Here is a 56,506-nt window from a genome sequence, read left to right as displayed (position 1 = left end):
CAAGATCGAGCTTGCGGATGGGGAGGCCCCCTCTATTTCCATTTCACATGGCGGAAGCGTGGCCGTCCTCGCTGTTTCCGATGTTGCTCGGTCGGTCGGAGGACCTATTGGCGTGGATATCGAGGCGGTCGATGAGATTGTACCTATTGCGGTTGAGCGTATGGCGAGCTCAAGGGAACGGGCGTGGATTGACGCTGCGGCAGATTCGCAGGAACGCGCCTTTCGGCTGTGTCGGGTTTGGACGCGTATCGAAGCCGTCCTGAAGGCGGAGGGGTCCGGCTTTTCAATCGATCCCCGCAAAGACGGGTTGCCGAGCGGATGGTTTACTTCCTCGGTGGTGTTTGGCCAGTGTGTCATCTCTTGTGCAGCGCGTTCTATGCCCCATATCGCCATTGAGGAGCATGCCTTTCGGGTAGCATAGTAGCCAATCGCCAACAGGGGAGGCCTTCTATGTCACTGAACGCTAAAAACGATATTGCTTCGCGGATCGAAGGCGCCGTCTTTGAACTTATGGCGACAACGCCTGTGCAATCGATTAAGGTCACCGACGTACTCCGTCTTGCCCATACATCAAAATCAACCTTCTATCGTTGTTACCGCTCTGTCGATGATGTGGTCAAGCGCTTTGAAGATGAGCTGCTCCAGAACATGCAAGACATTAACGACGTTGCCCTTGAGGCTCGTTTTGGTGATGCGCAGCTTGATCCCACGCCCACGATGATCAAGCGCATGGAAATCCTCAAGGCCAATCGCTCGAAAGTCCTGGCGCTTAACAGCGATAACGGTGATCCCGTGTTTGCACACAAGGCAACGATCTTCATGCATGACTATTTTCGCGATCGTTTGCGGTCGACGTTTTCAGATGAGACGGACCTCGATCTGTATCTTGCTTTTGCGCTTGCGGGCCACCATAACCTCATCCAGTATTGGCTCGAAGTCCGGCCTGACCTTGAGGCACGAACCGTTGCCGCCGCGCTCAATCGCATGTTCTACGCACCGCTCTTTGTCGACGATGCATCGCGCCATTGGCATCCGCGGATCCCTGATTTTGAAAAGCCGCTCGGGTGAGCGGCTGTTTTTTAGGGATGAACGGTTGCGCATGCAGTGAACTCAAAGCGTTCCAGCCCTATGAATCGGCTTTAAGCATAGTCATTTATCTGCTATTTGGAACGAAATTTAGCTATGCGTACCAAATGATGGGACACATAGCGGCATTTTGTCCCACGGCACCAAATAAACCACTCTTACACTAAAGCTACGTTCAAAAGAACCACTGCAGTAGTTCAACGTGTGACGGCACAGAAAAGCCGCGAGCGCTCTCTCACCTTCGCTCGCGGCCGGACTGCGCCATCATTTCGTACACCTTCACATGATTAGGATGTGATATTCAGTGGTTACGCTCGGAAAGAACATGCGCAGCGTCTCGATTGTAGGCGTAGGCTGCACCCCGTTCAAGGATTTTGAGGAACATCCCGAGACCCAGGGTATTGGCGAGGGCGAGGCGTTTGGCTATGCGGCCCTCGAGGCAATTGCCGATGCCGGTCTTGAGCCCCGCGATATCGACTTTTTCTATCACGGCAGCGCCAATCCCTATCTCGTTGGTGATTGCATTACCCCCAACATGCAGGTTGCCGATTGGTTTGGCGTTCGTGCCAAGGGTTCCGTCCATCATTCCGAGGCTTGCTGCACGGGCTACGTCGCCCTTGAGCAGGCCGTGATGGCAGTCGCCTCCGGTGCCTACGATGTTGTCCTTACGGGTGCCTGCGATTTGGCTTCGACCCTTCCCGTTGAGCACATGCCCTCCCATATTCGCCAGGACTTTACGCTCGATGTCATGATTCCCTCGCTCGATAAGATCTATGACCGCGCGTATGGTCGCCCGCTCGATGGCGCCTTTGGCGTGTCGTTCGACAACTGGATCAACGAGTATTCGATGCAGTACGACCTTACCGCCGATCAGATCGATGACGCCCTGAACGGCCTTACCAAGAGCCTTCGCCGCGGTGCCGTCCTGAATCCCCTTGCGTGGTATGAGACCACGGTCGAGGAGGATGCGAAGGCAGCTGGGTTCGATACCGCCGACGAGTATCTCAAGAGCATGTACAACCCGCGCGTTACGCAGTACCTGCGCGTTACCGGCTTTGAGAAGAAGTGCGACGGTGCCGCCGCTGTTGTCGTGATGCCCACGGAGAAGGCCAAAGCCATGGGCATGCCGTATGCGCCTATTGAGGTGCTGGGTACGGGCGCCTCTGCCGTCGAAGCCGGCCTGCTTCACAACGAGCACTGGGCTACCGAGCTTGCCGCCAGGCAGGTCTACGACCTTACCGGCGTGAGCCCCGACGAGATCGACCTGTTCATGTGCAATGACTTCTTCCTGGCTTCCGAGATCGTCTCGGCTGAGGAGTGCGGCTATATTCCGCGCGGCGAGGCTTGGAAGTATGCGATCGATGGCCGCACCGCTTTTGACGGCGATAAGCCCATCAACCCGCACGGTGGCCGTTGCAACTTCGGCCACGCTCATGGCGCATCCGGCATCGCCGATATCGTCGAGGCCGTCAAGCAGATGCGCGGCGTCGCCGGTGCAACCCAGATGAAGAAGATTCCTGAGACGGCCTTCCTGCGCGGTTTTGGCGGTTCTCAGAATGTGCGCTGCCAGATTCTTCGTACCGTCGCCTAAGCGACCGCGGTTTTCGATTTCCCATAAGGAGTATTCTCATGCAACTCAAAGATATGGAGCCCGTGGTCAAGAAGTTCTACACGGGTCTTGAAGAGGGTATCTATTGGGCACGTCAGTGCCCCGAGTGCGGAGCCGTCGAGTTTCCGCCTCACCTTGCCTGCAATGCCTGCGGCTACCACAAGACCGATTGGGTCCAGGTTTCCGGTCACGGCCATCTGATTGATTTTACCCTGCCTGGTCCGCAGAACGACAAGCCCTACCTCAAGGAGTATGGCAAGTACGCCTACGGCGCCGTCGATATTGACGAGGGTTCTCAGTACACCTACGTCATCTATGGCATTACCAAGAAGAAGGCCCCCGAGATCCGCGCCAAGCTCATGGCGGGCGAGACCGTGGGCGTCCATGCCAAGGTCATCGACCGGCCGGGCTACAAAGAGCTCACGTTCGAGCTTGACGACTAGGCTTTCACACTAGGCTTTCACCCCTATAACAATTCGCTTCCTCTCTTAGGCCACGGCGGGACCCATGTCTCCAGCCCGCCGTGGCTACCCCTCTTTTTATCTTAGAAAGGCACCATCATGAACGAAGAACTCACTCAGCAGATCTGCGATTTTGCCAAGTCCGCTTACAACTACGATGGCGATGTGACCCCCGAGACGACGTTTGAGACCCTGGGCAAGGGCTCGATGAAGATGATCGCCCTGACCTCCATGATCGAGAACGAGCTCGATGCCGAGGTCCCCGTTCGCGAGGTCATGGTCATGAAGACCATCCGCGAGCTTATCGAGCGCACTGCCGAAGAGATGGAGTAGCTGCCATGGACCTGATGCAGACCCTGCGCGAGCAGGCTGCCGCCAAGCCTATGCGCGTTGCTTTTCCCGAGGGCGAAAACGAGACCATGATGCAGGCGGTCGCAAAGATCGCCGCCGAGCATCTTGCCGAATGTGTGCTGGTCGGCGACGGCGGTAAGCTCAAGGAGCTTGCCGATGAGCGCGACATCTCCCTTGACGGCATCGAGATTGTCGATGTGACCGACGAGGAGGCGAACGCCGCTTGCTGCGAGCGCTATCTTTCGCATCCGGATTGCAAGTTTAAGCCCAAGGGCGCCGCGCGCCGTATGACGCGTCCGCTTGAGCGCGCCCTGATTTTGCAGGTGCTCGGCGATGTCGACGTAATGTTCGCCGGCATTGATAACGCCACGGGCGATATTATCCTGGCGGGTCAGACCATCGTCGGCCTTGCCGACGGGGTGGACACCGTGAGCTCGTGCGGTATCGCCGACATTCCCAACTGGAACGGCGGCGAAGGTGGCCTTTTGGCTTTTGGCGATTCCGCCGTTTGCGTCGACCCTACGAGCGAGGAACTTGCCTCGATCGCGATTTCGTCGAGCGAAACGGTGCGCTCGCTGACCGGATGGGATATCCGTTGCGCGCTGCTTTCGCATTCGACTGACGGCTCGATGGATAACGAGCTCGTCGACAAAGTACGCCGCGCTCGCGAGATTGCCAACGATCGCCGTCCCGACCTTGCCATCGACGGCGAGTTCCAGTTTGATTCGGCGATTAACCCCAAGGTTGCGGCCAAGAAGGTACGTCGTGAGTCCGCTGTTGCGGGACAGGCCAACGTGGTCATCTGGCCCGATATCAACGTGGGCAATATCGGCGTCAAGATCATCCAGAACCTGACCGGCGCCAATGCTTACGGCCCCATGCTTCAGGGCTTCAAGAAGATCGTGTGCGATTGCTCGCGCTCTGCGCCCGTCGACGAGATCGTCGGCAACGTGGTGATGAGCTGCGTGCGCGCCCAGGCGCTTAAGGAGGCTTAAGATATGTCCGATAAAAAGACTCCCTGGCGCATCCTGGTAATCAACCCGGGTTCCACTTCCACGAAAGTGGGCGTTTTTGAGGGTGATGAGTGCAAGCTCAGCAAGAACGTTGCGCACGATGCGAAGGACCTCGCCCAGTTCGATGGGGTTTCGGCTCAGATGCCGTATCGCTGCGATCTGATTCTTGGAGCACTGGGGGAGGCGGGCCTGAAGCTCGAGGACTTTGATGCATTTGTCGGTCGCGGCGGCGGCTTGCTTTCGTTGCCCGGCGGCACGTATGCCATCAACGAGGTCATGCTCGAGCATGCCCGCATCGGTGCGAACGGCATTCAGCACCCGGCGCAGCTTGGCCCCCAGATTGCCCATGAGTTCGCCTCAAAGACGGGAAAGCCCTCTTTTGTGGTGAATCCTCCCGATACCGACGAGCTGTGCGACCTCGCACGTATGACGGGCATTAAGGGCGTGTATCGAAACGTGCACCTGCACGCCCTTAATCTCAAAGAGACTGCCATTCGCCACGCGGCAAAGCTCGGTCGTGCATATGACGAGTGCAACTTTATTGTCTGTCATATCGGCGGTGGCATTTCGATTTCTGCTCACCTTAAGGGCAAGATGGTCGACGGCAACGACATCGTCGGCGGCGAGGGCCCCATGGCGCCGACGCGCTGTGGCTCGGTCCCCGCAATCGAGGTCGCGAAGTATACGGCGGAGCATGGTCTCGACGTTGCCCGCGCCCATTGCATGAAGACCGGTGGCTTCGTTGACCTTTTGGGTACGTCCGATGCCATCGAGGTGTGCGAGCGCGCCGCCGCGGGCGATGAGGCCGCGGCTCGCGCCTGGGATGCGATGGTTTACCAAATCTGCAAGTGGATTGGCGAGATGGCCTGTGTGCTGAAGGGCGACGTCGACGGCATCTTGCTCGGAGGCGGCATGGTCCACAGCAAGGAGCTCGTTGCCTCGATTGAGGAATGCTGCTCTTGGATCGCCCCCGTGTCGGCTTATCCCGGCGAGTTTGAGCTCGAGGCGATGGCGTCTGGCGCCTGCCGCGTGCTCGATGGTGTCGAGGAAGCGCTCGTGTACAGCGGAGAGCCCGTGTTCACCGGATTCAACGACTGATAGTGCTGTGTTTGGGGCGGCCGCTGGTGATGCCTGGCCGCTCCGACCCTTTTCTTTAAGTGTAAGGATGGATCATGGATAAAACCAAGATCAAGTACCTGGTGGGCATTTACGCAGCCGCCATGTGCATCATGGGCATGCTCGTGCCCGTTCCCATCGTGGCCTCTGTTGCGGCCGCGTTTCCCAACGAGAACATCGCTGCCGTTCAGATGATTATCGGCATCATCCCGTTGATGATGGCGTTGTCCGCCATGCTCGTCTCTTCACAGCTTGCCTCTCGCGTGTCCAAGAAGAAGACGACGCTCGTCGGTCACATTATCGTGATGCTGGCAGGCGCCTCGGTGCTGGTGTTCCACGACTCGCTCGGCCAAGTCTTAGCGGCTTCTGCTGTCATGGGCCTTGGTCTCGGCGCCGTGCAGAATTCAACGGACGCTCTTATCGCGGATTACTTTGGCGGAAAGCAGCGCTCGTTTGTCATGGGCATCTACTCCACTTTTGTTGCACTGGGCGGCATTATCTGGACGATGGTTTCCGGCATCTTGGGTTCTGCCGAGTGGTTCCACAGCTATGCGGCGTACTTCATCATGATCATTTTCATCGTAATCGAGGCTGTTTGCCTTCCTGAGGGTCATCTTGAGCCCAAGCGCAAGGTCAACGTGTTTGCCAATATGCCTAAAGAGGTCGCGATTATCACGCTCATGAGCTTTGTGTTCGTACTTACGTTCCAGCTCTTCAGCTCCAACGTTTCGCTGCTTGTTGTAGGTCGCGGCTTTGGCGGTACCGTGGAGGCCGGTCTTGCCTCTACCGTTATGACCGTTGCCGGTATTGCGGCTGGTCTTTTGGTCGGTCCGCTGTTTGCCAAGTTCAAGAACCTGGCTATGCCGATCGCGTGGGGCGTGACGCTCGTTGGCCTGGGCCTGACGCTGGTTGCGCCCGCCTTTATGGTGCTGTGCGTTGCGGGCTTTGTCGTTGCGCTGGGCAAGGAGACCTACGTGCCGCTGGAGGGCAATTTTGCTGCCGGCAACTCTGCCCCCGAGGGACGTGCGTTTAACCTCGCCATTGGCATGGCAGGTATCAACTTTGGCATGGCATTGTCTCCCATTGTGTTTGAGGCCGTGACGTCGCCGTTTGGTGCAACGATTGACCAGAAGTTCATCGCCGGCATGATCATCTGTGCGGCTTGTGTCGTCTTTGGCGCCATTAAGTATCGCAAGCTCACCCCGGCCCAGCTTGCCGAGGCCGAGAAGATGGCAGCCGGCGGCGAGGCGGAGTAGCCGCTCGAGTAGTTGCTTTGCCGTACATCATGTTTTATCGGGGCCGCCGACATATGCCGGCGGCCCTCTTTCTATCAATGACTTTGAAAGGCTTACGGCTATGAAGTTACCTGTCAGGCGCGTTATCGGTATTCTCAACGGCTTCTTTAACCCGCTATTGCTCTGCGCGTTTCTCCCCATCATTGAAGGGGCGCCTGGCTTGGATCTGACGGGCCCCACGGGCTTTTGGGGACAACTCATCGTGGCCACGGTGATCGCCGAGGTTCTGAGCGCACTCCCGCTGTTTGGCAAAACGGTTGGTATGTGCCTGGACTTTTTTGGTTTTGAGCAGGGGAGTGCATCACACAAGATCGCCGGTACGGTCATCGGTGCCACGCTCCTTTTTATGGTGATCGGTTTTGGCGAGATTGCCTTCCAAGGAGGATTCGGAACGATTGAAGGCCGTACATTCTTCGCGCGTTGGGCCGGCCTCGTCACAAAGGGATGGGCCTTTGTGGTTATCGCCGGCGTGCTGCTCGATCCCTTTACAGCGGCTCTCGGCCGCACGATAGTTCGCGAAGAGAAGTAATAGATCCTCGCCTATCGAATGCCGGCGGACGGGGCGCCGGGGCTGTAGTCTTCCGAGCGTTTACAGTCCTGTCGCTCCGTCCGCCGGCATTCGACCGCAACATGTTGGTCAAGCATAATCTTTTGGATTCTTTTGGCGTGAGCGGCTTGGTTTTGGTAGGATTTGTCAGCGGCTTGACTAAGGGGGTTTTATAACTGCCATGCAGGTAGCCGTGTTGGTAACGTTTTACCGACTTGCCAAGAACCCCTCATAATTAATGCGTCTGCAAAATGACCAATTGCTTTGACCTGCTGAAACACTATATGTTGTGTTTGACCTAAAAAAAGAATACAGGATATAGATGCGTCTTTGTCGTATGATAGATGGCGGACAGAGAACGAAGACCTTAACTGCCTCTTTTGAACGTGTCCTTGAGCCGCTTGATCGGCTCCAGGGAATGTCCGCATGGAGGCTTATGGTTTATCGAGAACACAGATTGCGCGACGGCGCCGCAAGACAGGGACAGGCCCTGCCGGGCATCGTTTGGCTCTGAAGCGCAATGAGGCTACGACGCGAAAGAGGCAAGAGGATGAAGATCATCAAGCGCAGCGGCACCGAGGTTGTCTTTGACATCGATAAGATCGTCAATGCCATCCGCGCCGCCAACTTGGAGGTCGAGGAGAGCTCTCGTCTAACTGACCGCCAGGTGGTTTACGCGGCACAAAACGTCGCCGAGGCATGCGAGAACGCGGGCCACACCGTTTCGGTCGAGGAGATCCAGGATTTGGTCGAGGACGAGATTATGCGTCTCGACTGCTACGAGGTTGCCCGCCATTACATCATCTATCGCTATGTTCAGAGCCTGAAGCGCCAGAAGAACACGACCGACGACAAGATTCTGTCGCTGATCGAGTGCAATAACGAAGAGGTCAAGCAGGAGAACTCCAACAAGAACCCGACCGTCAACTCCGTTCAGCGCGACTATATGGCCGGCGAGATTTCCAAGGACCTGACCCAGCGCGTGCTGCTGCCCCAGGAGATCGTGGATGCCCATAATGAGGGCTTGATCCATTTCCACGATTCGGATTACTTTGCCCAGCACATGCACAACTGCGATCTGGTGAACCTGGAGGACATGCTCCAGAACGGCACCGTTATCTCGGGCACGCTGATCGAGAAGCCGCACAGCTTCTCGACCGCCTGCAACATCGCGACGCAGATCATCGCCCAGGTTGCTTCCTCCCAGTACGGCGGCCAGTCTATTTCGCTGACCCATCTCGCCCCGTTCGTTGAGGTGAGCCGTCAAAAGATTCGCGGCGAGGTCGCTCGCGAGCTCGAGGAGCTTGGTGTCTCGGCATCTGCCGAGAAGGTGCGCGAGGTCGTTGAGGATCGCCTGCGCGATGAGATCCGTCGCGGCGTCCAGACGATCCAGTATCAGGTCGTGACCCTTATGACCACCAACGGCCAGGCGCCGTTCGTGACGGTCTTCATGTATCTCAACGAGGCTCGCTCAGCGCAGGAGAAGCACGACCTTGCCATGATCGTGGAGGAGACGCTTCGTCAGCGCTATGAGGGCGTTAAGAACGAGGCCGGCGTGTGGATCACTCCGGCGTTCCCCAAGCTTATTTATGTGCTCGAGGACGATAACGTTTACGAGGATTCCCCGTACTTCTACCTGACTCAGCTGGCTGCGAAGTGCACCGCCAAGCGCATGGTGCCCGACTACATCTCCGAGAAGAAGATGCGCGAGCTCAAGCTGTCTAAGGGCGAGACCGCCGGCAACGGCGATTGCTACACCTGCATGGGTTGCCGCAGCTTCTTGACGCCCGACCGCTCCGGTAACGGATTTAACAACGTAGCCAACGCGCTGAACTATGACCCGACCAAACCTAAGTACTATGGCCGCTTTAACCAGGGTGTTGTGACCATCAACCTGCCCGATGTCGCGCTGAGCTCGCATCAGGACATGGACAAGTTCTGGAAGATCTTCGACGAGCGCCTTGAGCTGTGCCACCGTGCCCTGCTGTGCCGTCATGAGCGCCTGATGGGCACGCTTTCGGATGCCGCGCCGATTCTTTGGCAGTACGGTGCCCTCGCCCGCCTGAAGAAGGGCGAGACGATCGACAAGCTGCTCGTGGGCGGCTATTCCACCATCAGTCTGGGGTATGCCGGCCTGTATGAGTGCGTCAAGTACATGACGGGCCACAGCCACACCGAGAAGGAGGGCACGCCCTTTGCCATGGCCGTCATGCAGCGCATGAACGACAAGTGCGCCGAGTGGAAGGCCGAAAGCGATATCGATTTCTCGCTGTACGGTACCCCGCTTGAGTCGACGACCTACAAGTTCGCCAAGTGCCTGCAGCGTCGTTTTGGCATCATCCCGGGCGTGACGGACAAGGGCTACATCACCAACAGCTACCACGTCCACGTGTCCGAGGAGATCGACGCATTCGACAAGCTCAAGTTCGAGGGCATGTTCCAGCAGCTTTCGCCGGGCGGTGCCATCTCCTACGTCGAGGTTCCCAACATGCAGGACAACCTCAAGGCTGTCATCCGCGTGATGCAGTACATCTACGACAACATCATGTACGCCGAGCTCAACACCAAGAGCGACTACTGCCAGGTGTGCGGCTACGATGGCGAGATCAAGATTGTCGAGGATGACGGCAAGCTGGTGTGGGAGTGCCCCAGCTGCGGTAACCGCGACCAGGAGAAGATGAATGTCGCCCGTCGCACGTGCGGCTACATCGGTACCCAGTTCTGGAACCAGGGTCGAACCGAGGAGATCCGCGACCGCGTGCTGCATCTCTAATACCGCTCCGGGGCTGAGCCGAGAGGGCCGCTTGGGCTTTTGCTCGCTATTTCGGACAGTCCTGCGCAAGACGAAGGCCACATTAAGTGGCCTTCTTTGCGTGCGGAACTCATATCGAGCAAAAGCCCAAGCGGCCCTCTCGGCTCAGCCAAGTTGACGTAGCTGAGATGCAGCGCGCAGTCTGCTCACTCCTCGAAGTTCTTAGCGGAAATGAGTCGACTTGCAATAACGGTTTGCTTGCAGCAACGGTTGAGCTGCAACAAATTTTTTATTGGACCTCGAACCCTATACTCGATGTTCGCTTTGTTCATTGAGTGTTGCTCGCGAGGGGTCTGGAGTATATCGTTCCGCCCGCAGTTTCGCAGGCCAAAGGCCGAGAATGTTTGAGGACGGAATGATATACTCCAGACCCCCCAGGAAGGTTACTTATGAACTACGCGAACATTAAGTATTTCGACATTGCTGATGGGGAAGGCGTCCGCACTTCTCTGTTTGTGAGCGGGTGCCGTCGTGGGTGCAAGAATTGCTTTAACTCTGTTGCGTGGGACTTTGCTGCGGGCGAGCCCTTTGATCGCACCGTCGAGGACAAGATCATCGAGAGCCTCGATCATCCCTTTATCGATGGTCTGACGATTTTGGGCGGCGAGCCTATGGAACCTGAGAATCAGGCGGGACTCGTTGAGTTTGTCGAGCGTGTTCGTGAGGCTTATCCCGTGGAGTCGGGGAAGACTATTTGGTGCTTTACCGGTGACGTGCTCGAGGAGCTTATGCCGGGCGGTCGTCATCATACCGAGGTGACGGATCGCATTCTTGCCTGCCTTGACATGCTGGTGGACGGCCCGTTTGTTCAAGATCTGTACGATATCTCGTTGCGCTTTAGGGGCTCGAGCAACCAGCGCGTGATCGATATGAACGCTACGCGCGCCCGTGCTGAGCGCGAGGGCGTTGCGCTTTGTGATGCGGTTGAACTATGGCGTGATGATCCGGTCTATTCGACCCATACTATGTAGCTTGTGGTCGATGCCGGAGGGCGTGGTACCATAGAGCGAACGTGAAATCGGAAAAGTGAGGCCCAGATGGTCGATCAGGAAAAAGTCGAGGCCGCCATTAAGCTGTTGCTTGAGGGCATAGGCGAGGACCCAACTCGTGAGGGCCTGTTGGAGACCCCGGCGCGCGTTGCCCGTATGTATGGTGAGATCGCCGGCGGCATGGACCAGAGTGCCGAGGAGCACCTGTCCAAAACCTTTGCCGTCGCTTCGAACGATTTGGTTATCGAGCGCGACATCACGTTCTATTCGCTGTGCGAACATCATCTGCTGCCGTTTTATGGCAAGGCCGCCATTGGTTATATCCCTAACGGTCGGGTGGCTGGGCTTTCCAAGCTCGCCCGCACGGTTGAGGTTTATGCCCGTCGTCTTCAGCTGCAGGAGCAACTGTGTGCACAGGTTGCCGATGCCCTCATGGACTATCTCGCTCCCCAGGGAGCGATTGTGTTGATGGAGGCCGAGCATATGTGCATGACGATGCGTGGCGTGCAAAAGCCCGGCACCAAGACCGTGACGCTCGCTCGCCGCGGCGTCTTTGAGACCGATCCCGCGCTCGAGGAGCGTTTCTTTAGGATGCTGGGCCGCTAACCATGAGAGTCGTCAACGACTTTGCATCGAAGACCGATGAGGGGACGTCGCGTCGCGGCTTTATGGCTTCGGGCCTGGCCCCCTTTGGTGCCATGCCTCGCATTGATTACATTTGTGCCAACGGGCTGTTCCGGCGGCACCTGGGCAACATTGCACAGTTGGAATCGGGACGCATCTTCTGCCGCCACGGTATTGACCATCTGCTCGATGTCGCTCGCATTATGTGGATCAAGAATCTCGAGGAACAGCTCGAATTTGACCGCGAGGTCATCTACGCCACGGCACTTCTTCACGATATCGGCAAAGATGAACAGTATGAATCGGGTATATCCCATGATGTTGCAAGCGAACGCGTCGCTGATGCGATTCTCGGCGGCATGCCCGATGACGTGGCGTTTGAGCCGGCCGATGCCGCAGCCATTAAGACGGCCATTCTGGGCCATCGAAAGCTGCGCGTGAACAGCCAACCGCTTGAGCGTCTGCTCTATGCAGCCGACAAAGCGTCGCGCGCCTGCTTTGCATGCCCTGCGCGCAATGCTTGCAACTGGAGCGATGATAAAAAGAACCTGTCGATTCGCGTGTAGTTAGTTTGCGCGGTCGGGGTTCTAAACGAAGGAGACGATCGCGTTGAGTAACAAGAAACTGCCCGAGAATGCAACCAAGACTGAAGGTGCTGAGCTCGCCCGCCGTGGAAGGGGCGAAATATCCACCGCAACGGCGGTGCCTCACGTGAGCTATGCCGATCTGCGCCATGCCGATCGTATTGTCATTGACGGCCTTGAGGTTTTTGCCAACCATGGCGTGTATCCCGAGGAGAACGCGCTGGGTCAGAAGTTCATCGTTTCTCTGGTGCTCTATGCCGATCTGCGCACGGCGGGGGAGCACGATAACCTGGACGCTTCGATTGACTACGGCTCGGTGTGCCACGATGTCGATGGCTATCTGCGCGAGCATACGTTTAAGCTCATCGAGGCGGCAGCCGAGGGGACAGCCCAGATGCTGCTGCGCCGTTATCCCTCGCTGCTTGGTGTGCGCATAAAGTTCGATAAGCCGTGGGCTCCTGTTGGCCTGCCCCTGGCAAGCTGCGGTGTCGAGATCGAGCGCGTGCGCTAACCGGCCCTACAGCTCGTTGGCAGGCGGTTTTTTGAGCCGCTGCGACAGAGCCCTATTGTTGGGGCAGTACGTGTCGAGCAGGGCGTGAAACCGCTGATTGTGGCTTGGCTCGAGCAAGTGGACGAGCTCGTGGGCGACAACCATGTCGAGGCATTCGACAGGGTAGGCGGCGAGCTCGCGCGCGATGCGAATGCCACCGGATTTGGGCGTGCATGAGCCCCAACGCGTTTTCATGCTGCGTACGGAAATGCGGGAAACGGCGACACCCATTGCGATTTCGTACGCGTGCACCATATCGCGCAGCGCCGATGTGACCTCGGACGTATAGAGCTGGTCGATGTGGGCTTGGAGCTCGTCGGACGTTAGGCCGTCGAGGATTGCGCGCCGCTTGGCCTGTGGGCCTTCGTCCGATTCGTCGGTACCCATAAAACTTGCGAAGGTGGCCTGCTTGGGCCGCGGTGTGGGCGATGCAAAGTTGTGATCGAGTGCATCCTGTACCGTGATGGGCTTGCCCCAAAGCGCAATGATGGACGAGGGGCTGAGCGGCTCTCGCGCCGTCGCCTGACGTTGCTCGCGCTGGGCAAGTCGGCTGATAATCCAGGCACTGTTGCGCTTCACAAACGCTTCGATACGTTCGCGGCTGGCGCCGAGCGGTGCGCTAGCGTGGACCTCACCGCTCGATGTGATGCGTAGGTTGAAGTTCTTGACGCGCTTTTTGGTAACGACGATGGAGATAGGCGTCCCATCCGGTCGAGATACGGAAATCGTAAACTGCTGCGTCAAAAGCGGTCCTTTGGATTGGGGACGGGCCGGCATGTCGACCGTTCGGCATGCCGGCCCGCTCAAGGGATGTGAAATTAATAACGCTCAAAGAAGGCAAGCGCGTTGTCGCTGCAGAGCTTTTGCATCACGGTCTTGCCAAAGTGCTTGGAGAGCATGTTCTGGAACTCGGGCATCTTGCTGGCATCAGAGAGGAAAGCGGGCACCGCGGCGCCGTCCCAGTCGCCACCGAGTGCGATGACGTCCTCGCCGCCCAGGTCGAGCCAGTGCTCGATATGTGCCGCCAGCTGGTCGAAGGTGACGTCTGCGGCGGTCTTGTCGGTTGCGTTGCTGGAAAGGAACTCGCTGCAGTAGTTAAGGCCGACGATACCGCCCATGTCGCGAATGGTGCGGAACTGGTCGTCGGTGAGGTTGCGCTTGACGCCGCAAACCGCACGGGAGTTGGAGTGGCTGGCGACGAAGGGACGCGTGGCGTGGGCGACAACCTCGTCAAAGCACTCATCGTTGAGGTGGGAGACGTCGAGTACCATGCCGGCGTGCTCCATCTGCGTAAGTGCCTCGATGCCGGCGGCGGTGAGACCGGCGTGGGTATCGTGTCCACTCGCGAGCGGTCCCTGCGCGTTCCAGCTGAGTGATGACATAAGTACGCCCAGGCTCTTGAGCACCTCGATCAGCGCGGGGTCCTCGGCAAAGAACGTGGCGTTTTCGATGGTGTGGATGCAAGCGACCTTGCCGTCCTTGAGTGCGGGGCGAATGTCGGCGGCGCTGCGCACGTTGACCATGCGGTCGTGGTTGAGCATGGCCTGGCCGCTCGTATGCGCCATGATTTGCGCCTGGAAGCGCGCGGCGTGGGCGGTGGGAATCTCGTCGGGGACAAACGTGGCGAAGCACTGTGCCCACGGCGTGTTGCCGATCTTTGCGAGCGAGATGGCGCAGGCGTTGCCCTCGATGAGGTCGAAATCTTGCGGATGCGTTTCGTCGCCGGGGAAATAACCGTCGGTGCCGGCGGTAAAGCGCAGGTCGAGATCGAGCGTGGCCCAGCCGATGCGGTCGGCGGTGTCGCAGTGTAGGTCAAATACGGGATATGCCATGGTTCCTCCGGTTGCAGCGTTTCTTTGCAAACTGTCTTTGAATTGTATGACTAGGGTATAGTTAGCGCCATATGTTCATGGCGGCCCGCGTTGTGCGCCGCCCTTATCACGGAGGTTTCCATGTCCAACCAGGGCAAGAAGGTCAAGACCCATTATCGCGGCACGCTCGATGACGGCACGCAGTTCGATAGCTCCTACGATCGCGGCGAGCCGCTGGAGTTCACCTGCGGCGCCGGCCAGATGATCAAGGGCTTCGACGCCGCTGTTGTCGACATGCAGGTGGGCGAGAAGAAGACTGTGCACATCCCGGCTGCCGATGCCTACGGCGAGCACAACCCCGAGATGGTCCTGACCTTCCCGGCCGAGCAGGTTCCCAATATCGAGCAAATCGAGAAGGGCATGAAGCTCTTCCTGTCCACGCCGAGCGGCATGCCCGTCCCCGCCGTGGTCATCGACGTGACGCCCGAGGCAGTGACGCTCGACGCCAATCACGAGCTCGCCGGTAAGGATCTCAACTTTGATATCGAGCTCGTCGAGGTCGAGGACTAGTTGATGTCCGTGGACCTGGTATCTACGGAGCGCTTGGGAAATCTCAACGACCCGTCCTATGAGCTCCTGCTTCGTCGGAAGTTGGGCGGCGTCTTTGAAGTTGACGAGCTGCTACTCGATTGGGACCAGGCTGATGTACGCACGTTTGTGGGCGTGACGGAGCTGGGGCGCACGATCGATGCTCGGCTGGATGCTGCCGACGGCGGTCGTCTTGCCGATGGCGACGTGCTCGCCATCGACCGCTCGGGCATGGTGCCCGTGGCGGTTGTCGTGCGCCTGCGCAGCGCCGAGGTTTATCTGGTCGAAGTCGACCGCATGGACCCGATTGCGCTTGCGCATGCGTGCTGGGAGATCGGCAACATGCATGCACCGCTCTTCCGGGGCGACTCGGACGAGCATGCCGTGCGCATGTATACGCCGGTGCAGCCTGTTTTGGGCCGCATGCTGCGGGGTATCGAGGGCGTTCGGCTCTCGGTAGTCACGCGCGAGCTCGATGCCAGTCGACGCTTTGCATCGAGCGCGGCAGATGTCGTTGTGAGTATGGCTCCAGACTTTACGATCGTAAAGAAGGCGCGCGGTTAGCGTGCGTATGCGCAAGACGGACTTTGAGAGGCAACTATTCAAAGTCCGTCTTGCTGTTGATGAGATGCTTTGGGGGAAGCATATGGGTCTTGAGGGGATCAAGCTGATTGCATGCGATTTGGATGGCACGTTGCTGCATCCGGGGGAGCGCGAGCCGCGTTCCGAGGCCTTTGAGCTTATCGATGAGCTGCATCGTCGCGGTATCGTGTTTATGCCGGCGAGCGGCCGTCAATATGCGAGCCTGCGCTACCTGTTCGCCCCGGTGGCCGATGAACTCGCCTATGTATGCGAAAACGGAGCCCTGGTCATGAGCGAGGGGCGTGCCGTGGTCAAGCGTTCTATGGAGCGTGGCCTGGCCATGGATATCGCGAATGCCGTGGTTGCGTACCCCCATGCCGACGTGACCCTTTCGTGCGAGGATCACCTTTATACCGTAAGCGGCAACGATGCGTTCGTCGACCATTTGCGCTACGAGGTCCATTGCGATGTGGCTGTGGTTGATTGCCCCGAGGACATTGACGAGGACGTCATTAAGATCGCGTTCCAAACACCCGAGGCAGTGCAGCCGGCGGCGCTGGAATATTTTGTGGGTCGCTTTAGCGACCGAGTCGATGTGATGACGTCGGGAACCGAATGGACTGACTTTATCGGCTTTGACTCGGGCAAGGGGTCCGCGCTTGCCGATTATGGTCGTGCGCTGGGAATCTCCCCTGACGAGATGATGGCGTTTGGCGATAACGAAAACGACCGCGACATGCTCAACGTCGTGGGCCATCCCTATCTGATGGAGAGCTGCAACCCTACCATGCGCGGTGTCAATGACCGTGTCCGCTACGTGCGCACGGTCGAAGAAGAGCTGCGTCGTCTACTTGCTGAGTAGGCATGCCCCAAACATCTACCGGCAGTCGGGGCAGAGACCCTCGAAGATGGTGTAGTGCGACGTGACGTGCCAGCCGATTTGCTCGGACGCCTTGGCGTCGAGCTGGGCATCGAAGGGGAGCGGTACGTCGATGACGCGGCTGCACGAGGTGCAGATGATATGCGCATGCGGCTCGATGGTGCGATCGAAGCGGCTGCCGCCCGGTGTCTTGATGGAGAGGATCTCCCCGGCGTCGGCCAAGAGATTGAGATTGCGGTAGACCGTACCGCGGCTGATTTTGTCATCCTGCGCGCGCACGGCGTTGTAGATCTCATCGGCGGTGGGGTGGTTATAGCTTTGGCGCACGGCGTCAAGAACCAGCTTCCGCTGCTTGGTGTTTCTTCTTTGCACCGCCATGCGCCTCGCCTCTTTTCTGTCAACGGTCGTAGGTAAATGATACCGTATTTAGCACACAATACTAATAACGAGGACTGAAACCGTCTTCATTGGTAAGTGGGGCTCGGGCCTGGGCGTCTGCGAGGCGAAAACGCGTTCCCATGCGCTCGTAGGAGGCATGAAGCGCCTCGAGATGAGATAGGATGTTTGCCGGAGCCCCCTGTATCTCCATCTCGACGGAGCCGTCTTCCATGTTACGCACCCAGCCGGTGAGTGCGCGTGCCTGCGCGAGGTTGGTGTTGGTAAAGCGAAAACCAACGCCCTGGACTTGGCCCTCCCACCGCAGAAAATAGCGCTGCGGAGTGTCTTGAGTGGCCTCGTCGCTTGCGAGCACAGTAAGCCTGCGGCGCAGCTCGAGCTCGATGTTTGATGGTTTTTGAGGCTCTCGACTGCTGCCGGTGACGCTGGAGAAGAACGTATCGAAGAGGCCCATCGCTAGGCCTGCTTGACTGAATCGGCGGGGAAGGTAATGCCGGCCTGCTGACGCACGGCATCCATGATGCGGAGCGAGACGAGCGTGACATCGCGGTAGTGGCCGAGCTCGTGGCGTCCCGCTGGGGTCTCCCAGATCTCTTCCTTAACGTTATCGATGTTACCGATGGCGGTGACAAAGTCTATGAGTTCGTATTCCATAGTGTTGCTCGATTTGGGCAGATCGAGCGCACGGCCGTTGTCGTCCTGTTCGCGCGGTGCCTCGGTCGCCGAGCCGCGTACGACGTCGCCGCGATAGTCGATGCGGACGTTGCGGGGCGTGGACAGATGGTCGATCTGGATAGTGCCACGCTCGCCTTCGATCTGCGAGGGCAGCAGGTCATTCGTAATTTTGGAGTGCGCGAGCTCGACGGAGATACGGCCACCGCCATAGCTGGCGAGAATGGAACCGCAACCGTCGATGGGGCCATGGGTGAGCTCTTGCGTTGAGGGGTCGAGCAGCGTGGTCATGCTGGTGAGACCAGAGGGCATGCCGAAAATCTCGACCATGGGCTCGACGGCGTAGACGCCAATGTCCATGAGGGAACCCGATGCCATATTGCAGTCGAAGATATTGGTGGCGCGTCCAGCGAGGATTTCGTTGTAGCGTGAGGAATACTTGCCAAAGCGCAGTGAGGCGCGGCGAATGGGCGCAATCTCGCCCAGAGCGTCCTCAATGGCGTGGAAGGCGGGGTCGTGAAGCGGGCGCATGGCCTCGAGGGCCACGACGCCTGCTGCCTCGGCAGCGCGGAAGACTTCCAGTGCCTGCGCTTCGGTGGCGCAGAAGGGCTTCTCGACGATGACGTGCTTGCCACCGGCGATGCAGGCGAGCGCCTGCTCGTGATGGAGCGCGTTGGGGCTGCCGATGTAGACGGCGTCGACGTCGTCGGCGGACGCAAGCTCGTCAAGTGCGGTGAAGTTGCGTTCGCCGCCGTGTTCGGCGGTAAAGGCGGCGCCACGATCTGCGTCGCGCGAGAGCGTGCCTACGAATGTAGCCTGGTCGTTGGCATTGACGACTTGGATAAAGTCGTCGGTGATCATGGATGTGCCGATGGTTGCGATGCGCAGCATGTGTCCCCCTTGCGTTGTTTGGCCTACAGGACGAGTGTAGCGCGGGAGGACATAAAAGCGTGCGAAAACGCCGTTACAGGTCGCTCTCGCTAAAGCCGGTGTCGATATCGAGGTTGGCTCCGTCGGCCGCGGTGGTGGCGAGCTCGTCGCAGCGCTCATTGAGCTCGTGGCCGGCATGCCCCTTAACCCAGATGAACTCCACCTTATGCTTGCTCTTTGCGGCAAGCAGGCGCTCCCACAGGTCGCGGTTCTTGACGGGCTGCTTGTTGGCAGTTTTCCACCCGCGCTTTTTCCAGCCGTCGATCCAGTGTTTGTTGAAGGCGTTGACGACGTATTGCGAATCGGAATGGACCTCGACCTCGCAGGGGCGGTTAAGTGCCTCGAGCGCCACGATGACCGCCATGAGCTCCATGCGGTTGTTAGTGGTCTTGGCGTAGCCACGCGAAAGCTCGGAGGTGAAGGTCTTGCCGGCGGGGTTGGTGTACTTGAGCACGGCGCCGTAGCCGCCGCGTCCCGGATTTGATCGGGCCGAGCCGTCGGTATAGATGATGACCTTCACGGGCTTCCTTTCGTTGGGTACGTTTCGTGTGAGTGACCATTGTAGCGCCATGACCGCCGGGGGCTAGCAATCTACGATTTCTACCCCGTCTTCCGACAGTTAGTTGGCACGGATGATGCGGTTGAGCTCGTCGAGGTATTGCTGCAAGAGGGGAGAGGGCTTGCGCTCGTCGTGCATGATGTAGCCCACGTGCATCGTTGGGGCGTCTGCTAACGGGATCGATGCCATACCCCATTGCATTTCATTGGAGAGGACACCGGTCGACAGGGTGTAACCGTTCGACGTGATAAGTAAGTTAGTAAGTGTTCCGCGGTCCGAGATTCGTATGTTGCGGTCGCAAGGGATATAGCTAAAAGGTTCCTCGGCGTAATAGAAGGAGCTCGAGGTGCCTTGCTCAAAGCTGTAGCGCGTATAGGGTGTAAGGTCGGCAAGGGACAGCTGCGGGCGGCGTGCGAGCGGGTGGCGCTCGCTAACGAAGACGTGGACCGTCGCGTCGAAGAGGGGATGGAAGCTTGCGCGGGCATCGGCGAAGGCCTTCTGCAGAACGCGGGCGTTAAAGTCGTCCAGATAGAGGATGCCGATGTCGCTGCGAAACGCGCGGACGTCATCGATGATCTGCGACGTGGTGGTCTCGCGCATGATGAATTCGAACTTGCTGTCCCGGCAGCGCTCGACGACGTTGACGAAGGCCTCGACCGAAAAAGCGTAATGCTGGGCCGAGATGGCAAGGCGCGCCTGGGGCGTGCCGCCGTCCTCGTAGCGGGCCTCGAGCATATCGGCCTGCTCTACGACTTGACGCGCATAGCCCAAAAGCTCGGTGCCGTCGTTGGTGAGCGTGACGCCGCGGCTGGAGCGCGTAAAGATCTCCAGATGGAGCTCCTGTTCCAGGCTTTTGACGGCGTTTGAGATGTTGGACTGAGCGGTATAGAGGCGCTGAGCTGCGGCGTTGATTGAGCCGGACTCTGCCACGGCGATCAGAAAACGAAGCTGCTGGAGGGTCATCGACGCAATCCTTCCGATTGTTATCTATAAAAACGATAACAGGTTAGCGCTTTTAAGTGATTGACCGAGGGAAACAATGCTCGTACTATTCAAAACACACAAAGACGGTAGGTAATTAAGCCAACCACGGAACCGGGATGCGAAAGGAGGCCCGCATATGAATTGCTTACCAAGACGAATGCCGGGCTCCTGTTTGCGCCCGTCGGCGTGATCAGGAGACAGCGACTTACTTCTCTTACTTCTTAGTTACTTTTATTCGATCAAGGAGATCATCATGAGCCAGTTCATCAACAACCCCGAGCACACCTTTGGTTTCGACACCCTGCAGCTTCACGTTGGCCAGGAGAGCGCCGATCCCGCATCCGACGCCCGCGCCGTGCCTATCTACCAGACCACGAGCTACGTGTTCCGTAACTCCCAGCACGCTGCCGACCGCTTTGGCCTGGCCGATGCCGGTAACATCTACGGCCGTCTGACCAACTCCACCCAGGGCGTCTTCGAGGACCGTATCGCTGCGCTCGAGGGCGGCGTTGCTGGCCTCGCCGTCGCCTCTGGCGCCGCCGCCATCACCTATACCCTGCAGGCCCTCGCCCAGGCCGGTGACCACGTGGTCGCCCAGAAGACCATCTACGGCGGTTCCTACAACCTGCTGGAGCACACGCTCTCCCAGTTTGGTGTCGAGACCACCTTCGTCGATGCCCATAACCTGGACGAGGTCGAGGGCGCCATCAAGGACAACACCACGGTCATCTATCTCGAGACGCTCGGTAACCCCAACTCCGACATCCCCAACATCGACGCCATCTCCGAGATCGCCAAGAAGCATGGCCTGCCGGTTGTCGTCGACAACACCTTCGGCACCCCGTATCTGTTCCGTCCGCTGGAGCATGGTGCCAACATCGTCGTCCACTCCGCAACCAAGTTTATCGGCGGCCACGGCACCTCGCTGGGCGGTGTGATCGTCGACGGCGGTAACTTCGATTGGAAGGCGAGTGGCAAGTACGCCCAGATCGCTGAGCCCAACCCCTCCTACCACGGTGTTTCGTTTGCCGAGGCTGCCGGTCCCGCCGCCTTTGCAACCTATGTCCGCGCTATCCTGCTGCGTGACGAGGGTGCCTGCATCAGCCCGTTCAACGCCTGGGTCCTGCTCCAGGGCACCGAGACTCTGTCGCTGCGCGTTGACCGTCATGTCGAGAACACCAAGAAGGTCGTTGAGTTCCTGACCGGTGACAGCCACGTCGCCAAGGTGAACCACCCGAGCCTGCCCGAGCATCCCGACCATGAGCTGTACCAGAAGTACTTCCCCAACGGCGGTGCCTCGATCTTTACCTTTGAGATTAAGGGTGGCCAGGAGGCAGCTTGGAAGTTCATCGATCATCTGCAGGTGTTCTCGCTGCTCGCCAACGTGGCCGACGTCAAGTCGCTCGTCGTGCACCCGGCTACCACCACGCACTCCCAGCTCTCTGCCGAGGAGCTCGCCGAGCAGGACATCACGCCCTCCACGATCCGTCTTTCCATCGGTACCGAGAACGCCGAGGACATCATTTGGGATCTGAAGCAGGCCTTTGCCGCACTGGACGAGTAAGGCGACTTGTGCAAGGACCCCTTGCGACTCGATAGGTATAACTGCATAAAATGCCTGCTCAAGGCGCCTGTGCGAACAATGGTCGCACAGGCGCCTTTTTTGCATAGAGAGGGTGCAAAAACAGGGTTTTTGGCACGCTTTATGCAATCGAGATGTGGAAAACTCCTGTTGAGAGGATGTGAGTTTTACGCAAATGACGTGCGCCTTTTGAGAAAAACCGCAGGTCGCGATTTGCTCGGGGTACTATGCAGCGCGATCGAATCACACGCAGCTCAAACGCAGCAAAAACGCACTACGGAGGTTTCCAGCTACATGAGGATTGATTCACGAAAACCGAAAGCCGCCGCCCTTTCCGCCGCTCTGACCGTGGCACTTTTGACGGGCGCCGGCGCAACTGATGCCCACGCGGCAACACTATCCGATACGGTCGGATCCACGCCGTCCGAGGCGACGCTGATGCAGCCCGTCGACTATCGCGGCGACGGCTTTGGCTCCATGCAGGAGTGGAACGCCTCTATGGGGGCCAAGCGCGATTCCCTGGAGGTCCGCGCCCAGATCATCATGAACATGTACGGCGACTATGCCACCGATGACGAGCGCGCTGTACTGCAAGGTTGTATCGATGGTGCGGGCAGTCTTTTGACGATGGAGGAGGTCGACGCGAAGTCGGCCGAGCTCGACGAGCTTCGCTCCGCGCTCGAGGATGCTAAGCGCGAGGCGCTCGAGGCTGCGGCTGCCGAAGCCGAGGCCGCTGAGGCCGTTCAGGCTTCGTATTACAACGCCGGCTCCGGCTCGTCTTACGCGTCTGCTGCGTATTACGCGAACGGCTCGGGCCTGACGCGCTCGAGCGGCGTCAATAACTATAACGGTCGTCGTGAGACCTATTACAGCAGCAACGTGTTGTATCACCACCGCACGGGCGAGTGGACCCAGGATTCCGAGGGCTTTTGGCGCGATTCCGATGGTTACTACGTCGTGGCCGCGGGCGATAAGGCTCAGGGCTCCACGTTTACCGGATCCAAGGGCGAGTGCAAGGTCTATGACTCCGGCTGCGCTGCCGGAACCACCGACTACTACACTGGCTGGTAATTTTTCTGCATCACGGATATTTGGCGGACGGGCGTCTTTACCGAGCTTTAGGGCAACGTAAGGGCGCCCGTTCTATGTATGCATTTGAGTTAACAGAGCGCTTACCGTGGCAGTACGCCGCGCATATGGGCGCGGGGCACACTAAGTCACGAGAAACAAAGTCTTTCTCGTGGAGGAAGTGGTTCCATGAACGCTCGAGATGTCGCTATTGCCGTCGTTGCCCTTTTGATCGGATGCCTTGGTCCGACGGCGGCGTTAACTGCCGGCTTGCAGTCCGCTACGGGCGCCGCTCCTGTGATTGTGGGCGCCTTGATTGCAGCGGCGTTGCTGGGAAGCGCCGGCGTGCTACTTTGCCGCGATGACGAGGACGAGGTTCCGGAATCGCAAAATAAGCCTCAGTTTTAGCCTCGAGCTAAATGCAACAGGCCTTCGCGAATGACGGAATCCTCGCGAAGGCCTGTCTGCTTGTATTGCGCACGTCGCGATGCGGCCGAGGCTACCAGCTGCCTTCTATTTCGCGAATCCTCTGGTAGAGCCAATCGTTTTGCGGCACTTGGATATCGTGTTTGGCGGCCAGGCGGCAAATGGTGCCCGCGAACTCCTCGACTTCGGTCTTTCGTTGTGCGATGCGGTCCTGCGCCATCGAGGGCATACCGGTGGGGTCGATTCCCTCGATGAGGTGCACCATCTGCGTCAGGTCTGCCTCGGTCAGCTCAATGCCCTCGGCATTGGCGACCGCAAGTGTCTCTCGCATGGCGGAGACAAAGCAGCGGCGCTGCTCGGAGCCGGCCTCTGTGGCGCTTCCATACGTTCCGCCGTAGGCCATGCACGTCTGGTTGATACCATCGTTGAGCATGAGTTTGGCCCACATGCGGTGCGCAATGTCGCTCTCGACGGTATGGGCGATGCCGCAGCGTGTGTAGAGCTCGTCGATGGCGGTGACGGTTGCGGGCTCGGTGCCCGCTGCCGCGCCAAAGCGAATCTCGCCCGCATTGGTAAAGGTGAGCTCTCCGTCGAGGAACACGGCATCCATGCCCTGGCAGATGCCCAGGACGGTGTGCTTCCAGCCAAAGCGCTCGGCAATCTTTTGCTCGCTCGTAATGCCGTTGCACAGCGAGGCGATGAGCGTGTTGGGTCCCACGACGCGCTCCATAGTCTTGAGTGCTTGGTTGAGTCCCGTCGTCTTGACCGTGAGAATGACCAGATCGGCGGGCGTTGCCTCACTGACGCGCACGGACTTGAGTGCGCAGGGCTCGCCGTTGACCGTAAGGGCGTCGCCTGCGTGACGCTCGAAACGGGCGTCGTCCATGACGTATTCGACGGCATCGTCGCCGAGTGCCTGGGCGATCATGCTGCCGTAGAGTAGCCCGACGCCGCCCTTGCCGATAAAGGCAACCTTGTTGATCTGCACGTGAATCATCTCCTCACAAAAAGGCGCCCGCGTGCGGAGCGCCCGGTGGATTGTATGCCGCTGGAGCATGTGGCGTGCACCGGAGGCGGAATTTAGAAGAACAAACGCATGAGAACTTATGCCGCGGGGCAGATGGCAAAAACGCGTGCGGGATATCCAACGCCATCGCGCGCCTTGGGGAAGGTGCAGAAGATGACGGCGCCTGTGGCGGGAAGCTCGTCCAGATGGTCCATGATCTCGGTCTGGTAACAGTCGACCGAGAGGATGTATTGCTCGCCGGGATAGGGGTAGGCGTCCTCACGCGTGGCCACGCTTGCCTCCTTTCATCGGGCTTTTTGCTGATGTTAAAGCGGTGCCGTGACGGCCTGATTTCTGCTGCGTTACGATACGTTCTCGATTGCGATTCCGATGTGCTTCGATGACGTGACAGGTTTGTTTCGCCTTATCAGGGCTTCGATGGGGGAGGAGGGGCCGTGCAATATCGCGTTGACCCCAAAAGCGGTAACCGTATCTCGGCGTTGGGGCTGGGCTGCATGAGGTTTCCCGGTGCGCCGGGACGCCCGGATGCGAAGACAGCCGACGCCATCATCTCCCGTGCAGTGGAGCAGGGGATTAACTACCTGGACACGGCCTATCTCTATCCCGGCAACGAGGCTTGCGTGGGCGCTTCGCTTGAGCGCCTAGGCCTACGCGACCAGGTTTTGCTCGCGACCAAGCTGCCGCATGCTTCGTGCAAATGCGCGGAGGATTTCGACCGGTTCTTTGACGAACAGCTGCGTCGGCTGCGGACTGACCATATCGACTATTACCTTATGCACAACATCACCTCGCCCGCCCAGTGGAAACGTGTGGTGGCGTTGGGCATCGAGGACTGGATCGCGCGTCAAAAGGCGGCGGGGCGCATTCGCCAGATTGGTTTTTCGTATCACGGCAGCGCGGCGGATTTCCTGACGGTGCTTGACGCATATGACTGGGATTTTTGCCAGATCCAGTACAACTATGCCGGCGAGCGTTACCAAGCGGGAACGGCAGGACTCATGGCGGCTGCGGAGCGCGGTCTTGCGGTGTTTGTGATGGAGCCACTGCTGGGCGGTCGTCTAGCGGGCAAACTTCCGCCGCGGGCACGCGCTGTGCTCGATGGCGCCCGTGACCCGCATTTGCGCACTCCGGCCGCCTGGGGGCTTTCGTGGGTGTGGAACCATCCTCAGGTGACGATGCTGCTTTCGGGTATGACCGATATCGCGCAAGTGGATGAGAACGCGGCGTTGGCCGATCGGGCCCTGCCGGATTCGATGACGGCTGCTCAGCTCGATGCCATCGCACGCGTGCTGAGGGAGTTTGAAAAATCGAATCGCGTGCCCTGCACGGGATGCGGCTATTGCATGCCGTGTCCTAAAGGCATCAATATCCCTGGGTGTTTTGCTGCCTACAACGCAAGCTATGCGCACAGCTGGTTTGCGGGGCTGTCTCAATACTTTACGGCGAGCGCGGTGCGGACGAACGAGCCCAAGCTGGTGAGCAATTGCGTCAAGTGCGGCAAATGCGCGCGGCATTGCCCGCAGCACATCGATATCCCCGGGCGCTTGGACGACGTACGCCGCCGTTTTCAGCCTGGCCCCGTGACGGCGGTGCTTAAGGCCTTCGGCAAAACGCGCTCCTCGTGACCCTTTTATAACTTGCGGTGGAATAGTTCCTGCTTGCGGCAGAATAAGGCATCGACAGGAACTATTTCACCGCAACTGAAGGGGGCTGTCGTGGGCCATCGGGATTCATGTGATGATTTACGTGAGGTTCGTTGGGGCGTTTTGGGCGCTGGACGCATTTCTCATCGATTTGCATCGTCGCTCAAGAAGGTCGACGGGGCACGGCTGGTGGCTGCGGCCGGCCGCACTCCTGCACATGTCGAGGAATTTTGCCGAGCGTTTTCGATTGATGCCGCGCACAGTTATGCCACGGCTGACGATAGCGGCGATGCGGCTTATGATGCGCTGATTGCCGACCCCGATGTCGACGCAATCTACTTGGCTCTTCCACATGGCATGCATGCGCATTGGGTCTGTCGGGCACTGCGCGCGGGAAAGGCCGTGCTGTGCGAAAAGCCGGCCGTTTTGAATGAAGAAGAGGCCCATGCGATCGCCTCCGTTTCCCGTGAGTGCGGTGTGCCGTTTATGGAGGCGATGAAAAATCGGTTTTGTCCGATGCATACTCGCGTGAAGGTCTTGCTTGCGTCGGGCGAGCTCGGCCGTATTGTCTCGATTGAAAGCGTGCAAAAACTCGATTATGGTGAGCCTCCTTCGAGTTATCTGCTCGACCCGTTGCAGGGTGGCTGTCTATATGACATGGGCTGCTATGCGGTCGGTTGGTTTGAGGATTTGCTCGCGGGCGCGTGCGAGGTTTCGTCCCGTGAAGTTCGCTGGCGTGACGTATCGGGCGGCCGCGTGGATTGGGCCGATGAGATCCATATGAGTGTCGGCGGTATACCCATTCATATGGTGGTCGACGGCAAAGCAGCATATGAAAGCCGCTTAACGATTGCCTGCGAGCGGGGCTCGTTGGAAATCGAGCGCCTTCATCGCCCCGAACTCGCCCATGTGAAGTGCTCCGACGGACGAATGCTCGAAATAAATGCCCCGTTTGAGGTCGATGATTTCTACGGCGAAATCCAGCATGCGACCCAGCTCATCCGGGCGGGGAAACTCGAGAGTCCCGTCATGCCCCTTGCCGCCACACAGCGCTGCGCGCGTATTATCGAAGCAATCCGTCTAGCCCTCTAGGACCTGGCGCTGACGCGTGAGGGATCATGACGCCGGCGCCCGTAGCCGTAGTGCTTGGTGCCCCGCATCTCTGATGCCCCTTTTATAACTTGCGGTGGAATAGTTCCTGTTTGCGGCAGAATAAGGCATCGACAGGAACTATTTCACCGCAACTGATGAGGGGGAGCTGGGGATGCTGACGATCGGGTGTCATCTATCCACGACGAAGGGCTATCGGGCGATGGGAGAGACGGCGTTGTCAATTGGCGCCAATACCTTTGCATTCTTTACGCGCAACCCGCGCGGCGGCAAGGCGAAAGATCTTGACATGGATGACGTGGCCGCCCTGCGCGAGCTTATGGCGCAAAATGATTTTGGCCCACTCGTGGCTCATGCCCCGTATACCTATAACCCCTGCTCAGCCAAAGAGCGGGCGCGCGAGTTTGCCCTGGAGGCCATGGCAGAGGACCTGCGGCGCATGGAGGCGCTGCCCGGCAACTACTACAACTTCCATCCCGGTGCGCATGTGGGGCAGGGCTCCGACGCCGGCATTCAGATGATCGTCGACACCCTGTGCCAGGTGATGTTTGAGGGGCAGCAGACGACGGTGCTGCTCGAGACCATGGCCGGCAAGGGCACCGAGGTGGGCCGCAGCTTTGAGGAGCTGGCGCTCATCATCGAGGGCGTTGCCGACAAGCGCCCCGAGCTGTCGGCCAAGTTGGGCGTTTGCCTGGACACCTGCCATGTGAATGACGCCGGCTATGACATCGTCCACGATCTTGACGGTGTGCTTGACGAGTTCGATCGTGTGGTGGGTATCGAACGCCTGCGCGCCGTGCATATCAATGACTCCAAGAATCCCTGCGGCGCCCATAAGGATCGCCACGAGTGTATCGGCAAGGGCTACCTGGGTAGTGAAGAGTTTGGCGGCGGTATGCAGGTTATGCAGAATATTGTATCGAATGGCCGCTTGCGCGCATTGCCATTCATTTTGGAGACACCGAACGAACTTGCAGGTTATGCGGCTGAAATCAAATTGTTAAGGTCATTGCAGCAGTGATGACTGTCATAAAGTGGAGTGCTCCATTCACGTTATGGGTTTGTTTCAATCAGTTTTCTAATTGCGGATTCTGCCAAGCGGGTGCATAATAACCCTCAGTTTTTGCAGACCCCTGAATCACGTGGGGTCTTTGGAAGGAGACTGATTATGAAGCTGAAGAAGCTTGGCGCATTTGCCGCCACGGGTGCTATGGCGCTCGCCCTCGCTCTGACGGGCTGCGGCTCGTCCAACGCCACCTCTGGTTCTGATGCCAGTTCCAGCAGCTCTGACGACGCTAAGGTCGAGAAGGTCGACGGTTCCAAGGAGTACGCGCTCGTCAAGGACGGTACGCTGACCGTCGGCACCTCTGCCGAGTACGCTCCGTTTGAGTACAAGGATGACAACGGCGATTATCAGGGCTTTGACCTTGAGCTCATCAAGGCTATCGGCGACAAGCTGGGCCTGGATGTCGAGTATGTCAACAATGACTTTGACACGCTGGTTCCGGGCGTCGCTTCGGGCGCCAAATATGACGTCTCCATCGCGGCTATCACCGACACGCCCGAGCGTGAGAAGGAAGTCACTTTCTCCGATTCCTACTACATGGACGATCAGGCTATCGTGACCAAGGTCGATAACACCGACATCACGGCCGACAACTACAGCGAGAAGCTCAACAATGCTGACGCCACGATCATCGTCCAGTCTGGTTCGACCGCCGAGGCCTTTGCCCAGGAGAACTTCCCCAAGGCCAAGATCGTCCCCTACAAGGACGCTACCGAGTGCTTCAGCGCCCTGCAGTCCGATAAGGGCGACGCCGTAGTCACCAACCGCTCCGTTGCCAGCCAGCTGACCGCCGAGCAGTTCAACACCTGCCAGACCATCAAGCAGATTAGCACCGGCGAGGAGTACGCCATCGCCATCAACCAGGGCAACACCAAGCTCAAGAACGACATCAACCAGGCCATCAAGGACCTGACCGACGACGGTACCGTTGACGCCCTCATGGCTAAGTACAACATCAAGTAAATAGATGCTTGATTGCGCGTAGGCCCTTTCCGTTTTGCGGAGAGGGCCTTTGCGCTTCTCTCGACGGAGAGCGTTTCCGTCTCGTTTTGCCGGCAACTTCTACGATAGGAGCCACCTTGTCTCGATTGAACGAAGGGGCCATGGGTCGGCGTTTTCCGCTGCCCTCGATGCTCCAAAAACTAGCCTGCGCCCTAGCTGTGGCGCTCGCTTTGTTGTGCGCGGGGACAGCCGCGCCTTCGACCGCCCAGGCGCTCGAGACCGCAAAGATCACCGCGCGTCCCAATACCGGTTCGGGCAGCGCTGTGGTCGGCGGCACTGAGACGCGCATTACCTGGGAGGTTCAGGCCGATGCCGACGAGGAGCTGAGTGGTCTTTCGCTGACGTTTGTCGACGGCACGACGTTTGGTACCGATGACACGCGATTGACGATGCTCTCGGGCGAGGACCTCATGGATCGTACGCCCATGAAGCCCACGTGCAAGGCTGACGGCCAGACGCTCAAGATCGACTTTGGCGAGACGGCGCCTGCCGGCGGCTTTTTCCGTGTCGAGGTTTACGGCGTGACGTTTCCCGTCGAGGGCGGCGATGAGGCCTTTAGCGGAACCTATACGCTTGCCGACGGTTCGACCAAGAAGATTTCCAAGATTCCTTCCGTCGAGATCAAAGGCGTGACGGCCTTTGACAACTTCCTGGCCGATCTTAAGGAACAGCCGTGGGTCGAGGCATGGAACTCCAATATGTTCCTGCGCCTGTTCTTGAACCCGGTCATTTTGGTCCAGAGTCTGCCGATCGTCTTTAAGGGCTTCCTTATGTCGCTCTCGATCGTGCTTGTGGCGTTTCCGCTGGCGATCCCCTTTGGCTTTGCCCTGTCGCTCATGCGCATCTCCAAATCGCGCATCTTGCGCTGCCTTGCCGGCATCTACGTGAATATCATCCGCGGCACGCCGGCATTCCTGCAGATCTATATCGCGTTCTTTGGCCTGCCGCTTGCCGGTGTCAAGGTTGACGACTACGTCTTGGGCGTTATCGTCATGGCCATGAACTCGTCTGCGTACCTGTGCGAGATCTTCCGCGCCGGTATTCAGTCGATCCCCAAGGGTCAAAACGAGGCTGCTCGCTCGCTGGGCATGAATGCCTTCCAGACGCTGCTCTACGTTATGATTCCGCAGACGTTCCGCAATGTCCTGCCTACGCTGACCAGCGAGTTTATCCTGCTCTACAAGGATACGTCGCTGCTCGCCGCCGTGGGCGTGGTCGAGATCGTCATGAACGCCCGCACCATCGTGGCAACGACGGGCTCCATTACGCCGTATGTGGTTGCCGCCCTGTTCTATCTGGTCATTACCCTGCCGCTTGCGCGCTTGGTGAGCGGTCTCGAGGCGAGGCTGCTGGGTACGGCCGAAACCAAAAAGAAGCGTCCCACCAAGAGCGCCGGACAGGTTGTCGCGACGCCCGCCGACCATATCGCTGGTCTGTAAGGAGGTTCTATCATGAGCGAAACCAATAACTCGAACGAGGTCGTCGTCAGCATCAAGAATCTCCAGAAGGCCTTTGGCGATAACGTGGTCCTGCGCGACATCGATCTAGATGTGCGCAAGGGTGAGGTCGTCGTAGTCCTGGGCCCTTCGGGTTCGGGCAAGTCGACGATGCTTCGCTGCATTAACCGTCTTGAGGAGCCCACGAGTGGTTCGATTGTCGTCGAGGGCGTGGATGTGTGCGCCAAGGGCGTTGACCTCAATAAGGTGCGTACGCACTTGGGCATGGTGTTTCAGCAGTTCAACCTGTTCCCGCACCTGTCGGTCAAAAAGAACGTCATGCTTGCGCAGCAAAAGGTGCTCAAGCGCAGCAAGGAAGAGGCCGAGAAGATTGCCATCGAGGAGCTGACCAAGGTCGGCCTGGCCGAGCGCATCGATTTTATGCCGAGTCAGCTTTCGGGCGGTCAGCAGCAGCGCGTGGCCATCGCCCGCGCCCTGTCGATGAATCCGCACGTGATGCTCTTTGACGAGGCCACGTCGGCGCTCGATCCTGAGCTTGTCCGCGATGTATTGGGCGTCATGCGCGACCTGGCACGCGACGGCATGACCATGATCGTCGTGACCCACGAGATGGGCTTTGCCCGCGATGTTGCCGACCGCGTTGTCTTTATGGACGGCGGCGTTATCGTGGAAGAGGGCACGCCGAGCGAGGTCTTCGACCACCCCAAGAGCGAGCGCACCAAGGCGTTCTTGGGCAATATCTCGTAGCCGCTTTATATGACTGACATAGCAGAAAACGGGAGCCGGATGTGATCCGGCTCCCGTTTTTGTTGGGACGCGAATGTGTTTTGGCGCAGAGCGCGTTACGGGCGGAGCTCATTGCCGCTAGGCGAGCTCGGCTCCAAGTGCGCGACAAGCCGCCTCGCCCTCATCGTCGGGGGCGTCGTAGCAAATGACGGAATCGACGACGTTGACACCTGCCTCGTCGGCATCCGCCTTCCAGTTGTCCATCCATTCGCCCTCGGCCCACGAGTAGGAGCCAAAAAGGACGACCTTCTTGTCGCCGAGGGCTTCCTTGACCTCATCCCACATGGGCTGGAACTCATCGTATTCAAGCTCCTCGGAGCCCATGGCGGGGCAGCCGAAGGCGAAGGCATCATAGTTTGTGGCCTTGCCGGCAGAGAAGTCGGCGCAGGGGATGACTTCGGCCTCGGCGCCCGCGGACGTGGTGCCTTCGGCGACAAAGTTTGCCATGGCCTCGGTGTTGCCCGTGCCGCTCCAATAGACGACGGCGATCTTGCTCATGTTGAGTCCTTTCGGTTGTGCGGCGTGCGGCCGCGGTTTGTACGTTCTATCGGGTCGCCTGGGCAAGTTGCGCCAAGCTGCAGCCCTGCTGATAGATATGCGTGAGGTATTGCGTGCAGGCGCGATAGGAGTCGAAGGTCGTGAGCGCCTGCTCGACATTCGTGTAGACCTTCCAGGCGCCAAAGACCTTGTAGTTTTCGCCATGCTGGACGATAAACTGATGCACGTCTTCGTAGGGATAGCCCAAAAAGTAGCCAATTTCGTGGGGGAACTCGCAGGTGCAGCCGTTGTCGCAGTGTGCTTGATGGTCCAATGCGCATCGGGTTTGGCCGCATGCGCATTCCGCGGCGTTATTGCTTGCGAGCGTGATGCGCGATGCCAGATGCACAAGACATGCCGAGAGGTTGCCGGTGTCGTAGCCCTCCTTAGTGAGTGCCGTTTTGGCGCGCGGGTCAGCAAGATAAGTGGCGAGGCTATTGGGCCGACATGCGTATACGAGCGCCCCGCAGGGGCGCCAGACCAAAACGCTCAGATGGATGCCGAACGGATTAAGCTCGTGATTGCACTGAGCGATAACGTTGAGCAGATGTGCTCGGCGATCCTCGATCGCCGCAGTTGCACTCGAGCCGTTTTGATCGGCATAGACTCCTGGATAGGTAAAGAGCGATGCCGGCTTGATGCCCGCAAGCATGGGAGAGCAGTTGCGAACAACCGCCGCCTGAAACGTTGGAATGTCTATAGTTCGAGTCATGACGCCACTGCTGTCCTTTCCTGTTAGCCTAGGAAAACTTATACACGAAAGTAAGCCTTGGTCAACTAAAAAGTTTGAAGAGGGAAACTAATTGACTGAACTGACATGAGTTTGGAGTAAGATGGGGCACCCCACGGGGTATCTCTGAAATGGACCGTAAGGAAGGGGAGCGTATGAGTGACTTGCTCAACCCTGCGAATCTCATCGTGCTGGCCGTCATTGCCGTCGGCATGTTTTTTGGGCTGCGTCGCATTGCCGCATCGACACACGGGAAGAGTTGTTGCAGCGATGGTACGAGCGGCAAGAAGGCCAAAAAGGTTGTTGTGGTGGATACCGATGCGTCGCACTATCCCTATAGCGATGAGCTGCTCATCGGCGGCATGAGCTGTGACGGCTGCGCTCAGAACGTAGCCAATGCCCTCAATGCGCTGGACGGCGTGTGGGCAACGGTAACGTACGCGGACCACACAGCACGCGTACGCTCGAAGCGCCCGGTTGATCGCGACACACTCGAGTCGGCGGTGAGGGGCGCGGGCTATTACGTTATGAAAATGTAGGCGTTGCCCTCTCCGGTGGATACCGGCCTCCTGCCCATTGTGACTATCGGCATCCAAAAATTTGCGCAAAAAATAACCTTTAGATGCGGCAAAAGTGGAGTTTGGTGACGGTTCGCGCGGAATTCGCTACCAATCGAGCATCTATTAACCCGTCCAAAAAATTACAGGTGTATATTTATACGATGATTATTGCTGTGCTCAGATTGCAATTAGCCGTGGACAGAAATGAAGAATGCTAAAACTGGGCTTAAGGACAGGGGAGGCTATAGCCTTATGAGACGAGTGGGAACACTTGGCTTGGTGGCAGCGCTTGCCGCTATCTTGGTATCGCCGCTGCCGGCGCATGCCGAAGATGCTTCGGGTGCCGTTACCTACAATGCGGGAAATGGGTATTCCTTTGAGAAGCTCTCGCATCCTACGGTAGTAACGTCGCAGCCGGATGGTATCGTCGACTACCAGGGTAACGGTGCCGTTGCCGTTCCGGGCGCCGACGGTAACACAGCCAACAACGAAGGCGATCGCGGCCAGAGCTACACTTGGGCGGCTGCGAGCTATGGTGATTGGCTTTATGTGGGCACCTGCTATGCGGCGATGGGCAACACGCTGACGCTCATGAACGGTACGCTGGGCGATTCCTTTGATGCCGAGACCATGCGCCTGACGCTGGAGGCCATGTTTAACGGCACCTTCTTCTATGGACAGCAGAAGGAGGACGGCACGGCCGACAAGGACAGCGGCGGCATCTTGGTCAAGATCAATACCAAGACCGGTGAGACCAAGTTGCTGCTCTCTGAATCGCTCAACGGCGTCGGTCCTTTGTTCCGCAATGCCGTGAGCTATAAGGGTAAGCTTTATTTCTGCGGCAGCGTCAGGACCAATGGCGGCAAAAGCGGCCTGCCTGCTGTATATGAGATCGATCCTAAGACGGATGATTGGAAAGTTGTCTATCAGGGCCTTTCGAGCGCGGACGATTACCGCGATGCCTACAAGCAGGGCATTTCTACCGGTATCCGCGGCATGTGCGTCCATGATGGACAGCTCGTCATCAGCAATGTGGGTAAAGCGGGCAATGAGTTTGTGGCGACAATCCTGACGTCATCTGACCCCTCGAAGGGCCAGGCTAGCTTCACCGAGATTGCTAACTCGAAGACGCTGTTTGGCTATCCGGCGATTCACTATCAGGACAGCATCTACGGCGGCGCCATTTGGGATATGGTCTCGTACAATGGCCATCTCTATGCCACCATCTGCACCGGTACGCCCGAGAACGCTCCCGATGATAATTCCATGCGGTCGTTTGCCATGGTTCGTGGCGACAAGAACGCCGACGGCAGCTATGAGTGGACTTCCATTGTTGGCGATAAGGATGCGACCGATCCAAAGTGCCGTGCAAAGTACTGCTTTGGCATCGATCCTGCCCGCACCCGTTCTGGCGCTGCCAACCTCATCGTCTACAACGACTACCTCTATATCGGTGAATACAACGACGAGGAGATTGCTCTCGAGCGCATCCTGTTCAACAAATCCAACACCGAAGAGGGCGGCAAGAGCGGCATGGGCGGCGTTGACTGCTCGTTTGTGAATGCCAATCTTGAGCAGTCGGTTAACATCTATCGCATGGACAAGAACGAGAACATGGAGCTCGTCGTTGGCGATCCCACCGTCATGTTCCCCGAGGGCGGTATTTCCGGCCTGGCTTCGGGCTTTGGCCGAAACGAGAACCAGTACATTTGGCGCATGCAGAAGTTCGACGGCAAGCTGTATATCGGCACCTTTGATACCGCGAGCCTGCTTGAGCCGATCGGCCAGTTCTCCAATGGCGACATTATCGATATGACGCCCGAGGAGTGGAACTCTCAGGTTCAGCGCCTTAGGGACCTGCTCGATCACCTGCTCGACAAGAAATCGCCTGACGACCCCATCGTTCCCGTGAACACGCCTGCGGACGATGATTCAAACGAGGCCGTCGAGGTCGATGACGAGAAGGCTGAGGCCGTCGAGGTCGATGACGAGAAGACCGAGGTCGCTAAGGGCTTTGGCGACCTGAGCGATGCGCTGGAGGATGCCGCGGGCGATCTTTGCGATCAGGCCGCGACGATGTCCCAGGACGTTGAGGACGACGCCGCTTACGTCCAGAAGATCGATGGCGAGATCGCGTACTTCAAGTCCTTTGCCGACCAGTATCAGGACATGCTCGATAGCTATGAGAGCCTGAAGCAGCAGTACGAGGATGCCTATGGCACCGAGCTGCCGGGCGATATTCAGGATGCGCTCGATAAGCTGCTGAGCGAGGAGAACCTCAAGAAGCTGCAGAGCGTGCTTACGTGCATGTACTACCTGCGCGATGCCGAGCGCGGCTTTGATATGTATGTGACCGAGGACGGCGTGAACTTTACGACGCTGACGACCAATGGCTTTAACGATCCGTATAACCATGGTCTGCGCACCTTTGCGGTGACCAACCAGGGTCTGTGCCTTGGTACCGCCAACCCGTTCTATGGCTGCCAGGTTTGGATCCAGCGCAAGGAGAATTCGGAGAATCCGATTGATCCCGGTACTCCGGATCCGACGAAACCCACCAATCCTTCGCAGCCGGGTGGCGGCGATCAGCCTGGTGGCAGCCAGACGGGCGGCAACGACCAGTCGAGCAGCACCACGACCACCGTCACGACGGCCACTAAGAAGACTCCGAAGGACGGCTCGCTGCCTCACGCTGGCGACTCGACCCTCACGCTGGTCTTGGGATTGCTGGTTGCAGCTGCCGCGGTGCTTGGCATTGCCCTCGTCTTGCGCAAGCGTTCTTGTCGCTAGGCGCGTCCGCGCAGCTCGATGTTTTTGATATCGTCGAAGTCGATGGCGATATCCCTGAGTTTGAGCAGCTTGAATGCGGGTAACACTTCGTCGAGAATGCCCGTGCGGCTACGATAGCCGTACATATCGTAATAGGTGACGCGCATCAGGTCGCCGCGTTTGAGGCCCTCGAGCTTTTTCGAAAGCTCGAGGGCTTTTTCTTCCGTGAGTTCGCATTTGGGCTCAACAGTGATCTCTTGTTTGCGCACGAGCTCGTAGTATCCCGTGAGGGCGGCAAAGGGCATAAACTGTGCGGCACGGCCGGCGCGGACGGCGCCGTTGGCGGTGAGCTTGGGGTCGGCGGATCGACGTCTTCCCTCGGGGTCCGCTAGACGTTCAAAAGGCGTCGGTGGCCGCATCGGCTGTTGTTGGGACTTAGGCACGATGTCCTCCTACCTGATCGTTGCGTTCGCGTGCGGTGGCGCCGGCGGTGAAGCTTAATCCCTTGACGAGCGCGTTCTTGCCGTACTTGCCCTTCACGGCCAGGACGGCGCGCGCCAGGTCGCGCTCGCGCTCATCGGCCTTAACATCGCTGAACAGGTCGATAGTGGCAAATTCCTCGGGCACCAGATTGCCAAATCCCAGGTTGATGCGCTTGACCGGTCGTTTGGGATCGACAGTCTGCGCCCAGAGCTCATCGAAATAGCCCATGATCTTCTTAAACGAATTGGTGCGCTCGGGCAGCTTGCGCGAGGCGTTGGAGTGCGCAAAGAGCGCGGCATAGCCACCACGCGGCTTGCCGCCGTGTTCGCCCACAAAGATGCCGTCAATCGCCTGTGCCTCTCGCACCAAACGTCGGCGTTCGTCATCGCGCTGGACGGGCTTGGGCGCGCGGGGTGCGAGCTTGGGGCCGGCGGTTGCGGCGGGTTCGATGCTCGACGTGCTCGAACGCAAATGCCCGCATCCGTCTACATATTGCGCTGTGCCGCTGGCGTCGAGGCGGCGTATGTCGGCGCGCTCGCTCGCGTAGCCTACAAAGAGCGAGATGCTGTTGCACACCACGTGCTTATCGACTAAGTCCAGCACAGCGTTGTCGACCATCTCGCGCAACACGGTGTAGGCTTGCTCATAGGCATAACCCTTCGATAGCACTTGCCCCGTGGTTGTTGAGGTTGCCTGCGGGCGATAGGCCTGAATATCGGCGATAGTTGTCGGCTCGCGCCCAAAGGCGTGGTCGATAAGATACTCGGCATTGACGCCGAGCTCGTCGTAGAGCAGGTTTTCGTCGAGCGCCGCGACGCCCATCAGATCGTAGACGCCGTATTTTTCGAGTCGTGCTGCCACGCCGGGCCCAATGCCCCAGATGTCGGTGATGGGGCGATGGGGCCAGATCTCCTTGCGAAAGGTCTCGTCGTCGAGTTTGCCGATGCGGCTGGGTACGTGCTTGGCGGTAATGTCGAGTGCCACCTTGGCCTGGAATAGGTTGGGGCCGATGCCAACCGTTGCCGTGATGCCGGTGCGCGCCAGGACCTCGTCGCGCAACATGCAGGCGAAGCCTTCAGCGTCGGTATGGTAGAGGTCCAGATAGGGTGTCACGTCGATAAAGCATTCGTCGATGGAGTAGACGTGCACGTCTTGCGGACTCACGTATTCCAGATAGATACCGTAAATTTGCGCCGACACCTCCATGTAGTGCTGCATGCGCGGTATGGCCTTGATGTAGTCGATGCCGTCGGGAATTTCGAACAGACGGCAGCGATTGTGTATCCCCAGGTCCTTCATGGCCTGTGTGATGGCGAGACAGATGGTCGTGCGCCCGCGCGATTCGTCGGCAACGACCAGGTTGGTGGTGAGCGGGTTGAGCCCGCGGTCAACGCACTCGACGCTAGCGTAGAACGTCTTAAGGTCGATGCAGACATAGGTGTGACGCTCGTGCCCCACGCGTCCTCCCATCAAACACATGTTCTTATCGAATACATGTTCGATAATACCCGCTTGTGCGGACATCGTCAAAACCTGTCCCTTTTTGGTCGGTCGCCGTTTGGGGGCGGATTGGCAACGCTCGCTGATTACGGTCTTGACCTGCGCTAGAATAGGGGCATCTGATTATCCGGGCGCATGGAGGTATGCGCCCGTATGTTGAGGAGGACTTTATGGCAACTGTTGCCGCACCTATCGACGCTACGTCGACCGCCGCTTGGAAGGCGCTCGAGGCCCATCAGGAGAAGCTCGAGGCCGAGGGTATCGACCTCAAGGCCTGGTTCGCTGCCGATGCGGAGCGCGTGAACAAGCTGAGCTTTGACGCCGGCGACCTGCACTTCGATCTGTCGAAGAACCTGGTGACCGATGAGACCGTCAAGCTGCTGTGCGATCTTGCCCGCGAGGTGAAGCTCGAGGAGCGCCGCGACGCCATGTTCTCCGGCGAGCACATCAACACCACCGAGGACCGCGCCGTCCTGCACACCGCGCTGCGCCGCCCGGCAAGCGAGAAGGGCCAGCTCATCGTTGACGGCCAGGATGTCGTCGCCGACGTGCACGAGGTCCTCGACCGCATGTATGCCTTCGCCGAGCGCGTGCGCTCCGGTGAGTGGAAGGGTGTTACCGGCAAAAAGATCGAGCACCTGGTGTCCATCGGCATCGGCGGCTCCGACCTGGGCCCGGTCATGGCTTACGAGGCCCTGCGTCCCTATGCCGACGCCGGTATTGATTGCCGCTATATCTCCAACATCGATCCCAACGACCAGGCCGAGAAGCTCAAGGGTTTGGATCCCGAGACCACGCTCGTGATTATCGTCTCCAAGACCTTCACCACGCTCGAGACCCTCACCAACGCCCGCGAGGTCAAGACCTGGATGCTCGAGCAGCTCAAGGCTCAGGGCGCCATCGATGGCTCCGATGAGCAGAACGCCGAGGCCGTGGCAAAGCACTTCGTCGCCGTTTCCACCGCACTCGAGAAGGTCGAGGCCTTCGGCATCGACCCCGCCAACGCCTTTGGTTTCTGGAATTGGGTCGGCGGCCGCTACTCCGTCGACTCCGCCGTGGGCCTGTCGCTGATCGTCGTGCTCGGCCCCGAGCGTTTCCAGCAGTTCCTTGAGGGCTTCCACGCCATCGACGAGTACTTCTGCAACACGCCGCTCGAGAACAATGCCGTCGCGCTGATGGGTCTGCTCAACGTCTGGTACGTCAACTTCTTCGGTTCCAAGAGCCATGCCGTGCTGCCGTACTGCCAGTACCTGCACCGCTTCCCGGCCTACCTGCAGCAGCTCACCATGGAGTCCAACGGCAAGCATGTTCGCTGGGACGGCAGCGCCGTGACCTCCGACACCGGTGAGATCTTCTGGGGCGAGCCCGGCACCAACGGCCAGCATGCCTTCTACCAGCTGCTGCACCAGGGCACCGTGGTGGTTCCGGCCGACTTTATCGCTTTCGCCAACACTGCCAACCCCGCAACCGACAGCGGCCAGGATGTCCACGAGCTGTTCCTGGGCAACTTCCTGGCTCAGACCAAGGCGCTCGCCTTTGGCAAGACGGCCGACGAGGTTCGTGCCGAGGGTACGCCCGAGCAGATCGTCCCGGCCCGTTGCTTTGAGGGCAACCGCCCGACGACCTCGATCTTTGGCGACACGCTGACCCCGTTTGCGCTCGGCGAGCTCATCGCCCTGTACGAGCACATCACGTTTGTCGAGGGCACGGTCTGGGGCATCGACTCCTACGACCAGTGGGGCGTCGAGCTGGGCAAGCAGCTTGCCAAGCAGATTACCCCGGCCTTCCACGACGACGCCGCCAAGGCCGAGCAGGACGCTTCGACCCAGGCGCTCATCGAGTTCTACCGCGCGCATCGCAAGTAGTCGCTGCTGTTAACGCATCGCGCCTTATAGTCAGGGGCCCGTATCCTATCGGATGCGGGCCCCTTTGCTTTGCCGTGGTCCCGGGGCGCACGGCCTTTGTGGAACATTGCCGGGGCGCCGCGCGCTGCGAGAACCCTGCGCCTAGATCTCGGCCTCCGCATGGCCTCGCTGCGCCTCGGGCAGCTCCCCGTAGAGCGGATGGTCTTCGAGCCTAAAGCGCTCGACCTGTTCGGGAGTGCGACCGCGTACAAAGAGCCACGAGCGATCGATCGGCGTCGCCATGAGCGTGCTGGGCAGCGCGTCGGCGCGGTCGGAAAACACTCGGGCACTCTCGGGATCCTGGAACGCCAGCACCAGATGCGTGTCGCAGTTGCCCATGATGGAGCGTGCGCGTGCCTCGCCATAGAGCGCATCGAGCTGGTTGGTCGACTGCAGCAGCAGCGTTGCCCAGATGTTGCGGCTTCGGATAATCGAGAGCACGTTGTCGATCTGGGGGATCTGCAGATTTGCGAAGTCATCGAGCATAAAGCGCACGGGCACGGGCAGGCTGCCGTCGGGCTGCCTATCGGCCTCACGAATGAGGCCCATAAACGCCTGCGAAATAAAGAGGCCGGTCAGCGGATCGAGATTGCGGTCAATATCGCTCACGGTTACAAACAGGGCGCAGGGGGTGTGTCCCATGGAAGCGAAGTCCACCTGATGGCACTCACGATAGAGCTGTGCCGCACCGTCGAATCCCAGACACATGACCTTTTCGGCAAGGATGCCGACGATGCTCGCGTGCATGCGCTCGGCATTTTGCGTAATGGCGTAGCGCCGCCATAGCGAGAGGGCATAGCTTTGGGGGTCGGTCGTGATCAGGTCGTCAAACAATCGACCCGTGGCACCGTCCTGCAGGTGCTCGATCAGCTTGATGACCGAGCTGATCGTCTGCTCGTCGGCGGGTAGCTGTTCGGTGACGTAGGCGATAAGACACGACAGCAGGTTTGCCGCCGCATGATCCCAAAAAGGCTGGTTGTTGTCCTCGATGGGGCAGATGGCCTTTGCCACCGAGAGGATGTCCTGCTGGTTGGGCCTGCCGTCCGCCTTGCGGCGAATGTGCCTCAGGGGGTTGTAGCCGCAGCGCTCGATGCCGGGCGCAAGGGCCGGGACGGTGTTGAGGTCGGCGAAGTTGAGACATTGCACGCGGTAACCGTGGGCTGCCAGCACGGGTCCCACTTCGCGACAGAGCGTGCCTTTGGTGTCGAGCACGATGTAGCTTGCGTTCATTTGCAGCAGGTTGGGCTTGAGGACGTTTCGGGTCTTGCCGGCTCCCGAGGGGCCGATCACAAGTGCATTGTTGTTGAGTCCCGTTTGGCGGGTGTCGCAGGAAAGCGTTCGATCCTTGGCGAGGATGGTGGACGATGCGGACTCAGATGCGGCGAGGCGGCTGGCGAGGTTAGACATGGGCGACCTCCTTGGTGGTCGAGAGGATTTCGTGGGCAAAGCCGAGCTCGACGGCGCGCTCGGCCGAAAGGTAGGTGTCTTTTGCAGTGAGGGACTGGATGCGCTTGGGCGTGAGGCCGCTGCGGTCCGAGAGGATTTGCGTGAGGGTCTTGCGGGTCTGCATGAGACGCCGGCTGGTTTCCTGCAGCGCAAGTGCCGAGCCGCCTGCCCCCTGGGGGATCAGCGGGTCGTGAATCATGAGCTCTGCATGGGGCGCCATACGGCGATCGTCGCCGCCCATAAAGATCACGGCGCCCATGGACGCGGCGAATTCCAGGCAGACGGTGCGGATGGGGCACGATGCGAGGCGCATGGCGTCATAGATCGCAAGACCCGATCGCACGCTTCCGCCGGCGCTGGCGACAAATATGGTGATGGGGCGGCTGGGGTCGGTGGCATCGAGCAGGCGAATCTGCTGGCATAGGTCATGGGCCATCGGGGTTTCGATGTTTCCCATGACGGAGAGCTCGCGACGGGCGAGCATCTCATCGTAAATGCTGGTGAGCGTGATACCTCGGGCGGATTCACGCATGGTGAGGGGGCTGATGATGGGGGAATGATTGGTGTCCATGAGGACTCCTTTCTGTTGGTTGTGTCGTGGAATAGGATTGTTGCCCGCGGGGGGCTGGCGGGCTACAGGGCTCGTCCGAGCCTGAGATCGAGCTCGGTTGTGGGGCGGGCTGCCTGTTCGTGCGGCTCGCAAGCACCAAAGGCTCCAAAGCGATGGAGCGTTGCGGCGGGCGTGGTGTAGGCGAGCCGCAGCTGATGCTCGACAGGGGCACATCCGTCATTTTTGTAATGAGCCGCGTAGTACTGCGCGATGCTGGCGTTCATCTCGCTGCCATTGCGATGGCGCTCAAACTGGCGTCTGCAGGTCTCGATGATCTTTGCTACCGACTTGGGTGCCGTCGCGGGAACAAGGGCGAGATAGCCCTCAAATAGCTCGTTGATGCTCAGGAGGCACAGCAGATCGATCAGCGTCCTTATGGCTGCTCCCTCGGCGGAAAAGTGCGCGGTCATGCGGTTATATCGGTTGCGGTCGACGATGGCCGCATGGGGTCTTGGAGTTTTCTGCCCCGTGGTCCCGGGCTTTTGCCGCGCCTGTGTATTGAGCTCGACGTTGCAGCGCTTGAGGCCGTCCAGCGGAAGGAACAGTGCGGTGCGCAGGGTGTTCCGCTTGCTTTCGAGTTCATGACGCTCGTCGGGTTCCCATTCGAGCTTGAGTTTCGTGTCGAGCGCCGTAAGCATATGGGCTAGGCAGCCTACGGTAAGAACGTACGAATCGTTGTCGCGTTTGGGGCATAGGGGTCTGTCAGCTTGCGAATGTCGGGGTCGCCCATGATCTTTGTGCAGCGCTTCAGCAGTTGAGGGTGGTCGGCCAAGATCGTCGCGAGCGGTAGCGACGCGTAGTTCTTGATGGTCGCGGCGGCAAAGGCGGCGTCATATTCGTTTGCATATGCTCGCTCAATGCGGGCATCCAGAATGCTTTTCTTGTCGCCGTCTTCAGCGTGGTGGTTTGTCATAGCTTCTCCAATCGGTTGATGTTCGTGCTGTTTGTTGATGTGTTGGTTGTCGTGAGTGATGTGCTTGCCGTGGGTGATGTGCTGACGTTGGGGTGCTATGCGGTTTTCAATGAGCCCGTGAGGCAGTTGCTGCAGGGGCGGGATGGAACGGCCCATGCAAGGCGGAAGGCATCGTGCTCAAAATCGAGACAGCAATGCCCCGGGCGCCTCACATGTGGCAGTTACCTCATTAAGTTGTCATTGCGTTTGGGGTTGTACTTTGCCGATCTTCCTTCTCTTACACGCTAAAACTCAAACTTCATATGCTCGATCTACTTAAAACCGCAACGGCGGTCTTTTATCAACTTATATGTCGGAACGCGTCTTTGCAAGTACTTTTTTGCGTTTGTTTCAAATGGGGTGGTTTTGCAACCGTCACGCGCCACGCTATGCGAACGTGCCCCGGCTCGGATAAGATAGTGCGCGATAAAAACGATGCAAGGAGGCACATATGGCAATCAAAGCCATCGCAATGGATATCGACGGTACGCTCACCAACGACCAAAAGGTCATCAGCCCGCGTACGCGCGAGAAGCTGCTCGCGGCGCAGGAGTCGGGCATTAAGCTCATCTTGGCTTCGGGCCGTCCCGCATGGGGGTTGCACGCCTTGGCGCAGGAGCTCGACCTTCAGAACCATGATGGTCTGCTAGTTGCCTTTAATGGCGCGCATGTGGTCGACGCTCAGACCGATGAGGTGCTGTTCGATCAGGCTATGCCTGCCGACGAATTGCATCGCCTGATTGATCACCTGCGCAATTTCGACGTGATTCCCATGATCTCGCTCGGTCGGGACCTGCACGTCGTGGACTCGTATCGCTGCATGATCACACTGCCGGACGGTTCGCAGAAGAATATTGTCAAGTATGAGCGCGATGCGTGCGATCTTAAGATTCGCGAGGTCGAGAGCTTGCATGAGGTCGTGGACACTTATCCCGTGGACAAGCTGCTGACGGCGGGTGATCCGACCTACCTGCAGGCGCATTACGAGGAGATGTATGCGCCCTTTACCCAGACGCTTTCGGGCATGTTTACGGCCGACTGGTACTTTGAGTACACGGCGCCCGGTATCGACAAAGCCCGTGCGCTCGAGGGTGCCCTGCCCAAGCTCGGTATCGATGCCAGCGAGGTCGTCTCGTTTGGCGACGGCCAGAACGACAAGTCCATGATTGAGTGGGCCGGCACCGGTGTTGCCATGGGCAACGCCGTCGATGAGGTTAAGGCAGTTGCCCAGATGGTAACCGCCAATAACAACGAAGACGGTATTGCAGTGGCGCTGGATAAGCTGCTGGGTTAGAATCGCCGATTAATGCATGGTTTGGGCGCCTGCTTGCGGGCGCCCTTTTGTTAGGGAGGGTGCCGTGTCCGCATTTCCGTTCGACGCCGTTATCTTTGACATGGACGGTGTCATTGTCGATACCGAGTATTACTACCTGGGCGAGACTGCCGCGTTTGCCAAGGAGCTTGGGCTTAACCTGACTCAAGAGGAGTTGAATGGGCAAGTCGGTACCTCGCATCAGTTCTTCCTGCATATGCTGGTCGATTGGTTTGAGCGCGCCGGTAAGGGGCATTTCACTGGCGAGGAAGCGTTGGCCCGTTGGGACGAGTGGGCGCATAAGCGTCCGCGCGACTATCAGGCTTTGATTAACCCAGGCGCCGTGGATACGATTCGAGAGCTGCCGCGCCGTGGCGTTCGCGTGGCGCTTGCCAGCTCGTCTCCCATGGATAGCATCGAGGAAGTGCTCAACGCGTGCGGGCTGTCGGATGCCTTTGAGTATGTGGTGAGCGGCGAGCAGTTTAAGGAGAGTAAGCCCGAGCCCGACATCTACCTGCATGCGCTGGACCTGCTGGGGCTGCCCGCGAATCGCTGCTGCTGCGTTGAGGATTCGGTGCCTGGCATCACTGCCGGCAAGCGAGCCGGCCTGACGGTCGTTGCCAAGCGCGAGGAACGCTTTGGCTTTAGCCAGGATGCCGCGGACAAGATTATCGACCAGCTGCCGGAGCTGCTCACGCTTTCTTAGGAGCGCGGTAGTTGCGCGTTTTTCGGGTCTGATGAGTAAATAGCCAACATTTTGGTGCGACACCTAGCATACTTTAAGCTAATGCGGGCTTAAGGGCTTGTTGAATGCCCTTAAGCCCGTTTTAGAATTAATTGTGCTGGGAGAGGGTATATGCCACCGACTGAAGGGCCGACTGACGGTAAAGCAGCGATACCGCTGTACCAACAGGTCATTGATATCATTAAAAACGAAATCAACTCCGGCGCCTACAAGTCAGGCGCGCGGATACCCAACGAATTCGAATTGGCTGAGAGCTATAAAGTTGGCCGCGTTACCGTGCGACGCGCTATTGAGGAGCTCGTCCAGCAGGGCTATCTAACGAAGCGACAGGGGAAAGGCACGTTTGTCAATGCCCCCAAGCTCAAGCGCAAGATTCGCCAGAAGGATGACGTTCAGAGTTTTTCGGACGCATGCCGCGTTAACGGAATGGAACCGGGGGCGTGTGTCATTTCGAGAAAGATACTGCCGGCGGATTCCACCGAAGCACAGTTCTTTGGTGTTCCCGTTGGAACTGACTTGATTTGCGTTGAGCGCGTGCGCACTGCCGATGGCGTCCCTGTCATGCTCGAGAACAACATATATGTTTACGAGGACAACGCCTATCTATCAACGGCACCTCTATCTAACCAATCCATTTTTGAGTTCGTGCGCAACCGGACGGGCCGCACGCCCGCGTTTACCGACCCGTGCACGCTCGAGATCGCGTGCGCGTCGCCCGAGGTCGCTCGACTGTTGGCAGTTCCCGTTGGCGAACCCTTGTTTTATATGGAAGCCTTCTTTTTCGATGGGCAGCGGCGGCCGTTTATCATCGGTCGTCAGCGAATCGTTGGGTCTCGCTACGTTTTTGACATCTAGGACATTGCGAATGGAAGCGCCCGGTGGATCATCTCACCGGGCGCTTCCATACCGTTCACGGCACAAACGCAACCGTTCAACCGCGTTGCGGCAATCAGTTTGAAATTATCTTGATGAAGGAAAAAGCTGCTGGTAATCTATAGAACGTCATAGAACGTTTGCCTTGTGTAAGCGTTGAAGCGAGATGTGATGCATTCTCGAGTTCTTTGGAGGTATCTATGTCAGATACGAAGGCGAAGAAGACAAACAGACGTTTTAAGTTCAAATTACCGCATGTCTATACGATCATGTTCTTGCTGATCGTTGTCTTTGCGGTCCTGACTTGGATCGTTCCCTCTGGTCAGTATCAGCGCAAGACGATTTCGACAGCGGCGGGTGAGCGTGAAGTCGCCGTTGCTGGAACCTATGAACAGGTCGATAAGAACTACACCGATTCCGAGACCGGCGAGACCATCAATCTGGGCCAGGATATCTTTGCGGTCCTGCAAGCGCCTACTAAGGGCATCCAGGAGGCTGCCGACGTCGTTGCGTTCGTCTTATTGATTGGCGGATCGTTCGCAATCATCACCAAGACCAACGCTTTGAATGCCGGCATGAGCCGTGTGATTAAAAAACTCAAGAACAAGGACATCCTCATCATTCCCATCACGATGACGTTGCTGTCCATTTGCGGCACTACGTTTGGTATGTCTGAGGAAGCCCTGCCGTTCTATGCCATCTTCATTCCCATCATGATGGGTATCGGTTATGACTCGATGACGGCATTCATCATCTGCTTCCTTGGTCCTAACCTGGGATATTGTGCCTCGACCATCGATCCGTTTAACGTCTTGATCGCACAGGGCATTATCGGCATCGAGGGCAATCCTCAGCTGTGGCTGCGCGCCATTTCTTGGGTCATCTTTACCGCCGTTGGCATCGCATGGGCCATGCGCTATGCCATGCGCGTCAAGAAAAACCCCGAGTCGTCCATTACGTATGAGGACGATAAGCTCAAGCGTATCGAGTTTTCCGTGACCGATGCTTCCATCGAGGAAGAGTTCACTACCCGTCAGAAGCTCGTGCTTATCGATTTTGCCTGCGGTATGGGCATTATCGTCTGGGGTCTTGTTACCCAGGGCTGGTACATGAATGAGATTTCCGCCGTGTTCCTTGGCATGGGCTTGCTTGCCGGTATCCTGGGCGGTCTTGACCAGCAGACGATCGCTGAGGAGTTCGTTAAAGGTCTCGCCGACTTTGCGTACGCCGCTATCGTTATCGGTATCGCTCGCGGTATTCTGGTCATCGCCGAGGGCGGCATGATCATCGACACCATCCTCCAGGCGCTCGCTACTGCGCTCGCCGGTGCACCCGCCGCCGTCTACACCACGTTTATGTATATCGTCCTTGGCCTGCTCTCTTTGCTGGTTCCCTCGAGTTCTGGCCTGGCGGCGCTCACCATGCCTGTTATGGGCCCCCTGACCGAGCTTATGGGCCTCAATCCCGAGGCAGCCGTTACCGCGCTCCAGTTTGCTAATCAGACCATCAACACCATCAGTCCCGTGGCGGGCATGACGGTCGCCGGCCTTGCCGTGGCTAAGATTTCGTTTGGCCAATGGTGGAAGACCATTTGGAAGTTCTTCATTTTCATGGTCGTCTTTGGCCTGATCGTAACGGCAATCTCTGGCATGCTTCCGATGTAGGTGGTTGTGATGTCTGATCGTTTGACGGTCCTGACGTCTAAGAGCGTCTTTACTGGTACGGGGGACCTGCCGTTTGAAGGTTTCGTAGCGGTCCGTGGCAATCGAATTGAGGCTGTTGGCACCAAGTGCGAGGTAGCTTCGTATTTGACCCAAGCGGACGAGGTAGTTGACCTGGGCGACCGCACCGTCATGCCCGGCCTGATCGATGTGCATACCTTCTATACGGGCTGGGCACTGCGGACGTTGGGGTCTGATCTGTCCGGCGTCGCCGATGCCAAAGAGGCCGTGTCGCTCTTGCGTGCATGGAAAGAAGATCATCCGGATTGCGCGGCGGCTTTTGGCCACAACCTACCCGAAACGTTGGCATCGGATGCCGAGAACGCAAATACAGCAGCTGTGTTTGACGAGTGTTTTGGCGATATCCCTGTCGTCTGCTTTACACCGGGCGCGGAGACCTGTGTTCTCAATGCTGCCGCCAGTGCGCGATACGGCTTCACACCCCAGGCGTGCTATGCCGAGAAGATCTGGCGCATGATGAGCGATTTCCTCGCGCTGCCTGAGGTACGTGCCGGGTATTCGGACTACATGAGCATGCTTAACGAACGCGGCGTTACCGCCATCAAGGAGATGGCGTTTGATGACTACTACGGCTTTGCCGACGAAATGGCTCGCCGTGAGGAATCTGGTGAGCTGACGGTTCGCGTCTCTATGATGTCGCAGCCGGTGGGTGCCGGTGCAAATCTTGCATATGCCCGCGAGGCACGAGAGCGCTTCCGGGGACCGTTCGTTCGTTTTTCTGGCTTCAACCGTATGACCGATCGCGGCGTATGGGCGGGGCTTGCCGAGATGATAGAACCCTATGAGGACTCGGCCGATGCGGGTGCTGCCGGCAAGACGGTCGTCGAGGAGCCAGAGTGGGATCTGATTGAGAACGAGCTGCGTGCAATTGATGCTGACGGATTCCGATATTCCTTGCATTGCCAGGGCGATGGCGCCGTTCGTCGCACCGTGGCGCTCTATGCCTCGCTGCCTCGAGACGAGCATGGACGGATGCTTCGCCGCCATGCGATTACCGATCTCGAGAACTCTGACCCGACCGATCTTGTCGAGTTTGGCAAGTTAGGTGGAATTTGCGAGGTCTATCCGCAGATTCTGACGCTGGACCGACGCGAGGATTGCCTGTCGATGATGCGTCGACAAATTGGCGAGACGCGACTTTTGCATAGCTGGAATCGCCGCGGCATGGAAGATTCCGGATGCACAGTGTGCTGTGGCACGGATTTACCGCTGTTGATTCCGAGCTTGGGCGAGTCAATCTACAGTGCGTGCGGCGGATACTTCGACGACGGACTGCCCGTGAATGAGGTCAACGCGCTGACGCTTGTCGAGCTCTTGCGCGCTTGGACTGCCGGGGGCGCGTACGACCTGATGCGCGAAGACGAGCTGGGTACGCTCGAGGTCGGCAAGCTTGCCGATATTTGCGTGCTCGATCGGGATGTGTTTGACCTCGATTATCGCGACGCACGCGATCTTGCGGTTGATATGACGATGTCGGACGGACAAATCGTGTTCGATCGAAATAAGGAGGCATAAGGTGTCTGAATCCAAACCGACGCTGCGCCGCGAACAGATTGCGGGCATGAATATCCACTACATCATGTGGTCGCTCGATTACTTCCTTGACGCGCAGCAGCGTTTGGGCTTTGAGTCCATTGAGCTGTGGTGTGCGGAGCCGCATGTGACGCTCGACCACACGGGCTACTTTGAGGCTGAGGTCCTGGCGAAAAAGGCTGCAGACCGTGGGCTTAGGTATCGTACTCTGTGCCCCGAGAATGTTGTCTATCCTTGGCAATACTGCGCACGCAAGCCGCTGCATGAACAGCGCAGCCTGGCGTACTTTAAGCACGGCATTGAGCTTGCCGAGGTACTTGGGTGCGACCGTATGTCCGTCAACTCGGGCTGGGGCGACTGGGACGAGGATCGCGAGGAAGCCTGGAAGCGCAGCCGCGAGCACTTGTCCATTCTGGCGGAGTATGCCGGCGAGCACGGTCTGGTGCTTACGATGGAAAGCCTGCGTCCCGAGGAGAGCAACCTTGTGACGACGGTTTCCGATGCGAAGCGCATGATTGACGAGGTCGCGAGCCCGTACTTACAGCCCATGGTTGATACAACCGCGATGGGCGTTGCAGGCGAGACGCTCGAGGACTGGTTTGCCGCCTTTGGTGATGGGGCAATTCACGAGATGCACTTTATCGACGGTGACCCGTATGGCCATCTGGTGTGGGGCGATGGCAAGCACGATATGGACGCCTTCGTCGCCACGCTCAACGCCCATGGTTTTGACGGCATGCTGGGCCAGGAAATCACGGACGGTCGTTACTACGATGACCCGGCGGCGGCAGATGCCAAGAACATGGCCGCATTCGAGAAATATCTGATTGACTAAAACAACTATCGGCCACGCAGCCAATCTCATTGATTGCGGACCAAACAAGAAAGGAACTGGATATGAACGCACACGATCTGATCAAAGAGGCAATTGCCGAGAAGGGCAAGTTCGACAGCGTCTACTGGATTGCTTGCGGTGGCTCCATGATCGATTTGATCCCGGCTCATGAGCTTCTGCAGCGCGAGGCAACCACCTTCACTTCGTATATCTATACCGCGCGTGAATTCGACATTATGCGTCCGCGTCGTCTGGGCGAGAAGTCCCTGGTCATCGCTTGTAGCCACAGTGGCAACACCCCCGAGGTCGTCGAGGGCTGCGAGATTGCCCTTGCTGCCGGCGCTACGGTGATCGCCCAGACCGACAACGCTGGATCTAAGATCGACTCCGGCAAGTGGACCACGTGGGTCTACCCGTGGGGCGAGGGTGTGTCGCAGGCCGAGGTCCCCGCTGGTATTTCGCTGTCGCTTGCGGCAGAGCTGCTCGATCAGCAGGAGGGCTACGCCGATCTTGCCGATATGTATGCCGGTATCGCCGAGATGGATAAGATTCTTCCCCCGGCACGCGAGAAGGTAAATGCCGAGCTGGGCGATCGCTTTGCCAAGCTTTGCCAGGAGCACGAGTTCTTCTATATTCTGGGCAGCGGTCCCAACTTTAGCCAGACCTACGGTTTCGCTATCTGCTCTCTTATGGAGATGCAGTGGCAGCACTGCAGCTACATCCACTCTGCCGAGTACTTCCATGGCCCCTTCGAGGCTACTCAGGATGGCGTTTTTTACTTCCTGCAGATGGGCTCCAGCGAGTGCCGTGCTATGGACGAGCGCGCCCTGGCGTTCCTTAAGACGCATACCGATACGCTGATGGTGCTCGATGCCAAGGAGTACGGTATGGAAGCCGTGCCGGCGAGCGTCCGTGCCTATCTGGACCCGGTGCTGTTCTATGCCATGAACTGCGAGCTGCGTGCTGCACGCGGCAAGGTGTTTGATCACGATCCCGATTTCCGTCGCTATATGGGTGTTGTCGAGTACTAGAAGGGACAAAGGCCATGGCATTTAACGTTAACGCGCTCGGATTTGGCGACAACGTCGTCGATCGCTACGAGCATATCCATACCATGTATCCTGGCGGCAATGCGGTGAACTTCGCCGTTTATGCCAAGAAATGCGGTGCCGCACGCTCCGCATACATGGGCATTTTTGGCAATGACGCCGCTGCCGAGCATGTCATTGCAAGCCTCGAGGATGAGGGTATCGAGCTTGACAAGTGCGAGCAGATGATTGGCGAGAACGGAGCGGCTCGCGTCACCGTCGTTGACGGTGACCGTGTCTTCCTTGGCTCCAACGAGGGCGGTATCCGTGGCGATGCGCGCTATGTCCTCGATCGCTTTGACCTTTCGTACGTGAAGCAGTTCGATGTGGTTCATTCGGGCAACTATTGCTTTACCGAGCGCGAGCTGCCCAAGCTGAAGGCTGCGGGCGTCACGGTCTCTTTTGACTTTTCGGACGACTCCACCGACGAGTACTACGAGCAGATTGCGCCCTACGTCGATTTCGCTTTCTTTAGTGCGGCGGATGCCGCGAGTGAGGACGAGATTCGCGAGCGTCTGGCATGGGTGAAGGGCTTGGGTCCGCGTTTTGTGTCGGCTACGGCGGGCGCCGAGGGCTGCATTGCTTACGACGGCGAGCGTTATTACCGCCAGCTGGCTAAACCGGTAACGGACATGAAGGACACCATGGGGGCGGGCGACTCGTTCCTCACCTCGTTTTTGATGTGCTATCTCGATTCCGCCAAGCGTGGTGAAGATGGCGCCGAGGCCATCGAGCGTGCGCTCGACTTTGCTGCTGGGTTTGCCTCGACCGTGTGCGGCATGGAAGGTTCTTGGGGCCACGGAGCACCAATCGTCGAATAGCTTAAGAAAGCGTACGGCGGTCTGGCTATGAGGCTTTGGACGGCCGATGCAAAACAATAAGCGAAACGCGAAAAGGGGGCTCGCCATGTGGTGGGTCCCCTTTTGAACATTGGAGAAGACCATGAGTATTAAAGCGTGCGCGGCTGGTTTTTGCTGTGCGGACGTCTATCAAAACATCGGCGTGTTCTATCCGACTGGTAATGGCATTGACTGGGGTATCCATCTTGCACGAATGGGAGTTTCGGTATCCGCCGTGTCGGTTGTCGGCAAGGACGAGTACGGAGACAAGATGAGAGAGGCGCTGGCCGCTGAGGGGTTCGATATCTCACATCTGCGGGTGGAGGATGGCGACACCTCGGTGATGCTCATGGCATTGAAAGACGGCGTCGATCGCGTGCATCTCGAGGCAATCGATGGCGTAATGGAGACATATCGACCGAATGAAGATGACCGGGCGTTTATCCTAGAGCATGACATCATTCATACCGACCTGTTTGGCAATTGTTTGGACCTCCTGCCCGAATGGCATGATGCGGGCAAGACGGTGGTTATGGACTTCTCGGTGTTCAGCCAGGATCCCGAATATGCCTGCGAGGCTCATTTTCCTTACGTAGACTATGCGTTTATGTCGTTTGAAGAGGACACTCCGGAGCTGCGTGATTGGGTACGTCACGTACAGAAGTTGGGGCCGCGGGTGGCAGTTGCCACGCTTGGCGAGAAGGGAAGCATTGCCTTTGACGGCGAACGCTTCTATGAGTGCGGGATCGTACCGGCGGAGAAGGTCGTTAACACCGTGGGCGCCGGTGACTCGTATATCGCCGGGTTTACCAAGGGCGTGATTGATGGCCTTGATATTCCGGCGTGTATGAAGGCGGGCGCCGAGCTTTCGTCCCGCGTCATCGGCTCTTTTGAGCCGTACTAGGGTCAAATGCTTGGAAAGGAGTGCGAAATGGTTATCGACATGTTGGTCCAGCCCATGCTCTACGGCGAGATCTATACGCCGGGTGATGAGCCTGATGGATTCGGTTTTTGGTCACGAGAATTTGGTATGGGGCATATGGGCCCCATGGATTGGGATGAGCTTCAAGTCGAGATGGACGTCTGCGATGTGCAGAAGAGCGTGCTCATGCCGCTCGATGTAACCACGGCATGCGGAGGGAATTTTGGCACCAATGACCAGATTGCCATGCTGGTTGCCGCGCATCCCGATCGTCTGTGGGGATTTGCGAGCGTAGATCCGCAGGTGAGCGGTGCCGCAGACGAATTGGGGCGCGCCTTTACCGAGTTGGGGGCAAAGGGGCTTTGCCTGCATCCGGCAAAGCAGGGTTTTGCTCCCGATGATGCCGTGGCCGAGCCGCTTTACGAGCTGTGCGAGCGCTATAACAAGCCGGTGGTTTTCCATGCCGGTATGTCTTGGGAGCCGGGCGCAGAGCTCTCGCGCAGTAATCCGCTTGTATTTGAGCACACAATCGCAACGCATCCAAATGTGCGTTTTAGTTTGACCCACTTTGGCTGGCCCTGGGTGCGCGAGACCGTGGCGATGCTGCTCAAGTATCCCAACTGCTACACGGACACCTCTATCACTTACATCGATTCGCCCGAGGAGATGATGCAGCGTCTTTTCACGGTCGATATGGGGCCGCTGTGGTATGAGCGCGCGCTATCGCATCAAGTGATGTTCGCCAGCAATACGCCGCGCTTCCGTGCGTTCAAACTCAAACGGGCGCTCGATACCGTGTCCATGCGCGATGATGCGCGAGAAAGGCTCTACTGGGGTAATGCCCTGCGTTTTCTTGAAGGGGATGAGTGAACATGGTGACGCTCGAGACATTGAGCTATCTATCGACTGCTCCGGACCAGTTCATCGATATTACCGAAGACGTGCACGCTGCCATTGAACGCAGCTCGGTGACGAATGGCTTGGCAGCGATTATTTTGTCGCATACGACCTGTGGAATCGTGGTAAACGAGGGGCTGCCCTGCGTGGAGACGGATCTTATGGAGACGCTTGATCGCATCGCCCCGCTAGATGCCCCCTATGCGCATGCACACTTCCTGCCGAGCTATGGAGCCACCGGCAACAACTCCTGTGGGCATATCAAGAGCATGATTTGTGGAAACAGCTGCTTCTTTCCCGTCCAAGATGGCCACATCGTGTGTGGAGGTGCCCAGAACATCTATCTTGCGGAGTTTGACGGTCCGCAGAAGCGAAAAGTGTACGTCGAGGTGCTGGGGGAGTAACGTCCCCGCGATAACCCTATGAAGGAGTACGTCATGTCGTTTCTAACTTCGATGTTCAAGACCGAAAAGCCGGTTATCGGAATGCTGCACCTGCGTCCTCTGCCGGGCGATCCACTGTATTACCCGGGCGGAAGCGTGTCGCAGGTCGTGGAAGCCGCCAAGCGCGATCTCGAAGCGTTGCAACGGGGCGGTGTCGATGGCATTTTGATTACCAATGAGCTCTCGATGCCCTATGAGCAGCACGTTTCTCCCTCAACCCTTGCATCGATGGGCTATGTAATCGGGGTTCTGTCCCATGATTTGTCGACCCCTTGGGGAGCTGAAGCCATTTACGATGGTGATGCCACAATCGAGCTGTGCGCTGCCGTCGATGCGCAGTTCACGCGCTGCAATTTTTGCGGTGCCTGGGCCGGTGATCTCGGGCTGATTAACCGAGATTTCGCTCACACCATGCGTCGCAAGACGGCGCTGCGCCTGGACGACCTCAAGCTTTTTCACTTCATCACGAGCGAGGGGGAGGTTTATCTCAACGACCGCACGACTGCGGACATTGCCGATTCACTTCTCTTTAATTGCCTTCCAGATGCGATGGTCATCGGCGGTTCGGCTGCCGGTCGTGGTGCTTCGGGCGAGCTTGCCGATGAGGTCCGCGAGCGTGTTGGCGAAGTGCCTGTGGTATGTGGCACCGGTTGTCGCGAAAATACCGTGGCTGACGTATTTGCTCACTACGATGGCGCGTTTGTCGGCACCTGCTTAAAGCGCGACGGAAAGCTGGATGCCCCGGTTGATGTTGAGCGGGTAGTTCGTTTTATGGCTGCCGCTCGTACGGCGCGAGGGGAGTAGGCACCTATGGCGTTCTATCTGGGTATTGATATTGGGACAAGCGCCTCTAAAGGCGCTTTAATCGATGATCGATGCAATATCGTTTGCCAGGCCTCTTGTGGACACGAGACGGACAACCCGCGTGATGGATGGTACCAGCATGATGCGGAGGCAGTTTGGTGGGGAGATTTTTGCCGCTTGTCGCGCGAGCTGGTGGTGCGATCGGGGGTTAATGCGGCGCAGATTGGATGCGTGGGCCTTTCCGCATTGGGTTGCGACTGCGTACCGGTCGATACCGAGTGCAACGCGCTGGCACCCGCGATTTTATATGGAGTCGATGCACGTTCGAAGCCGCAGATTGACGAGCTTCTTTCCGAATATGGGCCAGATCGCGCACGCGAGCTTTTCGGGCACGATCCCTGTTCGTCAGATATTGCTCCAAAGATCTTGTGGTTTAAGGAGAATATGCCCGAGGTGCACGAACGTGCCGCGAAGTTCCTGACGGCGTCATCGTTTCTGTGCGCGAAGTTGACGGGGCGTTTTACGGTGGACCGTTATTTGGCGGAGGATTTTCTTCCCCTATACGATCGCTACACTTGGAAGGTTGATGCTCGGGAATGTGCTCGTTTCTGCCGGCCTGACCAGATGGCGGAGGTAATGTCGGCTACCGATATTGCCGGGGTGATTACGCAGCGTGCGGCTGAGGCGACGGGGCTCGTGGCAGGGACACCTGTCTTGGTGGGAACGGGCGACTCTGGTGCCGAGGCCATTTCGACGGGTGTATTCCGTCCCGGCGATATGATGGTTCAGTTGGGGAGCACGGCGTATTTCATCTACTTAGCTGATCATATGGTCGATGATGCTCGCCTGTGGCCAGGGACGTTTATCATTCCCGGAACTTACGGGATCTGCGCGGGGACCAATACAGCGGGTGCACTCACATCGTGGCTGCGCCAAGAGCTGTATCGCGACGCCGTAGAGGCCGAGGGCCACGGTGGCCCCGATGCATATTCGGTTATGGCGCATGATGCCGCCGATGTGGCGCCGGGTGCCGATGGGCTCCTGTGTCTGCCGTACATTGCGGGGGAGCGTACTCCGCTCAACGATCCCGAGGCGCGTGGCGTCTTCTTTGGCCTGACCGGAAGGCATACGCGAGCCCATATGGTTCGCGCCGCCTTGGAAGGCGTCGCGTATACCGTTGCATCCCATGTCGACATTATCGAGCGAGAGCATGGACTGCCAATTGGGCGCATTATGCTTGTCGGAGGTGGAACCAAGAATCCAATTTGGATGCAAGCTATCGCCGACGTATGCGGGCGCGAGGTCTCGGTTGCCAAGGTTACGGTGGGCGCATGCTTCGGTGATGCCATTATGGCAGCTCTCGCAGGTGGCGCCTA

At 58.3% G+C, this 56,506-nt stretch carries 59 protein-coding genes (2 of these 59 only partly in view); 42 read left to right on the top strand and 17 right to left on the bottom strand.

What is annotated here, in order from left to right; translation table 11 throughout:
* The 14 genes from ACESSC_RS06555 to folB all read left to right on the top strand — a co-directional run.
* Positions 1-421 carry the 3' portion of a 4'-phosphopantetheinyl transferase family protein gene (locus ACESSC_RS06555; protein ID WP_158551577.1) on the top strand. The gene continues 68 nt to the left of window position 1, outside the view, so the window shows 421 of its 489 coding nt (coding positions 69-489); its start codon lies off the left edge, out of view; it ends in the stop codon at positions 419-421.
* Positions 422-450: 29 nt separating this feature from the next.
* On the top strand, positions 451-1,068 hold the full coding sequence (locus ACESSC_RS06550) for a TetR/AcrR family transcriptional regulator C-terminal domain-containing protein (protein WP_117779246.1): 618 nt from the start codon (positions 451-453) through the stop codon (positions 1,066-1,068).
* A 322-nt stretch (positions 1,069-1,390) separates the two neighbouring features.
* Positions 1,391-2,677, top strand: a complete 1,287-nt coding sequence (locus ACESSC_RS06545; RefSeq protein WP_373162039.1) for a thiolase family protein — start codon at positions 1,391-1,393, stop codon at positions 2,675-2,677.
* A 38-nt stretch (positions 2,678-2,715) separates the two neighbouring features.
* Positions 2,716-3,138 carry a Zn-ribbon domain-containing OB-fold protein gene (locus tag ACESSC_RS06540; RefSeq protein WP_117583871.1) on the top strand — a complete coding sequence of 141 codons (423 nt, stop codon included), beginning with the start codon at positions 2,716-2,718 and terminating at the stop codon, positions 3,136-3,138.
* A gap of 117 nt (positions 3,139-3,255) precedes the next feature.
* The gene (locus tag ACESSC_RS06535) at positions 3,256-3,489 is read left to right on the top strand and encodes an acyl carrier protein (protein WP_117806465.1); all 234 of its coding nucleotides are present in this window, start codon (positions 3,256-3,258) and stop codon (positions 3,487-3,489) included.
* A gap of 5 nt (positions 3,490-3,494) precedes the next feature.
* Positions 3,495-4,502 (top strand): phosphate acyltransferase, encoded by a 1,008-nt coding sequence (locus tag ACESSC_RS06530; RefSeq protein ID WP_373162035.1) that lies wholly within the window; start codon positions 3,495-3,497, stop codon positions 4,500-4,502.
* 3 nt (positions 4,503-4,505) lie between these two features.
* A complete protein-coding gene (buk, locus tag ACESSC_RS06525) occupies positions 4,506-5,618 on the top strand; it encodes a butyrate kinase (RefSeq protein ID WP_195404220.1) in 1,113 nt (370 codons plus the stop codon).
* 74 nt (positions 5,619-5,692) lie between these two features.
* Positions 5,693-6,892: an MFS transporter gene (locus tag ACESSC_RS06520; RefSeq protein ID WP_373162033.1), complete on the top strand. Its 1,200-nt coding sequence runs from the start codon at positions 5,693-5,695 to the stop codon at positions 6,890-6,892.
* Positions 6,893-6,992: 100 nt separating this feature from the next.
* On the top strand, positions 6,993-7,460 hold the full coding sequence (locus ACESSC_RS06515; protein WP_195404218.1) for a hypothetical protein: 468 nt from the start codon (positions 6,993-6,995) through the stop codon (positions 7,458-7,460).
* Positions 7,461-8,028: 568 nt separating this feature from the next.
* Positions 8,029-10,251 (top strand): anaerobic ribonucleoside-triphosphate reductase, encoded by a 2,223-nt coding sequence (gene nrdD / locus ACESSC_RS06510; RefSeq protein WP_373162031.1) that lies wholly within the window; start codon positions 8,029-8,031, stop codon positions 10,249-10,251.
* A gap of 428 nt (positions 10,252-10,679) precedes the next feature.
* A complete protein-coding gene (gene nrdG, locus ACESSC_RS06505) occupies positions 10,680-11,261 on the top strand; it encodes an anaerobic ribonucleoside-triphosphate reductase activating protein (protein ID WP_099431453.1) in 582 nt (193 codons plus the stop codon).
* A 66-nt stretch (positions 11,262-11,327) separates the two neighbouring features.
* Positions 11,328-11,885, top strand: coding sequence for a GTP cyclohydrolase I FolE (gene folE, locus ACESSC_RS06500; protein ID WP_022094399.1), 558 nt, complete (start codon positions 11,328-11,330; stop codon positions 11,883-11,885).
* Between the two features lie 2 nt (positions 11,886-11,887).
* Positions 11,888-12,469, top strand: coding sequence for an HD domain-containing protein (locus tag ACESSC_RS06495; protein ID WP_373162028.1), 582 nt, complete (start codon positions 11,888-11,890; stop codon positions 12,467-12,469).
* Positions 12,470-12,512: 43 nt separating this feature from the next.
* The gene (folB, locus tag ACESSC_RS06490; RefSeq protein WP_373162026.1) at positions 12,513-12,998 is read left to right on the top strand and encodes a dihydroneopterin aldolase; all 486 of its coding nucleotides are present in this window, start codon (positions 12,513-12,515) and stop codon (positions 12,996-12,998) included.
* A 6-nt stretch (positions 12,999-13,004) separates the two neighbouring features.
* Here the strand turns inward: folB and ACESSC_RS06485 are convergent, their stop codons facing one another.
* Together ACESSC_RS06485 and ACESSC_RS06480 are read right to left on the bottom strand one after the other, a co-directional pair.
* Positions 13,005-13,781, bottom strand: a complete 777-nt coding sequence (locus tag ACESSC_RS06485) for a M48 family metallopeptidase (RefSeq protein ID WP_373162023.1) — start codon at positions 13,779-13,781, stop codon at positions 13,005-13,007.
* Positions 13,782-13,855: 74 nt separating this feature from the next.
* Positions 13,856-14,869, bottom strand: coding sequence for a dipeptidase (locus ACESSC_RS06480; protein WP_373162021.1), 1,014 nt, complete (start codon positions 14,867-14,869; stop codon positions 13,856-13,858).
* A 120-nt stretch (positions 14,870-14,989) separates the two neighbouring features.
* Between ACESSC_RS06480 and ACESSC_RS06475 the strand changes: the two genes are divergently transcribed.
* From ACESSC_RS06475 to ACESSC_RS06465, 3 genes are all read left to right on the top strand, one after another.
* A complete protein-coding gene (locus tag ACESSC_RS06475) occupies positions 14,990-15,418 on the top strand; it encodes an FKBP-type peptidyl-prolyl cis-trans isomerase (RefSeq protein ID WP_117817160.1) in 429 nt (142 codons plus the stop codon).
* Positions 15,419-15,421: 3 nt separating this feature from the next.
* Complete coding sequence (locus ACESSC_RS06470; RefSeq protein WP_373162018.1) at positions 15,422-16,000, top strand: urease accessory protein UreE; 579 nt, start codon at positions 15,422-15,424, stop codon at positions 15,998-16,000.
* A gap of 82 nt (positions 16,001-16,082) precedes the next feature.
* Positions 16,083-16,880, top strand: a complete 798-nt coding sequence (locus ACESSC_RS06465) for an HAD-IIB family hydrolase (protein ID WP_373162015.1) — start codon at positions 16,083-16,085, stop codon at positions 16,878-16,880.
* 15 nt (positions 16,881-16,895) lie between these two features.
* Here the strand turns inward: ACESSC_RS06465 and ACESSC_RS06460 are convergent, their stop codons facing one another.
* The 5 genes from ACESSC_RS06460 to ACESSC_RS06440 all read right to left on the bottom strand — a co-directional run bounded on the left by ACESSC_RS06460 (position 16,896) and on the right by ACESSC_RS06440 (position 20,418).
* Entirely contained in the window at positions 16,896-17,276 is a 381-nt protein-coding gene (locus ACESSC_RS06460) for a Fur family transcriptional regulator (protein ID WP_195503338.1), read from the bottom strand.
* A gap of 61 nt (positions 17,277-17,337) precedes the next feature.
* Positions 17,338-17,748 carry an acylphosphatase gene (locus ACESSC_RS06455; RefSeq protein WP_373162013.1) on the bottom strand — a complete coding sequence of 137 codons (411 nt, stop codon included), beginning with the start codon at positions 17,746-17,748 and terminating at the stop codon, positions 17,338-17,340.
* A 2-nt stretch (positions 17,749-17,750) separates the two neighbouring features.
* Entirely contained in the window at positions 17,751-18,857 is a 1,107-nt protein-coding gene (locus tag ACESSC_RS06450) for a Gfo/Idh/MocA family protein (RefSeq protein WP_349125578.1), read from the bottom strand.
* 73 nt (positions 18,858-18,930) lie between these two features.
* A complete protein-coding gene (rnhA, locus tag ACESSC_RS06445; protein WP_195363527.1) occupies positions 18,931-19,467 on the bottom strand; it encodes a ribonuclease HI in 537 nt (178 codons plus the stop codon).
* Between the two features lie 48 nt (positions 19,468-19,515).
* Positions 19,516-20,418 (bottom strand): LysR family transcriptional regulator, encoded by a 903-nt coding sequence (locus tag ACESSC_RS06440; protein ID WP_117842850.1) that lies wholly within the window; start codon positions 20,416-20,418, stop codon positions 19,516-19,518.
* Positions 20,419-20,692: 274 nt separating this feature from the next.
* Here ACESSC_RS06440 and ACESSC_RS06435 point away from each other — a divergent pair, with 274 nt between their 5' ends.
* The 3 genes from ACESSC_RS06435 to ACESSC_RS06425 all read left to right on the top strand — a co-directional run bounded on the left by ACESSC_RS06435 (position 20,693) and on the right by ACESSC_RS06425 (position 23,497).
* Positions 20,693-22,003 (top strand): O-acetylhomoserine aminocarboxypropyltransferase/cysteine synthase family protein, encoded by a 1,311-nt coding sequence (locus ACESSC_RS06435; protein WP_373162009.1) that lies wholly within the window; start codon positions 20,693-20,695, stop codon positions 22,001-22,003.
* Between the two features lie 312 nt (positions 22,004-22,315).
* Complete coding sequence (locus ACESSC_RS06430; RefSeq protein WP_147350682.1) at positions 22,316-23,092, top strand: hypothetical protein; 777 nt, start codon at positions 22,316-22,318, stop codon at positions 23,090-23,092.
* A gap of 186 nt (positions 23,093-23,278) precedes the next feature.
* A complete protein-coding gene (locus ACESSC_RS06425) occupies positions 23,279-23,497 on the top strand; it encodes a hypothetical protein (protein WP_117640812.1) in 219 nt (72 codons plus the stop codon).
* 91 nt (positions 23,498-23,588) lie between these two features.
* On the opposite strand, the gene ACESSC_RS06420 is transcribed toward ACESSC_RS06425, so the two are convergent.
* The gene (locus ACESSC_RS06420) at positions 23,589-24,512 is read right to left on the bottom strand and encodes a ketopantoate reductase family protein (RefSeq protein WP_118081874.1); all 924 of its coding nucleotides are present in this window, start codon (positions 24,510-24,512) and stop codon (positions 23,589-23,591) included.
* A gap of 107 nt (positions 24,513-24,619) precedes the next feature.
* Positions 24,620-24,814, bottom strand: coding sequence for a cyclase family protein (locus ACESSC_RS06415; protein WP_118081872.1), 195 nt, complete (start codon positions 24,812-24,814; stop codon positions 24,620-24,622).
* Positions 24,815-24,976: 162 nt separating this feature from the next.
* Between ACESSC_RS06415 and ACESSC_RS06410 the strand changes: the two genes are divergently transcribed.
* The 6 genes from ACESSC_RS06410 to ACESSC_RS06385 all read left to right on the top strand — a co-directional run bounded on the left by ACESSC_RS06410 (position 24,977) and on the right by ACESSC_RS06385 (position 31,567).
* The gene (locus ACESSC_RS06410; RefSeq protein ID WP_349125582.1) at positions 24,977-26,167 is read left to right on the top strand and encodes an aldo/keto reductase; all 1,191 of its coding nucleotides are present in this window, start codon (positions 24,977-24,979) and stop codon (positions 26,165-26,167) included.
* A 90-nt stretch (positions 26,168-26,257) separates the two neighbouring features.
* The gene (locus ACESSC_RS06405; protein ID WP_349125583.1) at positions 26,258-27,277 is read left to right on the top strand and encodes a Gfo/Idh/MocA family protein; all 1,020 of its coding nucleotides are present in this window, start codon (positions 26,258-26,260) and stop codon (positions 27,275-27,277) included.
* 172 nt (positions 27,278-27,449) lie between these two features.
* Positions 27,450-28,316, top strand: coding sequence for a deoxyribonuclease IV (locus ACESSC_RS06400; protein WP_006234384.1), 867 nt, complete (start codon positions 27,450-27,452; stop codon positions 28,314-28,316).
* A 147-nt stretch (positions 28,317-28,463) separates the two neighbouring features.
* Positions 28,464-29,324, top strand: a complete 861-nt coding sequence (locus ACESSC_RS06395) for an ABC transporter substrate-binding protein (RefSeq protein ID WP_118081865.1) — start codon at positions 28,464-28,466, stop codon at positions 29,322-29,324.
* 140 nt (positions 29,325-29,464) lie between these two features.
* Positions 29,465-30,802, top strand: a complete 1,338-nt coding sequence (locus ACESSC_RS06390; protein WP_233543069.1) for an ABC transporter permease subunit — start codon at positions 29,465-29,467, stop codon at positions 30,800-30,802.
* Between the two features lie 12 nt (positions 30,803-30,814).
* Positions 30,815-31,567: an amino acid ABC transporter ATP-binding protein gene (locus ACESSC_RS06385; RefSeq protein WP_118081863.1), complete on the top strand. Its 753-nt coding sequence runs from the start codon at positions 30,815-30,817 to the stop codon at positions 31,565-31,567.
* 117 nt (positions 31,568-31,684) lie between these two features.
* On the opposite strand, the gene ACESSC_RS06380 is transcribed toward ACESSC_RS06385, so the two are convergent.
* Complete coding sequence (locus ACESSC_RS06380; RefSeq protein ID WP_118081861.1) at positions 31,685-32,104, bottom strand: flavodoxin; 420 nt, start codon at positions 32,102-32,104, stop codon at positions 31,685-31,687.
* A 46-nt stretch (positions 32,105-32,150) separates the two neighbouring features.
* Positions 32,151-32,855 (bottom strand): DUF3793 family protein, encoded by a 705-nt coding sequence (locus ACESSC_RS06375; protein WP_373162001.1) that lies wholly within the window; start codon positions 32,853-32,855, stop codon positions 32,151-32,153.
* 173 nt (positions 32,856-33,028) lie between these two features.
* Here ACESSC_RS06375 and ACESSC_RS06370 point away from each other — a divergent pair, with 173 nt between their 5' ends.
* Both ACESSC_RS06370 and ACESSC_RS06365 read left to right on the top strand, forming a co-directional pair.
* Positions 33,029-33,412, top strand: coding sequence for a heavy-metal-associated domain-containing protein (locus tag ACESSC_RS06370; RefSeq protein ID WP_118081857.1), 384 nt, complete (start codon positions 33,029-33,031; stop codon positions 33,410-33,412).
* 273 nt (positions 33,413-33,685) lie between these two features.
* Positions 33,686-36,223 (top strand): hypothetical protein, encoded by a 2,538-nt coding sequence (locus tag ACESSC_RS06365; RefSeq protein ID WP_373161998.1) that lies wholly within the window; start codon positions 33,686-33,688, stop codon positions 36,221-36,223.
* Here ACESSC_RS06365 and ACESSC_RS06360 read toward each other — a convergent pair.
* Together ACESSC_RS06360 and ACESSC_RS06355 are read right to left on the bottom strand one after the other, a co-directional pair.
* Positions 36,220-36,645: a hypothetical protein gene (locus tag ACESSC_RS06360; protein WP_373161995.1), complete on the bottom strand. Its 426-nt coding sequence runs from the start codon at positions 36,643-36,645 to the stop codon at positions 36,220-36,222. The genes ACESSC_RS06365 and ACESSC_RS06360 overlap by 4 nt on opposite strands.
* Positions 36,638-38,209: a Y-family DNA polymerase gene (locus ACESSC_RS06355; protein ID WP_118081853.1), complete on the bottom strand. Its 1,572-nt coding sequence runs from the start codon at positions 38,207-38,209 to the stop codon at positions 36,638-36,640. Before ACESSC_RS06355 ends, ACESSC_RS06360 begins: the two co-directional genes overlap by 8 nt.
* 146 nt (positions 38,210-38,355) lie before the next feature.
* Between ACESSC_RS06355 and pgi the strand changes: the two genes are divergently transcribed.
* Positions 38,356-40,050 (top strand): glucose-6-phosphate isomerase, encoded by a 1,695-nt coding sequence (gene pgi / locus ACESSC_RS06350; protein ID WP_117564424.1) that lies wholly within the window; start codon positions 38,356-38,358, stop codon positions 40,048-40,050.
* 141 nt (positions 40,051-40,191) lie between these two features.
* Here the strand turns inward: pgi and ACESSC_RS06345 are convergent, their stop codons facing one another.
* The 4 genes from ACESSC_RS06345 to ACESSC_RS06330 form a co-directional block, all read right to left on the bottom strand.
* Entirely contained in the window at positions 40,192-41,496 is a 1,305-nt protein-coding gene (locus ACESSC_RS06345; protein ID WP_117745869.1) for a VirD4-like conjugal transfer protein, CD1115 family, read from the bottom strand.
* Entirely contained in the window at positions 41,489-42,106 is a 618-nt protein-coding gene (locus ACESSC_RS06340) for an ATP-dependent Clp protease proteolytic subunit (protein ID WP_022094432.1), read from the bottom strand. Before ACESSC_RS06340 ends, ACESSC_RS06345 begins: the two co-directional genes overlap by 8 nt.
* 62 nt (positions 42,107-42,168) lie before the next feature.
* Positions 42,169-42,783 (bottom strand): hypothetical protein, encoded by a 615-nt coding sequence (locus tag ACESSC_RS06335; protein ID WP_373161991.1) that lies wholly within the window; start codon positions 42,781-42,783, stop codon positions 42,169-42,171.
* A gap of 14 nt (positions 42,784-42,797) precedes the next feature.
* Positions 42,798-43,214 carry a hypothetical protein gene (locus ACESSC_RS06330; protein ID WP_373161988.1) on the bottom strand — a complete coding sequence of 139 codons (417 nt, stop codon included), beginning with the start codon at positions 43,212-43,214 and terminating at the stop codon, positions 42,798-42,800.
* Between the two features lie 334 nt (positions 43,215-43,548).
* On the opposite strand from ACESSC_RS06330, the gene ACESSC_RS06325 reads away from it, so the two are divergent.
* From ACESSC_RS06325 to ACESSC_RS06265, 13 genes are all read left to right on the top strand, one after another.
* Positions 43,549-44,391, top strand: a complete 843-nt coding sequence (locus ACESSC_RS06325) for a Cof-type HAD-IIB family hydrolase (protein ID WP_373161985.1) — start codon at positions 43,549-43,551, stop codon at positions 44,389-44,391.
* Between the two features lie 64 nt (positions 44,392-44,455).
* Positions 44,456-45,115 carry an HAD family hydrolase gene (locus tag ACESSC_RS06320; RefSeq protein ID WP_306437775.1) on the top strand — a complete coding sequence of 220 codons (660 nt, stop codon included), beginning with the start codon at positions 44,456-44,458 and terminating at the stop codon, positions 45,113-45,115.
* 150 nt (positions 45,116-45,265) lie between these two features.
* Complete coding sequence (locus tag ACESSC_RS06315) at positions 45,266-46,009, top strand: GntR family transcriptional regulator (protein WP_373161981.1); 744 nt, start codon at positions 45,266-45,268, stop codon at positions 46,007-46,009.
* 218 nt (positions 46,010-46,227) lie between these two features.
* On the top strand, positions 46,228-47,691 hold the full coding sequence (locus ACESSC_RS06310; protein WP_373161978.1) for a YfcC family protein: 1,464 nt from the start codon (positions 46,228-46,230) through the stop codon (positions 47,689-47,691).
* Positions 47,692-47,700: 9 nt separating this feature from the next.
* On the top strand, positions 47,701-49,284 hold the full coding sequence (locus ACESSC_RS06305) for an amidohydrolase (RefSeq protein WP_373161975.1): 1,584 nt from the start codon (positions 47,701-47,703) through the stop codon (positions 49,282-49,284).
* A gap of 1 nt (position 49,285) precedes the next feature.
* Positions 49,286-50,137, top strand: a complete 852-nt coding sequence (locus ACESSC_RS06300) for a sugar phosphate isomerase/epimerase family protein (RefSeq protein ID WP_195535836.1) — start codon at positions 49,286-49,288, stop codon at positions 50,135-50,137.
* Positions 50,138-50,199: 62 nt separating this feature from the next.
* On the top strand, positions 50,200-51,168 hold the full coding sequence (locus tag ACESSC_RS06295) for an SIS domain-containing protein (RefSeq protein ID WP_373161972.1): 969 nt from the start codon (positions 50,200-50,202) through the stop codon (positions 51,166-51,168).
* A gap of 14 nt (positions 51,169-51,182) precedes the next feature.
* Positions 51,183-52,046 carry a PfkB family carbohydrate kinase gene (locus tag ACESSC_RS06290; RefSeq protein ID WP_373161969.1) on the top strand — a complete coding sequence of 288 codons (864 nt, stop codon included), beginning with the start codon at positions 51,183-51,185 and terminating at the stop codon, positions 52,044-52,046.
* A 121-nt stretch (positions 52,047-52,167) separates the two neighbouring features.
* Positions 52,168-52,968, top strand: a complete 801-nt coding sequence (gene frlD / locus ACESSC_RS06285; RefSeq protein WP_117798004.1) for a fructoselysine 6-kinase — start codon at positions 52,168-52,170, stop codon at positions 52,966-52,968.
* A 27-nt stretch (positions 52,969-52,995) separates the two neighbouring features.
* Complete coding sequence (locus ACESSC_RS06280) at positions 52,996-53,856, top strand: amidohydrolase family protein (RefSeq protein WP_373161965.1); 861 nt, start codon at positions 52,996-52,998, stop codon at positions 53,854-53,856.
* 2 nt (positions 53,857-53,858) lie between these two features.
* Positions 53,859-54,287 (top strand): secondary thiamine-phosphate synthase enzyme YjbQ, encoded by a 429-nt coding sequence (locus ACESSC_RS06275; protein WP_117735290.1) that lies wholly within the window; start codon positions 53,859-53,861, stop codon positions 54,285-54,287.
* 18 nt (positions 54,288-54,305) lie between these two features.
* Positions 54,306-55,130: a BtpA/SgcQ family protein gene (locus ACESSC_RS06270; protein WP_373161962.1), complete on the top strand. Its 825-nt coding sequence runs from the start codon at positions 54,306-54,308 to the stop codon at positions 55,128-55,130.
* Between the two features lie 6 nt (positions 55,131-55,136).
* Positions 55,137-56,506, top strand: partial view of an FGGY-family carbohydrate kinase gene (locus tag ACESSC_RS06265; RefSeq protein ID WP_373161960.1) — the 5' portion only. Its footprint extends 148 nt past the window's final position; only the first 1,370 of its 1,518 coding nucleotides appear in the window; it begins with the start codon at positions 55,137-55,139; its stop codon lies off the right edge, out of view.

Origin of the sequence: Collinsella aerofaciens (genome assembly GCF_964243765.1) — a bacterium.
Classification (GTDB): Bacteria; Actinomycetota; Coriobacteriia; order Coriobacteriales; family Coriobacteriaceae; genus Collinsella; species Collinsella aerofaciens_BU.
The sequence above is the reverse complement of the archived record's forward strand: the minus strand, read 5'-3'. Positions and strand labels throughout refer to the sequence as shown.

Coding starts and splice junctions, on each gene's coding strand:
- ACESSC_RS06550 (WP_117779246.1), top strand. CDS start 451: ATGTCACTGAACGCTAAAAACGATATTGCTTCGCGGATCGAAGGCGCC.
- ACESSC_RS06540 (WP_117583871.1), top strand. CDS start 2,716: ATGCAACTCAAAGATATGGAGCCCGTGGTCAAGAAGTTCTACACGGGT.
- ACESSC_RS06535 (WP_117806465.1), top strand. CDS start 3,256: ATGAACGAAGAACTCACTCAGCAGATCTGCGATTTTGCCAAGTCCGCT.
- ACESSC_RS06530 (WP_373162035.1), top strand. CDS start 3,495: ATGGACCTGATGCAGACCCTGCGCGAGCAGGCTGCCGCCAAGCCTATG.
- buk (WP_195404220.1), top strand. CDS start 4,506: ATGTCCGATAAAAAGACTCCCTGGCGCATCCTGGTAATCAACCCGGGT.
- ACESSC_RS06520 (WP_373162033.1), top strand. CDS start 5,693: ATGGATAAAACCAAGATCAAGTACCTGGTGGGCATTTACGCAGCCGCC.
- ACESSC_RS06515 (WP_195404218.1), top strand. CDS start 6,993: ATGAAGTTACCTGTCAGGCGCGTTATCGGTATTCTCAACGGCTTCTTT.
- nrdD (WP_373162031.1), top strand. CDS start 8,029: ATGAAGATCATCAAGCGCAGCGGCACCGAGGTTGTCTTTGACATCGAT.
- nrdG (WP_099431453.1), top strand. CDS start 10,680: ATGAACTACGCGAACATTAAGTATTTCGACATTGCTGATGGGGAAGGC.
- folE (WP_022094399.1), top strand. CDS start 11,328: ATGGTCGATCAGGAAAAAGTCGAGGCCGCCATTAAGCTGTTGCTTGAG.
- ACESSC_RS06495 (WP_373162028.1), top strand. CDS start 11,888: ATGAGAGTCGTCAACGACTTTGCATCGAAGACCGATGAGGGGACGTCG.
- ACESSC_RS06480 (WP_373162021.1), bottom strand. CDS start 14,869: ATGGCATATCCCGTATTTGACCTACACTGCGACACCGCCGACCGCATC.
- ACESSC_RS06475 (WP_117817160.1), top strand. CDS start 14,990: ATGTCCAACCAGGGCAAGAAGGTCAAGACCCATTATCGCGGCACGCTC.
- ACESSC_RS06470 (WP_373162018.1), top strand. CDS start 15,422: ATGTCCGTGGACCTGGTATCTACGGAGCGCTTGGGAAATCTCAACGAC.
- ACESSC_RS06465 (WP_373162015.1), top strand. CDS start 16,083: ATGGGTCTTGAGGGGATCAAGCTGATTGCATGCGATTTGGATGGCACG.
- ACESSC_RS06460 (WP_195503338.1), bottom strand. CDS start 17,276: ATGGCGGTGCAAAGAAGAAACACCAAGCAGCGGAAGCTGGTTCTTGAC.
- ACESSC_RS06455 (WP_373162013.1), bottom strand. CDS start 17,748: ATGGGCCTCTTCGATACGTTCTTCTCCAGCGTCACCGGCAGCAGTCGA.
- ACESSC_RS06450 (WP_349125578.1), bottom strand. CDS start 18,857: ATGCTGCGCATCGCAACCATCGGCACATCCATGATCACCGACGACTTT.
- rnhA (WP_195363527.1), bottom strand. CDS start 19,467: ATGGCGCTACAATGGTCACTCACACGAAACGTACCCAACGAAAGGAAG.
- ACESSC_RS06440 (WP_117842850.1), bottom strand. CDS start 20,418: ATGACCCTCCAGCAGCTTCGTTTTCTGATCGCCGTGGCAGAGTCCGGC.
- ACESSC_RS06435 (WP_373162009.1), top strand. CDS start 20,693: ATGAGCCAGTTCATCAACAACCCCGAGCACACCTTTGGTTTCGACACC.
- ACESSC_RS06430 (WP_147350682.1), top strand. CDS start 22,316: ATGAGGATTGATTCACGAAAACCGAAAGCCGCCGCCCTTTCCGCCGCT.
- ACESSC_RS06425 (WP_117640812.1), top strand. CDS start 23,279: ATGAACGCTCGAGATGTCGCTATTGCCGTCGTTGCCCTTTTGATCGGA.
- ACESSC_RS06420 (WP_118081874.1), bottom strand. CDS start 24,512: ATGATTCACGTGCAGATCAACAAGGTTGCCTTTATCGGCAAGGGCGGC.
- ACESSC_RS06400 (WP_006234384.1), top strand. CDS start 27,450: ATGCTGACGATCGGGTGTCATCTATCCACGACGAAGGGCTATCGGGCG.
- ACESSC_RS06395 (WP_118081865.1), top strand. CDS start 28,464: ATGAAGCTGAAGAAGCTTGGCGCATTTGCCGCCACGGGTGCTATGGCG.
- ACESSC_RS06390 (WP_233543069.1), top strand. CDS start 29,465: ATGGGTCGGCGTTTTCCGCTGCCCTCGATGCTCCAAAAACTAGCCTGC.
- ACESSC_RS06385 (WP_118081863.1), top strand. CDS start 30,815: ATGAGCGAAACCAATAACTCGAACGAGGTCGTCGTCAGCATCAAGAAT.
- ACESSC_RS06380 (WP_118081861.1), bottom strand. CDS start 32,104: ATGAGCAAGATCGCCGTCGTCTATTGGAGCGGCACGGGCAACACCGAG.
- ACESSC_RS06375 (WP_373162001.1), bottom strand. CDS start 32,855: ATGACTCGAACTATAGACATTCCAACGTTTCAGGCGGCGGTTGTTCGC.
- ACESSC_RS06370 (WP_118081857.1), top strand. CDS start 33,029: ATGAGTGACTTGCTCAACCCTGCGAATCTCATCGTGCTGGCCGTCATT.
- ACESSC_RS06365 (WP_373161998.1), top strand. CDS start 33,686: ATGAGACGAGTGGGAACACTTGGCTTGGTGGCAGCGCTTGCCGCTATC.
- ACESSC_RS06355 (WP_118081853.1), bottom strand. CDS start 38,209: ATGTCCGCACAAGCGGGTATTATCGAACATGTATTCGATAAGAACATG.
- pgi (WP_117564424.1), top strand. CDS start 38,356: ATGGCAACTGTTGCCGCACCTATCGACGCTACGTCGACCGCCGCTTGG.
- ACESSC_RS06345 (WP_117745869.1), bottom strand. CDS start 41,496: ATGTCTAACCTCGCCAGCCGCCTCGCCGCATCTGAGTCCGCATCGTCC.
- ACESSC_RS06340 (WP_022094432.1), bottom strand. CDS start 42,106: ATGGACACCAATCATTCCCCCATCATCAGCCCCCTCACCATGCGTGAA.
- ACESSC_RS06335 (WP_373161991.1), bottom strand. CDS start 42,783: ATGCTTACGGCGCTCGACACGAAACTCAAGCTCGAATGGGAACCCGAC.
- ACESSC_RS06330 (WP_373161988.1), bottom strand. CDS start 43,214: ATGGGCCGTTCCATCCCGCCCCTGCAGCAACTGCCTCACGGGCTCATT.
- ACESSC_RS06325 (WP_373161985.1), top strand. CDS start 43,549: ATGGCAATCAAAGCCATCGCAATGGATATCGACGGTACGCTCACCAAC.
- ACESSC_RS06315 (WP_373161981.1), top strand. CDS start 45,266: ATGCCACCGACTGAAGGGCCGACTGACGGTAAAGCAGCGATACCGCTG.
- ACESSC_RS06310 (WP_373161978.1), top strand. CDS start 46,228: ATGTCAGATACGAAGGCGAAGAAGACAAACAGACGTTTTAAGTTCAAA.
- ACESSC_RS06305 (WP_373161975.1), top strand. CDS start 47,701: ATGTCTGATCGTTTGACGGTCCTGACGTCTAAGAGCGTCTTTACTGGT.
- ACESSC_RS06295 (WP_373161972.1), top strand. CDS start 50,200: ATGAACGCACACGATCTGATCAAAGAGGCAATTGCCGAGAAGGGCAAG.
- ACESSC_RS06290 (WP_373161969.1), top strand. CDS start 51,183: ATGGCATTTAACGTTAACGCGCTCGGATTTGGCGACAACGTCGTCGAT.
- frlD (WP_117798004.1), top strand. CDS start 52,168: ATGAGTATTAAAGCGTGCGCGGCTGGTTTTTGCTGTGCGGACGTCTAT.
- ACESSC_RS06280 (WP_373161965.1), top strand. CDS start 52,996: ATGGTTATCGACATGTTGGTCCAGCCCATGCTCTACGGCGAGATCTAT.
- ACESSC_RS06275 (WP_117735290.1), top strand. CDS start 53,859: ATGGTGACGCTCGAGACATTGAGCTATCTATCGACTGCTCCGGACCAG.
- ACESSC_RS06270 (WP_373161962.1), top strand. CDS start 54,306: ATGAAGGAGTACGTCATGTCGTTTCTAACTTCGATGTTCAAGACCGAA.